Source organism: Ancylobacter rudongensis (assembly GCF_900100155.1).
In the GTDB taxonomy this organism is placed as follows: Bacteria; Pseudomonadota; Alphaproteobacteria; order Rhizobiales; family Xanthobacteraceae; genus Ancylobacter; species Ancylobacter rudongensis.
This window is the reverse complement of sequence record NZ_FMTP01000003.1, coordinates 56,677-114,347: the sequence shown is the minus strand read 5'-3', so window position 1 is coordinate 114,347 and position 57,671 is coordinate 56,677. Positions and strand designations below refer to the sequence as shown.

Below are 57,671 nucleotides of genomic sequence, written 5' to 3'. Positions count from 1 at the left end.
GCGGTGGGCACGCCCATCGCCTCCGCCGCCTCCTCATCCTCGCGGATCGCCACCCAGGCGCGCCCGACATAGGAGCGCACCAGCCGGGCGATGGCGAACACGACAAGCACCGCCAGCGCCAGCGCGAAGAAGAACTGCGCGCGCGGCGAGCCGAGCGCGATGCCGAACAGGTTCGGCGCCGGAATGCCGCGAATGCCCATCGGCCCGTTGGTCAGGTCCATCCAGTTGATGGCGACCACGCGCACGATCTCGCCGAAGCCGAGCGTCATGATGGCGAGATAGTCGCCGCGCAGCCGCAACGTCGGGGTGCCGAGCAGCACGGCGAAGCCGGCGGCGAGCAGGCCGGCCAGTGGCAGGTTGAGATAAAGCAGCCACCAGATATCGGCCGGGGCGACGCCGAACTGGTCCTTCAGCACCAGCACGAACAGGATCGAGGTGAGGTAGGACCCCACCGCCCAGAAGGCGACGAAGCCGAGATCCAGCAGGCCGGCAAAGCCGACGATGACATTGAGCCCGCTCGCCAGCATGCCGTAGATCACCACCATGGTGAGGATGCGCAGCCAGTAGTCGGACGGCACCAGCGCCCCGACCAGGATGGCGAGCGCCAGCAAAGCGAGGGCCGCGCGCGGGCCGCCAGCGGCGGCGCGGGCCAGCGCCCCGTCCACCTTCGCGAACGAGGTGCGCAACCACGCCGCTCCAAATTCCGAGGCGCCGCCCAGCAGGCTGCCGCGCCCGGCGGAATTCAGCTCCGGCTTGCCCAGCAGGCCCTGCGGGCGCAGATACAGCAGCCCGACCAGCAGCACGAAGCTGATCGCGTCCTTCCAGGCGGTGCCGTTGGGCAGATAGCCGGACCCCAGCGCCTCGACGAGGCCGAGGATCAGCCCGCCCAGCGCCGCGCCGGGAATCGAGCCGATGCCGCCGAGCACGGCGGCGGTGAGCGCCTTCAGCCCGGGCAGGAAGCCCATGCTGGAATGGGCGAAGCCATAGGTCTGGGCGTAGAGCAGCCCGGCCAGCGCGGCAAAGCCCGAGCCGATGGCGAAGGCGGCGGCCACCACCCGGTTGACCGGGATGCCGACCAGCGTCGCCGCCATCTGGTCCTCGGCGCTCGCCCGCATCGCCCGGCCGAGCGAGGAGCGGGCGATGAAGGCGGAAAGCCCGAGCATGGCGGCCAGCGCGGTCGCCATGACCACGAGGTCCATCACCGAGAGATAGATCGAATCGAACAGCACCACCGGGGGCAGGGTGGCGAGGTAGAATTCGGGGAAGCGCAGCTCCTCCGCGCCCCAGATGGTCTGGGCGAGGCTTTGCAGCACCACCGAGACGGCGATGGAGGTGATGAGCGGGGCAAGGCGCGGGGCGTTGCGCAGCGGGCGATAGGCGATGCGGTCGACCAGCACGCCGAGCGCGGCGGTGAGGGTGATGGCGCCCATCGCCGCGACCGGCAGCGAGAAACCCGGCATCGGCACGATGGTGCCGAGCAGGCGCACCTCGGGCAGCATCAGCGACGCGGTGAGGAAGGCGCCGAGCATGAACAGTTCGCCAAAGGCGAAGTTCACCAGGCGCACCACGCCGTACACCAGGGTGAACGCCACGGCGGCGAGGGCGTAGATCGCCCCGAGCACCAGTCCGTTCGCCAGCAGCTGTCCGAGATAGTCCATCGCGTGCCTGCGTTGCCTTTCGGGGCTTCCCGTTCGAGGCCAGCGCGGTCGCGAACGGGGGTGGTTCTGCGCGGAGCGGGGCTTCCCTCTCCCCGGTGGGGAGAGGTGGCCCGCGTCAGCGGGTCGGTGAGGGGGCGGGTCGGTAGCCGGGCTGTCCCCTCACCCCAGCCCTCTCCCCGACGGGGAGAGGGAGACGTTCGGCCTCACGGCTGCTTGGGGGCGAGGCCGAAGGTGCCGTCCTTCACTTCGAGGAAATACAGCGCGCCGGCGCGGTCGCCCGAGGCGTCGAAGGTGGTGGGGCCGGTGACGCCGGGCACGTCTTTCAGCTTGCCGAAGGCGGTGTTCAGGCTCTCGCGGGTGACGGGGCCGTCCTTGGCCGCGAGTTCCACCGCCGCGCCGAGCGCCATGCCGGCATCATAGCCCAGCGCCGCCCAGGCGCTCGGGTCTTCCTTGAAGGTCGCCTTGTAGGCGGTGAGGAAACCCTCCGTCGCCGGGGTGGCCACCGCCGGATCGAACATGCCGTAGACGATCATGCCTTCCACCGCGCCGCGGCCGAGCTTCATCAGCTCGACATTGAGCGCGCCGTCGGTGGAGAGAAGCTGCGCCTTGATGCCGAGGGCGCGGGCCTGCTCGGCGATCTTCGCCGCTTCGGTGTAGAAGCCGCCGATGAAGATGGCGTCGGGCTTGGCGGCGCGCACCTTGGTCAGCAGGGTGCGGAAATCCTTCGAGCCGAGCAGGTAGGATTCGGTGCCGACGATGGTGGCGCCGTCCTTTTCGGCCGCCTCGGAGAACGCCTTGGCGACGCCGATGCCGTAATCATCCTGCTGGTTCAGCACATAGATCTGCTTCAGCCCCAGCGTCTTGGCGGCATAGTCGCCCATCATCGCGCCCTGCACCGCGTCGGTGAGCACGTTGCGGCGGAAATAGGGGCTGACATTGGACAGCGCCGGGCTGGTGACGGCGGAGGCCAGGACGGGGAGCTTGCACTCGTTGAACACCGGGATGGCGGCGAGCGCGATGGAGGAGAAGGAATAGCCCATCACCACGTCGACATTCTTGTCGGAGCAGAAGCGCTGGGCGATCAGCACACCCTCGCGGGCCTCGCCGCGATCATCCACCGCGTCGATCTTGTAAGTGTTGCCGCCCTTCTTGTTCAGCGCCTCCACCGCGAGGTCGAGGCCCTTGCGCATGTTGAGGCCGAAGGCGGCGAAGTCGCCGGAGAGCGCGGCGGTGAAGCCGATGGTGATCTCCTCCGCCCGCGCCATGCCGGGGGAGGCGAGAAGGCCGATGCCGAGCATGGCAGCAGCAATGCGAGTGATCGTCATGCGTGTTCTCCTCTGGAAGAGACGGTGCGTTCGGCACGCTGCGGAAGGTCCCGGCCTTCTGGCCGTGTGGTTGGTTCGGTTGGTGTCGGGGTCAGTGGAGCTCCACCGTCACCCAGGTCTCAAAACAGTAATCGTCGGCCAGCGACATCACGCCGATCGAGGCGCGCCCGCCCACCCCGATCTCCGGGCCGAACACCTGCTCGAACAGGTCGGAAAGCCCGCTCGCCACGAGGTGCGGCTGGGTGAAAGAGGGGTCGCAGGCGATGAAGTTGAGCGAGCGCACCAGCCCCTTCACCCGGTCGAGGTCGCCGACCGCGTCCTTGATGCAGCCCAGGCAGTTGAGCGCGGTGAGGCGCGCGGCCTCATAGCCTTGCTCGACGGTGAGATCGCGCCCGAGCCGGCCGGGAAACAGCACCTTGCCATCCGCGTCGACGCCCGCCGTCTGGCCGGAGAGGAAGAGCAGCTTGTCGCTGAGATAATGCGGCTTCATCTTGCCGTAGAGCGTGCCGTAATAGTCCGCGCCGCCGCCCGCGCTGGGCAGGACGAGGCCGAGTTCCGCCACACGCCGTGTCGCCGAGTGGGTCATGCGGGCTCCCTCAAGCAGGCCGTTTTCACCCGCTGATCTCCGTTCTATTTGGCGCCGGCGTCAAACAGGAAATAGCGGGGAATCCATAAAGCAAAGTTATGGAGTCGGCCCCGGCGGCGGCCGCTGCCTCAGGATTGAGCGGGCGAGTGGCGAGGTGCCGCCGCTTTCAGCGCGGCGCGGCGAGGTCAGGCGCCACGGTGCGGCGGAAGCGCTCCATGAAGGCGACCGAGATGCGCGAGGGCGGGCGGGTGCTCGGGCGGAACATGCCGAAGCGATAGGGCACGAGCGGGCGGAACGGGATCGCCACCAGCCCCATCGCCTGGAAGAAGCGGGCGGTGGCGGGATCGACCAGCGTCACCGCGCCAAGCTGCTGCACCAGCACGCAGGCGGTGCCGAAGAACTCCACCTCCGCCACCACGTTCCAGTGCGCCTGCGCTTCGAAGAAGGCTTCCGCCGCCGCGATATGGGTGATGTGCTCGGGAAACAGCGTGACGAAGGGCTGGGAATCGAGCTGCTCCGGCCCGACGCAGCGCTCCCCGGCAAGGGGATGGTCGGCCCGCATCACGCACATGCACGCCACCTCGAACAGCTCCAGCGAGGCGACATGGATGTCGATCGGCAGTTCCGCGAACCCCACATCGAAGGCGCCGATGGTGCCGAGATCGCGCACCGCATAGGAGGAGCGGGTGATGAAGCGGGCGGTGGCGCCGGCATTCTCCTTCAGCACATCGGCGATGATGGGGGGCAGCAGATAGGTGGCGAGGCCCGGCGGGCTGGCGATCAGCAGCGTCGCCGAGGACAGGCCCTTGAGATTGCGCGAGACCGCCAGCGTGCGCTCCATCGCGTCGAGCGTGCGCACGATGGCGGCGAAGAAGGTCTCGGCCTCCGGCGTCGCCTCCAGCCTGCCATGGGCGCGGTGGAACAGCTTCAGCCCGATCTCGTCCTCCAGCCGGGCGATGAGATTGCTGATCGCCGGCTGCGACTTGCCGAGCAGCACGGCCGCAGCGCTCATCGAGCCGTTTTCATAGACGGCGCGGAAGGCTTCGAGATGGCGGGTGTCCATCGCGCCTGCCCCTAGCGCTGGCCGGCCCGGAAGGCGGCGGCGGCCATCATTTCCTCGATCTTGGCGGCGAGCGTCTCGATGGCGAAGGGCTTGGTCAGCATTTCCATGTGGGTGCCGAGCACCTGCGAGCGCGCCACCGTGTCGCCGGCATAGCCGGTGAGGAACAGGATCGGCAGGTCCGGGCGGTGGCGGCGCGCCACCTCGGCCAATTCGCGGCCATTCATGCCGGGCAGGCCGACATCGGAGATCATCAGCTGGATGTCGCGGCCGGAGGCGAGCTCGACGATGGCGCCCGGCGCGTCCGAGGTCTCGATGGCGGCATAGCCGAGCTCGGCGAGAATGTCGGCCACCAGCACCCGCACCGAGGCGTCGTCCTCGACCAGCAGCACGCTCTGGCCGTCGCCCTCGGCCAGCGCCGCCGGCAGGTCGGCATCCGTCTCGCCCGGCGGTTCGGCGGCGGGGAGGAAAAGCTCCACCGTGGTGCCCTTGCCCGGGCTGCTGCTGATCGCGACATGGCCCTCGCTCTGGCGGGCGAAGCCATAGACCATGGACAGGCCGAGGCCGGTGCCCAGCCCGACCGGCTTGGTGGTGAAGAACGGCTCGAACACCTTGCTCAGCACGTCGGGCGTCATGCCGGTGCCGGTATCGGTGACGGCGATCACGACGTAGCGGCCGGGCCTGGCCTCCGGCGTGCCGGCCACCTCGCGCGCTTCCAGCACGGCCTGGCGCGTGCTGACGGTGAGGCGCCCGCCATTGGGCATGGCGTCGCGGGCATTGATGACGAGGTTGAGGATGGCGCTTTCCAGCTGGTTGGCATCGGCGGTGCCCCAGCCCACCCGCTCGTCGCAGGCGATGTCGAGCGCGATCGATTCACCCAGCGTCCGGCTCAGCAGGTCGTGCAGCGAGCCGACCAGCGCATTGATGTGCACGGGCCGCGAATCCAGCGACTGCCGGCGGGAGAAGGCAAGCAGGCGCTGGGTCAGCGCCGCCGCGCGCTGGGCCGAGACCGAGGCGACCTCCAGGAAGCGGTCGAGATCGTCGAAGCGCCCGGAGGCGAGGCGCCGCTTCATGATGTCGACGGCGCCGATGACGCCGGTGAGCATGTTGTTGAAGTCGTGCGCGATGCCGCCGGTGAGCTGGCCGACCGCCTCCATCTTCTGCGCCTGCCGCAGTGCTTCCTCGGTGCGGCGCAGCGCTTCCTCGGCCTCGCGCTCGGCGGTGATGTCGCGGCCCACCGCCTGCAGCAGGTCGTCGGCGGCCACCGCGCTCCATTCGATGCAGCGCACACCGCCATCGCGGGCGCGCAGCTGCAGCGCGAAGAGCTGCGGCGCGGTCTCCTGGCTCAGCGCCGCCAGAATCTCGCGCAGGCGCGGCCGGTCGGTCGGCAGGACGAAATCGAGAAGATTGGCGCCGGTGAGATGCTCGGCTTCCCAGCCGAGGATGCGGGTCCAGGCCGGGTTGGTGGCGTTGACCACGCCGTCGAGCCGGCCGACCACCATGATGTCGGTGGACAGGCGCCACATGCGGTCGCGGTCGGCGGTGCGCTCGGCCACGCGCCGCTCCAGCGTCAGGTTGAGGCCGCGCAGCTCGGCCTCGGCCGCCTTGCGCTCGCTGACATCGCGCAGGATGGCGGTGACGAAGAAGCGCCCATCGCTCGACCAGCGCGAGGCGGTGAGTTCCAGATGGCTCGGCGCCCCGTCCGGCCGGCGGGCGGTGACTTCCACCGGGCGGGTGAGCGGCGTGCCGGCGCGCACGCTGTCCCAGGCGGCGCGCCAGGCCTCCTGCTCCTCCAGCAGCGTCGACAGGGTGGCGCCAACCAGTGCCTGGGGCGCGGTGCCGAACTGGCGGGCGGCGGACGGGTTGGCGAGCTGGATCACCCCGTCGGCGTCGAGCGTCAATATGGCGTCATGGGCGCTGTCGACCACCGCGTGGTAGCGGGCATTCTGCCGCTCGCGCAGCACCCGCTCGCGATTGGCGCTGGCGGTGACATCGACCACCTGCACCAGGCAGAAGTCGTGCGGTTTTGGCCCCAGCGCCCGGATCGAGGTGTTGTGCACCATGGGAAGGCCGGCGCGGGTGCGCAGCGGCAACACGGCGGGATGCAGCGAATGGGTGAGCAGGCTGGCGGCGCCGGAGGCGAAGCTTTCCGCCAGCGCGGAATGAAAGCGCGCCGGCAAGGCGGGAAACAGCGCCGGCAGCGTCTGGCCGACACATTCGGCGGCGGGGCGGCGAGTGGCGGCGGCGATCCACGCGTTCCACACCACCACGCGCCCGGCGCGGTCGACGACGATGACGCCGCCATCCAGCCCGTCGACAATGGCGTGGGCCAGATGATCGTCAGACAGGGGCATTGGCCTCAGGCGCCATTCCGCCCGCTGTGCGCTCGATGAACTCGTCGAGCAGCCCTTCCAGCGCGGCCAGCGAGGGCATGTCCATCAGCATCGCGATGTAGCCGCGAATGTCGCGCTCGCGCACGGCGAAGTTGATGTAGAGGAACAGCACCACATCGCCAGATTCGGGCGCCGGCGCCAGCTCGAACAGGTCGTGGCTGTCGCCGCGCAGGATTTCCGGCAACGACATTTTGAGGCTGCGGTGCAGCATGTTGGCGATGGTCGCCAGGCAGCCATTGAGGATGATGTTGCCGGTTTCCGCCAGCGCTTCCTGTTCCAGCTCGATGATGTCTTCCAGCGGCAGCCCGCCGCCGGTGACGGCACGGACCAGTTCCAGGCTGTTGATCTCCGGGAAGATCAGCAAGGCGCGGCCGGTGATGTCGCCCTCGAACAGCTGGTGGACGGCGACCAGCTGCTTCTCCTCGGTGGCGCCGACGATCTCGATCGCGTCGTCGCGGCTGAGCAGCGTCACCCGCGGCACGGAGAGCAGCACCTGCCGGCCGACCAGCTCGCGCAGGCTCACGGCCGCCCGGCTGACGCCGAGATTGACCAGCTCGGTCAGCGCGTCGATCTGCAGCTCGCTGAGGGCAAGGGGGCTCTGGTTGCTCACATGCTTCCCTTGGACAGCTGCACCTGAGCGAGAAATTGGCCCAACTCGTCTTCCGTCAAGGGCTTGGAGAGAAATATCGCGCCGACATCATGCGCCTGGGCGATAATTTCCTTCTGATGATTGGCCGAGATGATGGCCATGGCGATGCCGGGCATCAAATCGCGCAGCTCGGACGCCAGCTGCAGCCCGTCGCGGCCGGGCATGTTGAAGTCCAAAAGGGCGATATCGAAGGGCTGCTGGCCGGCGAGGGCGAGGGCGTCGTCGGCATTGCTGGCCTCGCTGCGCGCCCAGTCGGGATGGAGCTTGTTCATGGCCTTGGCGATCGCCATCCGGGCGAGCTTGCTGTCGTCGACGATGAGAACTTGGAACGGCATGGGGAGACGGCTCCGGCGGACATTGTCGCGCTGTGGGTCACGAGTGAGCATCTATGCCTCAAGCCGGGCCACGCCGCCAGCGGGCGGGCGGTTCAGCACCGGCGCTACATGGCGGGCGAGAAAGGCGCTGGCCGGCACGCCGCGAAGCCGTGGGCGCAGAGCGAGCAGCACCTGCACCACCGCCGTGTGCGCCTGTTCGCAGCCCTGCCAGTCGACGACGGCGCCGGGCGTGGCGATGAGCTGAGCCAGCAGCGCCTCCGCCTCCTCGCTGCCGCAGAGGCCTTCGAGATGGATCGTGCCGTCGGCGGCAAACCGTACCGTCATGTCTTCTCCCTCATGGCTGCAACGCCTCGAGATCGAGGACGATCAGCACGCGGCCATCACCGAGCAGGGTGGTGCCGTGGCAGGGCAGGCCGGCGAGCAGCCCTTCCAGCGGCCGCAGCATCACCTCCATGCGGGCGCCCAGCCGCTCCACCTCCAGCCCGCCAAGTTCGCCATTGAGGCGGGTGATGACGATACGCGCGTCGCCGCCGCCGGCCGGCGCGGGGGCAAGGCCCATGGCTTGAGCGAGGTCGATCAGCGGCAGGGTGCGCTCGCGCCAGACGAAGACGCTGGCCGCACCGATGCGGGAGATGGCGCTGCGCGGGAGGCGCGCCGTCTCCACTACCGCCTCCAGCGGAATGCCCAGCACCTGCCCGCCCGATTCCACCGAGAGGACATCGGTCTTCATCACGCTGACCGGGAGGCTCAGCGCCAGGCGCGTGCCCTCGCCCGGCCGGCTGTGAACTCGGACCCGGCCACCGAGCCGGGCCAGGGCGACGCGCACCGCGTCCATGCCGACCCCGCGCCCGGAATAGCCTGTCACCTCGTCGCGGGTGGAGAAGCCGGGGGCGAAGATCAGGTCCAGCGCCTCTTCCTCGCTCATCGCCGCCAGCACGGCGGGGCTGGCCAGCCCGCGCTCCCCGGCGCGGGCGCGCAGGCGGGCTGTGTCGATGCCGGCGCCGTCATCCTCGACCTCGATGGTGAGGCGGTCCTCGACGCGGCGGGCCCGCACCGCGACGATGCCGGTTTCCGGCTTGCCGGCGGCGGCACGGGCGCCCGCCGGCTCGATGCCGTGATCGGCGGCGTTGCGCAGAATGTGCAGCAGCGGCTCGAACAGCGCCTCGACGATGGCCTTGTCCGCCTCGGTTTCCTCGCCCTCGATGACGAGGCGGATCGGCTTGCCCAGCGCGTCCGACATGTCGCGCACCAGCCGCGGCAGGCGCTGGAAGACATGGCGCAGCGGCAGCACGCGGATGCCGAGCACGGCATGCTGGAGCGCGCCGACCAGCCGCTCCAGCGTCTCGTGATGGGATTTCAGCTGCGTCGCCAGTTCCTTGGCGGCCAGTTCCCTGGCCTCGCCCGTGCTGGTGGTCTCGGCCGCCAGCCGGGCATGATGGGCGGCCTGCGTCTTCAGCACGGTGAATTCGCCGGTGAGGCGGACCAGCGCGTCGATGCGCTCGACATCGACCCGCAGCGAGCGCGCCCCGACATCGGCGATCACCGGCTCCGTCCCGGGGACGAACGGGGAGGGCGCCGCGTGCGTATCGGCCCGCGCTTCGTCCAGCGCGTCGGCGAGCCTTTGTGGCGTCGCGCCGGCGTCAGCGAGACGCTCCAGCGCGGCGGCCTCAACGTCGCGGCCGCTGGCCCGCAGCACCTGCAATGCGGCGCGCAGGGCGCTTGCCCGCCGGCCGGCAGAACCCTCGTCCTCCGGCCCGCGCAGCAGCGCGATCTGCGCCGCGATCAGCTGGCCGGCGGCGACGGGCGTCCCCGCGCCGGGCGCCGCCGGCGGGGCGAGATCGCGCCAGTCGACCGTGCCCGACAGGCCGGCAAAGGCCAACTCCAGCCGGGCGCGGGGCTCCGAACAGAGGATGAAGAGGGTGAGCCGGCAATGGAACGGGTCGATCTCGGCCGGGTCCACCGTCGCCCCGTCAAGGACGAGGTCGAGGGCCAGCAGGCCGGGAAGCGCCTGCACGGTGGCGAGCGGGTCCTCGCCGCGAAAAAACGCGTCCTCGGCGGGGGTATAGGCGAAGGCGCAGCGGGCCCCGCCTGCGGGCTCGGCCGCCGGAAGCGTCGCCAGCCAGGCATCGAGCGCGGCCGGGCCGGTGGCGGCAGGCGGCGCGGCGGCCTCTGCCGCACCAAACAGCGCGATCACCGCGTCGGCGTCGCGCTCGGCCGCGTCGGGCGGCTCGCCGGTGGCCTCGATGGCGTCGAGCCAGTGCACCACCTGGTCGAGGCAGGTGAGGCACTGGCCGATCAGGGCGCCGGTGATCGGCACCGCGCCGGCGCGCACCTGCGACAGCGCGTCCTCCGCCGCGTGCAGGGCGCGGGCCATGGCGGCGAAATCGATGATGCCGGCCGAGCCCTTCAGCGTGTGGAAGGCGCGAAACGCGCCGTCGATCGCCGCCGCGTCGCGCGGGCGCTCCTCCGCCGCCAGCAGGTCGGCGGTGCCCTGCTCGACCAGCTCGCGCGCCTCGATGAGGAACTGCTCGATGAACTCGTTCACCCCGGCACCCCGCACAGCAGCCGGGCGTAGAGCACCAGCGCCGCCGGCTCCAGCGGCTTGACCAGATAGAGATTGGCCCCGGCCACCCGGGCGGCCTCGATATCCGCAGGGCCGGCCTCGGTGCTGGTGACGAGCGCCGGCAGCGCGGCGAGCGGCAGCGGCTGACGGCGCAGCGCCCGCAGGAAGGTGATGCCGTCCATCAGCGGCATGTTGACGTCGACAATGACGAGATCGGCCGGCGCCTGCAGCAGCTTCTCCAGCGCCTCGACCCCGTTCAGCGCCTCCTCGACGACAAAGCCGGCGGCCTCCAGCGCCTGCCGGTAATACAGCCTGACGAGGCTGGCATCGTCGACCACCAGAATGCGCGCGCGTGCCGGCTCAGCCATCCCCGCGCTCCCCCGGCCGCTGGTAGATGATGGCGTCGGCAAAGCGGCGCACCTCGAACAGGGGCGAGATCCGGCTCATCGATTCACTGTGGCCCAGGCAGATGAAGCCGCCCGGCAGCAGGTTCTCATACAGGTTCTCCGCCGCCATGCGCCGCGAGGCCTCGTCGAAATAGATGAGCACGTTGCGGCAGAAAATGACATCGAAGCGGCCATGGGCGCGGGTCTGGGCCAGATCCACCAGATTGACGGTGGAAAAGCCGATCGACTGGCGCAGATCGGCGATCAGCCGCCAGTGCTCATCATCCACCGGCTCGAAATACTTGGCGACCAGCGCCTCCGGCAGCCGCATCAGCGCCCGGCGGCCGAACAGGCCGGCCCGCGCCGCCTCCAGCGCCCGTGTGTCGATGTCCGAGCCGATGATCTCGATCTCAAAGGCGTCGACCTGCGGCCAGTGTTCGAGCAGCCAGATGGCGATGGAATAGGGCTCCTCGCCGGTCGAGCAGGGCACCGACCAGATGCGGATCGGCCGCCCCGCCGGGCGCTCCTTGAGGCGCGCGGAGAGGAGATCGGTGCTCAGGCACTGGAGCTGGTGCTCCTCGCGGAAGAAATAGGTCTCGTTGACGGTGAAGGCGTTGATGAACGGCTCGACCTCCCCCGACTGGTCGCTGCGCAGGCGGGCGAAATAGCTGGCGAAGGAGGGGGTGCCGGTGGCGCGCATGCGCTCCGAAAGGCGGCGCTCGACATAGTAGCGGCGGGCCTCGGTGAACACCATGCCGCTGCGCCGGTAGAGAAACTCGCACAGGCGCCGGAAATCCTCGTCGGTCACGCGCGCGCTCACGGGTCTATGTCGGAGGAAGCCTCGATCCGCCCGATGGCGACCTCGAAGGCGAAACGCAGGAACGGCGTGTCGGCGAAGCGCCCGGCCCGGCGCGCCAGCACCGGCAGCGCCTGCGGCCCGCCAATCTCGGCGAGAACGTCGAGCGCTGCTGCGCAAACGTTCGGCTCGCTCTCGCGTTCCACCACGTCGCACATCAGGGCGGTCGCCTCGGGCGAGTGCAGGACGCGTGCCAGTTCGCAGGCCAGCAGCCTGATGTCGGGGTCGGGGTCGGCGAGCAGCGCCGGCAGCCGGGCGGAAAGCCGGGCCGGCATGGCGGCAAGCGCGGCGAGCGCACCATTGCGCAGGCTCGCTTCCCGAGCGCGCAGCAGCGGCAGCAGGGCGTCGGCGGCCTCCTCCGAGGCGCGGCGGGCGAAGGCGGTGAAGATCACCTCGCGCACCGCCGGGTCGGCCTCCACTTGCAGCGCGGCGTTCAGCGGCGCCTCCGCACCGGGCAGGGCGGCCAGAGCGCGGGCGGCGTGCAGCCGTTCGCCGGCGCTGCCGCTTTGGAGCGCGGCGACGAGGGTGGCGCGATCGGCGGCGCGATCGGAGGGCGGCGCGGCGGCCTCGCCGGCTGTGGCGCGGATCAGCGGCATGTCACGGCACCAGCGTTCAGGGGCACCATCTTTCACGGCACCATCTTTTCGAGGCGCGCGGCAATGTCCGGCAGGGGCACCACGAATTCGGCGCCGCCGGCCTTCACCAGCTCGCCGGGCATGCCCCATACAATGGCGGTTTCCTCGGCTTCGGCAATGGTGTGCCCGCCCTGCGCCCGCAGCATCGCCATCGCCTGGGCGCCGTCATTGCCCATGCCGGTCATCAGCACCCCGACCAGCTGGCGAGGCGGCAGATGCTCCATCGCGCTGCGCACCAGCCGGTCGGCGGAGGGGTGCCAGAGGTAATCCGCCTGCGCCGGGGCGGCCATCGCCACCAGCCCGCCGGCGCGGCGCGAGACGATGAGGTCGGCATCGCCCGCGCCGATATAGACCGTGCCGGGCTGGAGCGGCACCGGCCGGCGCACCTCGACGATGCTGAGCGCACACAGCGTGTCGAGCCGGCGCGCCAGCGGGCCGGTGAAGCTGCCCGGCATGTGCTGCGCCACGAGGATCGGCCAGGGAAAATCGGCCGGCAGCGGCACCAGCAGCGCCTCCAGCGCCGGCGGGCCGCCGGTGGAGGTGCCGACCAGCACCAGCCCTTCGCCGGGCAGAGGCGCCTCGTTGGGGAAATGCGCCTCGCCGCTGCCGGGCGCGGGCATGGCGTCGGGACGGGAGGAAGCGGCACGGCCGATGCGGTGGCGCACCCTCTCGCGCAGGCGCAGGCTCGGCCGCACCCGGGCGCGGGCGGCGCCGCGCACCGCCTCCACCAGGGCCGGCGCCCATTCGCGAAGGTGCAGCGACACCGCGCCGGCGGGCTTGGGCACGAAATCCACCGCGCCGAGCTGCAGCCCCTTCAGCGTCGCCTCCGCCCCCGCTTCCGTGTGCGAGGACACCATCACCACCGGACAGGGCCGCTCGACCATGAGCTGGTCGAGGCAGGCGAGGCCGTCGAGGCGCGGCATGTTGAGATCGAGGGTGATGACATCGGGCGCGAAGGCGCGGTTCTGCTCCAGCGCCTCGACCCCGTCGCGGGCGAAGCGCAGCTCGAAGCCGCCGGCCTGGGTGAACACCTCGCCGAGCAGTTTGCGCAGCAGCGCCGAGTCGTCGACGACCAGAAGCTTGATCACGCCTTTTTCGGCCCGGCTTTGCCCGCCGGCCGGGTCGCGGTTTTCGCCCCTGCCTTGGCGAAGGCGTCGAGCAGGCCGCGCTCGGTGCGGGTCAGCAGCTCGTCGGGGTCGAGGAGGAGGATGATCCGCCCGGCCTGGTCGAGATTGAGGATGCCCGAAACCAGCCGCGTCGGCTCGCCGGCGAGGTCGGGCGCCGGCGCAATGGAATCCTTCGGGCGGCGCAGGATTTCGCTCACGCTGTCGACCAGGATGCCGGCGCGGTGGTGGGCGCTGCGCAGCACGATCAGCCGGCGGCGCGTCGCCTCGGCCAGCGGCGGCATGTCGAAGCGGCGGCGCTGGTCGATGACCGGCAGCACCGCGCCGCGCAGATTGATCACGCCTTCCAGAAAGGCCGGGGTCTTCGGCACGCGGGTGAGGGTATCCGGCACCTTCATCACCTCGTCCACCGCCGCGATCGGCAGGCCATATTCGTCGCCGCCGAGCCGGAAGACTAGGAAGGAGGCCTCGTCCTCGCCCTCGCTCGCGGCGGTGGCGGCCTCGGTCGCGTCGTGCGTGTCGAGGCGCTGCATGACCTCCTCCCGGAACAGAGTGTGGGCATCGAGGATCGACACCAGCCGGCTGCCATCGCCGGCGCGGAAGATCGCCTTCAGCCGCGCCTCGCCGCCCACCCGCGCCGCCAGCGCCGGCGGGATCGGCTCGACCCGCGCGGGATCGAGCGGCAGCACGGCATTGATGCGGTCGACCACCAGCCCGAGCCAGAGCGCGCCGCGCTTCACCACCACCACCTTGGCCGAGCGTGTGGCGGACGCCGGGGGCAGGGCGAGCAGCGCCCGCAGCGCGAACAGCGGCAGCAGCCGGTCGCGATAGACCATGACGCCGCGCGCCACCGCCTCAGTGGCAGAGGCGCGCGCCTCGCCGAGCGGCAGCGTGGTCACGGCGTCGGGCAGCGGCACCACCTCGCGCACCTGCTCGATCGGCAGGGCGTATTCCTGGCCATCGGCCTCGAAGCTGATCAGCTTGCCGGCGCTCGCCGCTGTGGCCGGCGTCGCCGGCGCGCTCGCGGGGCCCGCCGCAGGGGGGCGTGCGGGCCGGGCGCGCGGGGCGAAGGCGGTCGCCAGCAGGGGCAGGATGTCGAGAATGCGGGCGACGTCGCGCTCGCCATGGAAGCGGAAGGCGCCGGTGAACGCCTCGCCGGGCCGCACCAGCGCGCTGGCCTGCGCCTCCTCCAGCCGGTCAGGGTCGATTGCCACCAGTTCGCCGACGGCATCCACCGCCAGCGCCACCGGGCTCTGCCCGCGCAGCACGATGGCGCGGGCGGTGGCGAGCGGGGCGGGCGCCTCGCCCTGGCCGAGCAAGGCGCGGGCGCTGGCGACCGGCAGGGCGGCGCCGCGCAGATTGCCGATGCCGAGAAGGCCGGCCGGCGCCTGTGGCAGGCGGGCGAGCGCGGGCACCCGCACCACCTCCGCCACCTCGTCGGCCGGCAGCGCATAATGGGCCGCCTCGACCCGGAAGGTGAGGAAGCGCAGCGGCGCGCGGCCGGCGGCGGGGCGTGGCTCAGACATCGGGCTGCTGCAGCTCGTCGGCGAGCGAGGCGATCTCCTCGATGGCGGCGGCAAGGTCGTCCGCCCCTTCCGCCTGCTGCGAGGAAGCCGTCGCCGCCTGCCGGGAGGCGGCGCTCGCTTCTTCCGCTGTCGCCGCGATCTCGCGCGCCGCCTGCGCGCATTGGCCGGCGGCGGTGAGGATGTCCTGCGCGCCGAGCAGGATCGCCCGGTTGGCGGCACTCAGCGCCGCGACGTCGCCATCGAGCTTTGACAGCGCGCCGAACAGGCCGCGATTGGCCTGGATCTCGGCCTCGGCGGCGAGAATGGCCTGCTCGCTGTCGCGCCGCAGTGAGCCGACCTGATCGAGAATGGCGCGCACCCGGGCCTTGATGCCGCCAACGCTCTCGGAGGCGTCGCGGGCAAGGCTGCGTATGTCGGCGGAGACGAGGGCGAAGCCGCGCCCGGCCTCGCCGGTGCGGGCGGCCTCCACCGAGCCGCTGACGGCGAGCATGGTGATCTGCACCGCGATGAGCGCGGTGGCATCGACGATCGTCTCGATCCGCCGCCCCAGCTCTTCGAGGTTCAGCAGGGTGGCGAGGCCGGCGCGGGTGCCGGCAAGCGCCGCCTCGACCCCGGCCATCAGCCGCTCCAGCGCGGCGCGGCTCTCGCTGAGCCCCGCCTCCATCGCCGCGACCCGCTGGGTCGCCGCCGTCACATTGTCCCGGGCGAGGCGGGCGCCGGCCTCGATCTGCGCCAGGGCGGCGGAGGTCTGCTGGGTGGCGCCGGCCTGCTGCTGGAAGCCGCGGTCGATCTGGTCGATCGCCGCCATGATCTGCGCGGCGGCGCTGGAGAGTTCCTGGATGGTGGCGGACAGTTCCTCGGCGGTGGTGGCGATCTGCTCGACCTGCGCCCCCGCCGCCGTGCCGGCGCGCAGGCCGTCGGTCACGCGGGCCAGCGCCTGGGCGGCGACCTGGCCCTGTTCGAGCGACAGCGCCTGCTGCTGGATGGCGGTCTGGGCCTGCGTCGCCGCCGCTGCCTGTGTTTCCGCCACGCTGGCGATCTGCGCGGCGCCGCGCTGGGCCTCCGCCGCCGCGCGCTCGGCCTCCAGCGCGGCGGTGGCGATCTGGTCGCTGCCGTTGGTCAGGTGCCCCATATCGGCGCGCAGCGCCTCCAGCGCGGCGAGGATGGTAGCCCCCAGCCGGGCCTGCGCCCGCGCCGCCTCCGCCCCCTCCTTGACGCCGTCGGCGACGGAGCGGACCTGGATCTGGATGGTCTCGGCCAGGCCCTGCACCTCGCCGGCGCTCGTCTCGGAGACTTCCGCCAGCGCCCGCACCTCTTCCGCCACCACGGCGAAGCCGCGCCCCTTGTCGCCGGCCCGCGCCGCCTCGATGGCGGCATTAAGGGCGAGAAGGTTGGTCTGGTCGGAGATCCGGCCCACCGTCTCGGTGATCGCGCCGATGTCGCGCGCCCGGCGCTCCAGCTCCTCCATCCGCGCCACCGAGGCGTGCTGGCGCTCGCCATTGCGCTCGATGGAGCGGATGGAGGCGGTGATCTGGATCGCGGTCTCGGCCACCACGAGCTGCACCGCCTCGGTGCGCCGGCGCCCGGCATCCACCTGGGCGCGGGCCTCGATCAGGGTCGCCGCCACCGCCTTGATGCCGGCGAGCTGCTCCTGCGAACCGCCGGCGGCCTCGTCCGCGCCCGCCGCGATCAGTTCCATCGAGCGGCGCAGTTCCTCGGCGGCCGCCGAGGCCTCCATCAGTCCGCTGGCCAGTTCCTCGGTGGCCGCCGCCAGGCGCTCGGACACCTTGTCCATCGGCGCCGCGCCGGCACGGCGGGCCGGTGCGGGCCGTGCCACCCGGCGTGCGGGCGGCTCCCCGTCCTTGCCGGAGGCTGGGGTCAATTTGGTGGATTTTACAAGCGCCATGCCGCCCTCTGATCGTCGGCCCATTTTTCGTTCCGGCCCGCACTGTGCGATGCCCCACCGGCGGGCGCAACGGCGCTGCCGGGAGCGCCGCCGGTAATAGCGCCAAAGGGTTAAACTCGGCCGGCGGCGAAGGGTTCCGTGCTTCTTCAGGTCGTGGCCTTGCGCGCCGCCAGCCGGGCGCTGCGGTACTGCCGGGGCGAGGCGGCGAAGGCATTGCGGAACTCGCGCGAGAAATGCGCCGCATCGGAGAAGCCGCAGTCGAAGGCGATCTCGGTGATGCTGCGCGGGCTGTTCTCCAGCATCCAGCAGGCATAATGCGTGCGCAGCTGCCGCTGGAAGGCGGCCGGCGCGATGCCGAGCGCCGCGGCGAAGGCGCGTTCCAGCTGGCGGGTGGAACAGCCGACATAGCGGGCGACCGCGTCCATCGACGGCGGATCGTCCAGCCGCTGCTCCATGAAATGCACCGCCTGATGCACCCGCGCATCGGTGACTTTAGCGAGATCGGCGACGAAATGCGGCTGCGGCAGCGAGGGCGGGCGCATGCCCTGCAGCATCATGTGCCGCACCGCCTGGTTGGCCTTGGCCGCCCCGCAATGGCGGGTGACGAGATAGAGGCCGAGATCGATCGCCGCGGTGGAGCCGGCGCAGGAGAGCAAATCGCCCTCGTCGACGAACAGCTTGTCGGTCACGGCGCTGAGCGTGGGAAACTGCGCCTGGAACGCCTCCAGCACGTTCCAGTGGATGCAGACGGTGCGCCGCGCCGCCAGCCCGGCCTGGGCGATGGCGAAGGTGCCGGTGCACACCCCGATCAGCCGCGCCCGGCAGGCGGCGGCGCGGCGCAGATAGTCCAGCAGCGCCGCCGGCGGGTGCTCGTTGAGATAGTCATTGCCGCCGCACACGGCGATGTAGTCGAACTGGGCGGGATCGAGCAGCGGCGCGCTGTCGGAGACCACGACGCCGCAGCTGGCGCGGCGCGGCGTGCCGTCGAGGCTCATCACCGTCCAGGAGGCGTGGATCTGCCGGCTGCGCCCGCCATGGTCGGCGGCGAGCCGCAGCGCGTCGATCAGCCCGCCAAACGCTGCGAGGGTGAACTGGTCGAGCAGCACGAAGCCGACGCGCAGCGGCGACAGCCGGCCGGGCACCGCCGGGGGCTCGTCGTCGGGGCGCGGGGCGAGGGATGGCGCAGAATTCATGTCGCTCATATCAAAGTTTCTGGCCCGATCCTGCAAGCCAACGCTGCGTCAGGCGACGACACTGGCCCTTGCCTGCACATGAGGGGAGACAACAACATGGCACGCTTATCCGGTCTTGTTACGGCATCGGCGCTCGCGCTGGCCGCCGCCATCGCGCCGGCCTCGGCGCAGGAGGCTCTCCATGTCGCCTGGTATGGCGGCAATTGGGGCGACGCGTTCAAAGCCTGCGTCGCCGATCCCTTCACCAAGGCGACGGGCGTCGCGGTGGTGCCTGAAGTCGGCACCTCCACCGTCACCCTCGCCAAGCTGCAGCAGCAGAAGGACGCCCCGACCATCGACGTCGCCTGGATGGATGGCGGCGTGAGCGAGCTGGCGGAGGCCGCCGGCGTGCTGGCGCCGATCACCGAGAAAGGCGTGCCCAACCTGAAGGACGCCCTGCCCCAGGCGGTCTACACCAACGCCAACGGCACCTATGCCGTCGGCACCGGCTATTACTCGCTCGGCCTTACCTACAACACCAAGGAAATTCCGCAGGCGCCGACCTCCTGGAACGACCTCTGGAAGCCGGAATATGCCGATGCGGTGACCATTCCCTCGCCGGCCAATTCCTCCGGCGTGCCGTTCCTGTTCTTCCTGCACAAGATCTGGAACGCCCCGGCCGGCGACTTCGCCCCGGTGTTCGCCAAGATCAAGGAACTGAAGCCGGCGCTGTTCTTCGATTCCTCGGGCGCGGCCTCCAACGCTTTCCAGAGCAGCGAGGCGATCATCGGCGCGCATTTCAATGTCGGTGCCTTCGATCTGATCGCCAAGGGCCTGCCGATCGGCTTCACCGTGCCGAAGGAAGGCGTGTGGGCCACCGATGCCCGCCTGCACCTGGTGAAGAACGCGCCGCGCCCGGAGATGGCGCAGAAGTTCATCGACACCGCGCTGACGCCCGCCGCCTCGCAGTGCCTGGCCGAGAAGCTGTTCCTCGGCCCGTCGGTGAAGGGTGTGACCGTCTCGCCCGAGACCGCCGCCAAGCTGCCCTGGGGCGCGAAGGGCTCGGTTGAGAACCTCTATCTGCTGAACTGGACCGAGGTGAACGCCAAGCGCGCCGAGCTGGTCGACACCTGGAACCGCGAGATCGCCCGCTAACAGGGCGCGGGCCCGCCCGGGCGAAGCTTTCAAGCGAGGCTTCCGGGCGGGCCTCTCCCTCGACCTGCCGAGCTTATCCGCACCCGCGGCCGTGATGGCCCGCGCGCGCCGGCTCTGGCGTAGTCTGGCTTCGCCGACACCGGACGGCGCCCTTTTCCGCGCCGTCCGCTCTCCCGCGAGGACACGAACCGTGCCGCCACTTCTGTCGATCGACGCCGTCTCCAAGAGCTTTGCCGCGCACAGGGCGCTGGCCGAGGTCGACCTCGCGGTCGAGGCCGGCGAGTTCATCGCCCTGCTCGGGCCGAGCGGCTGCGGCAAGACCACGCTGCTGCGCTGCATCGCCGGTTTCCTCACCCCCGATGCCGGCCGCATCCGCATCGAGGACGACGACATCACCCACGCGCCGCCCTATCGCCGACCGCTGAACACGGTGTTCCAGAGCTACGCGCTGTTTCCGCATATGAGCGTCGCCGACAATGTCGGCTATGGCCCGCGCCGCGCCGGGGCGGGCCGCCGCGAGGCGCAGGAACGGGCGAACGAGGCCCTGGCGCTGGTCGGGCTGGAGGAGATGGGCACGCGGCTGCCGAGCGCGCTCTCCGGCGGCCAGCAGCAGCGCGTGGCGCTGGCGCGCGCCATCGTCAACCGGCCCAAGCTGCTGCTGCTCGATGAGCCGCTCTCCGCGCTCGACCTCAAGCTGCGCCGACGCATGCAGATCGAGCTCAAGCACATTCAGGAAAAGCTCGGCATCGCCTTCATCTTCGTCACCCACGACCAGGAGGAGGCGATGGCGATGGCGGACCGGATCGTGGTGATGAATGCCGGGCGCATCGAGCAGACCGGCACGCCGGAGGCGATCTACCGCGCGCCCGCGACCCGCTTCGTCGCCGAATTCGTCGGCGAGCCGAACCTCATTCCGCTGGAACCGGCCGGGCCGGGGCGGGCGCGGCTCGCCCTTGGCGGGGCGGAACTGCCCGCCGCGTCCGGCATGCGCTTCGCCATGGCCCGGCCGGAGGACATCGTCCTTATCGACGGGTCGGTGCCGGACGATGTCGCGACCTTTCCCGGCACCGTCGAGGAGGTGCTGGCCATCGGCCCGCTGACCACGCTGTTCGTGCGCTGCGGCGCCGCGGTGCTGAAAGTGGCGCGGCTCGGCATGTCCGGGGCGGAACTCGCGCCCGGTAGCACGGTGACGCTCGGCCTGCGCCCCGCCGCGCTGCACCTGATCGCGGAGTGAGTGCCGTGACCGCGCCGCGCACGACATTGGCTCTGCTGCTGTTCGCGCCGCTCGCCTTCTTCGCCGCCTTCTTCCTGGCGCCGATGGCGGTGGTGGCGCTGTCCAGCCTCACCACCGACGAGGGCGGCCCGACCTTCGCCCATTATGCCCGCATCCTGTTCGACCAGTACCATTGGGACGTGCTGTGGGTGACGTTCCGCATCGCGCTCGCCACCACGGCGCTGTGCCTGCTGATCGGTTTTCCGCTCGCCTGGTATCTGGTGCGGATCGTGCGCTGGCGCAGCTGGCGGCGGGCCTGTGTCATTCTCATCGTCGTGCCGCTGTTCACCTCCAACATCGTCCGCTCCTTCGGCTGGATGGTGCTGCTGGGACGCACGGGCCTGGTCAATCAGGGGCTGATGGGGATGGGGCTGACAGAGCGGCCGATCCGCTTCCTCGGCACCGAGACCGGCATTTTGATCGGCATGGTCTACATTTTGATGCCCTTCGTCGTGCTCTCGGTCGGCAATGCGCTGGCCAAGATCGACACCGCGCTGGAGGATGCCTCGGCCGATCTCGGCGTCGGGCCGGCGCGCACCTTCTGGTTCGTCACCCTGCCGCTGTGCCTGCCGGGCGCGGTCTCCGGCGCCATCATGGTGTTCGCTTTGGCGGTGAGCGCCTATGTGACGCCTGCTTTGCTCTCGGGCGGGCAGATCACCGTCTTCTCCATGCTGATCTTCCAGCAATATTCCTCGGTGTTCGATTTCCATTATGGCGGCGCGCTGAGCGTGACGCTGCTGGTGCTGACGCTGATCCTCGTCACCCTCGCCGGACGGATCGGCGAGCGCGGACGGAGGGCGGCATGATCGCGCGCCTTCTCATCCGCATCGTCGCGCTCGCCGCCCTGGCCTATCTGGTGCTGCCGCTGGTGGTGATCATCGGCGCGTCGCTGACGGAGACCAGCTACCTCGCCTTTCCCCCGCAGGGGCTGACGCTGAAATGGTTCGGCGTGCTGTTCGACGACCCCTCCTATGTCTCGGCCTTCATCACCTCAACCCTGCTGGCGCTGGCGGCGACCGGGGTGGCCGTGCTGCTGGCGGTGCCGGCGAGCCTGGCTTTGGCGCGCTATGTCTTCGCCGGGCGGGCGGCGGTGTCCTCGCTGCTGATGTCGCCCCTCGTGCTGCCCTATGTGGTGCTGGGCGCGGCGCTGCTGCAGTTCGGCAATGATTTCGGCCTGGCGCGCTCCTTCGAGGCGCTGCTGGTCGGCCATGTCGTCATCGTCATGCCCTTCGTGCTGCGCTCGGTGCTGCCGCTGCTGACCCCGGAGCAGCGGGCGCTGGAAGAGGCATCGGCGGACCTTGGCGGCCGGCCGCTCACCACCTTCTTCCTCGTCGTGCTGCCGCAGATCCGCGGCGGCATCGTCTCCGGCGCGCTTCTCGCCTTCATCTCCTCCTGGATCAATGTCGAGCTGTCGATCTTCAACACGACGTCGGCGCTCAACACCATCCCGGTGAAGATGTTCAACTACGTGCAGTACACGATCGACCCGACGATCGCGGCGGTGTCCGCGATCACCATCGTCGCGGCTGCGCTCGTCATCATCCTTCTCGATCTGCTGATCGGCCTCGACATGCTGTCCGAGCGCCAACAGCCCTAAGTCCAACGGAGCCTTCGCGATGCGCAAGCAGGATAGTTTCGACGTTATTTACACGCACACCGAGGGCGAGCCGCTCTGCATCATCCATAGCGGCATTCCCTATCCCGCCGGCTCGTCCATCCTGGAGAAGCGCGCCTTCCTGGAGGCCAATTACGACTGGGTGCGCACCGCGCTGATGCGCGAGCCGCGCGGCCATCGCGACATGTTCGGCGTGTTCCTCACCCCGCCCTCCTCGCCCGACTATGATGCTGGCCTGATCTATATCGACGGCACGCAATATTCCCACATGTGCGGCCACGGCACGATCGCGGTGGCCATGGCGATGGTGGCGAACGGCTTTGTGCGCCGCTCGGAAGACGGCATCACCAAGATCCGCTTCGAGACCACCGCCGGCCTCGTGCAGGCGGAAGTGGCCACGCAGGGCGAGGAGGTGTTGTGGACGCGCTTCGAGAACGTGCCGGCCTATGTCGCGGCGCAGGACATCGCCTTCGACCTGCCGGGCGTCGGCGCGCTGAAGGCCGACATCGTCTGGGGCGGCAATTATTTCGGCATCATCGATCTGCGCGGCACGGCGCTGAAGATCGGCCCGGAGAACGGCTCGGAACTCTCGCGTCTCGGCATTCTCGCCCGCGAGGCGATCCGCGAGAAGGTGAAGATCCAGCACCCCACCGCCGGCCACATCAACAATTTCAACTTCGTCACCTTCTGGCACGAGCCCACCATTGCCGGCGCGCTCTACAAGAACGTGCATGTGTTCAGCGCCGGCCAGCTCGACCGCTCCCCCGGCGGCACCGGCACCAGCGCGATGATGGCGATGTTCGAGGCGCGCGGCGTGATCGGGCTCAACCAGCCGATCACCTCCGAGGGCCTGCTCGGCACCGGCACGTTCGAGGGCGAGCTGATCGGGGAAACCCGCCTCAACGATGTGCGCGCCGTGCGCCCGACGGTGAAGGGCACCGCCGGCCTGCTCGGCACCGCGCGCTGGCTGATCGACCGCAAGGACCCGGTCGGCGCCGGCTTCCTGGTCGCCTGACACTCACGACGGTTCCAGAAATGAGAAGACCGGCGCCACACGGCGCCGGTCTTTTGCCGGCTTAGTGAGCGACCGGCTCAGCGGGCCATGGCGCGCAGGTCGGCGATCTCGGCTTCCGTGAGGTAACGAATCTTCTCGCCGCGCAGCAGGAAGGCGAGCCGGGCGGTCTCTTCCAGTTCCTCGGCATTGTTGACCGCGTCTTCGAGGTCCTTGCCCAGCACGACGACGCCATGCGAGGCGAGCAGGAAGGCGTTGACCGGGTGCGCCTTCGCCGCCACCGCGAGGTCGCGGGCGATTTCCGGCGCGCCGGGCCGGTAATAGGGAATGACCGGCATATAGCCGGCGCGCATCACGTAATAGGGCGTGAAGGGGCGCAGGGCATTGTCGGTCGGCAGGTCTTCCAGGCAGGACAGGGCGGTGAGATAGGTCGAGTGCAGGTGCACGATCGCCCCCGCCTCCGGCCGGGCCTCGAACAAAGCGAGGTGGAAGGCGAATTCCTTCGAGGGCTTGGGCCCCGGCACCGGGGTGCCCGCCGCGTCGATCTGGGCGAGGCTGTCCGGCGTCAGCCGCCCGAGGCTGCCGCCGGTCGGCGTGACGAGAAAGCCGCCTTCCTCCAGCCGCACCGACACATTGCCGGCGCCGCCGACGGAATAGCCGCGATCGAACAGGCTCTTGCACAGGGCGCACAGCTGTTCGGCCTTGGAGTTCCGGCTCATCTTCTTCCTCCACGCGATGGATGGGGGCCGGCGCGTCCGCCGCGCCGGCCCCCCGCATTCTCTCGAATAGGCTCTAGTTCGACAGCGCCCAGCTGGTGAAGCCGGGGACATAGGTGACGAGGCCCAGCACCGCCAGCATGATACCGATGAAGGGCAGCATCGCCGTCGACAGCCGCATCACAGGCACGCCGGAAATGCTGCTGGCGAGGTACAATGCGGTTCCCACAGGGGGCGTCAGCAGGCCGATGGTGAGGTTGATCACCATGACGAGGCCGAACTGCACCGGGTCGACGCCCAGATGCGCGGCGACCGGGCCGAGGATCGGCGTCATCAACAGGATCGCCGGGCCGCTGTCGAGGAACATGCCGACCACCAGCAGCATGACGTTGATCAGCAGCAGCAGCAGGATCTTGTTCTCGGTTAGGCCGAGAATGGCCCCGGCGATGGTCTGCGGCAGCCGGGCATTGGTCAGCAGCCAGCCGAACAGCGAGGTCGCGGCGATGATGGCGGCGATCACCGCCGTGGCGATCGCCGCTTCCATGCAGATCTTCGGGATGTCGGCGAGGGTGAATTCCTTGTAGACGAAAAGCCCGACCAGGAAGGCATAGACCGCGACCACGGCGCCGCCCTCGGTGGGGGTGAACACGCCCATGCGGATGCCGCCGATGATGATGACCGGCATCATCAGCGCCCAGCTCGCCTCCTTGAAGCGCTTCCACTTCTCCGCGCCGCTTACCCGGCCTTCCGTGGGATAGCCGTGCCGGACGGCGTAGAAATAGGAGTAGAGCGCGAAGCCGAGGCCGATGACGATGCCCGGGGCGATGGCGGCGAGGAACAGGTCGCCGATCGAGGCCTGGTTGGACACGCCATAGATGATGATGGCGATGCTCGGCGGCAGGATCAGCGCCAGGCTGCCGGAGGAGGCGACGAGCGCGGCGGAGAAGCCGGTATCGTAATTGCGCTTCTTCATCTCCGGGATCATCACCGAGCCCAGCGCCGCGACATCTGCCACGCCCGAGCCGGAGACGCCGCCCATGATGACGCCGCTTGTGGTGACGACATGGGCGAGGCTGCCGCGGATGTTGCCGACCAGCGCCAGCGCCAGATTGATGATGCGCCGTGTGATGCCGCCATGGCCCATCAGCGAGCCGGCCAGCATGAACAGCGGGATCGCCATCAGCGGGAAGGAGTCGACCGAGGTGAACAGCCGCTGGCCGAACAGGGCCATCGGGTAGCCCTGATAGAGGATCGCGCCGAGCGCGGCGAGGGCGATGCCGAAAGCGACGGGAACGCCGAGGATGAGGAACAGCGCGAAGCCGCCAAAGAGGAGAAGGGCGATCATGAGGCGACCTTTCCGCCGGAGGTCATGTTCTTCCAGGTCGCGCGCAGGGCAAAGTACAGCAGCGCCGCCCCGCTGAACGGGATGACCGTGTAGACATAGTACATGGGCAGGCCGAGCGCGGCGCTGCGCTGGTGCAGGCCGAACTGGATCAGCGACAGGCCACCGACCACCAGTGCCAGGCCGACCACGGCGACCAGCAGCGTGTTCAGCGTGGCGAGCCCGCGCGAGGGCCGGGCCGGCAGCAGCGAGACCAGGAAGTCCAGCGCGATATGCGCCTTCGACTGGAAGGCGGCGGCCATGCCGAGGAAGGTGATCCAGACAAAGATGTACCGGCCCAGTTCCTCGGACCAGCTCAGTGAGTTCTCGAACACGTAGCGCGAGATCACCTGCGCGAAGGTCACGCCCATCATGGCGAACATCAGCGCGCCGATGGCCCAGAGAAGAAATATGTGTATCAGCCGATCCAGCTTGTCCAAGCTCGTCTCTCCCTCAGGCGGCACGCCGAGGGCCATGCCCGCAACGGAGGCGAACCTGCGTTGCGGGCATGGCGGGCGCGGGCCGCGCGGGCCGGTGTGCTACCGCCCGAGTTCCTGCTTGATGCGGTTGTAGAGGTCCGGGTCGACCTTGGCGCCGAAGGCGTCATGGGCGGACTGGGCCGCGGCGGCGATCGGCGCGGTGTCGGGATGGCTGACCTTGAGGCCGGCGGCCTCCATCTTCTTCAGCATCTCGTCGGTCTTGGTGCGGACCTGCTCGTTTTCGAACGCCGTGGCGGCATTGGCCGCCTCGACGACGATCTTCTGCTGCTCGGGGGTCAGCTGCTTCCAGCGCATTTCGCTGATCGCCAGCGTCACGTACTCGTACTTGTGGTTGGTGAAGGACAGGTTCGACTGCACTTCGTTGATCCGGCCGCCAAAGATGAACGGGATCGGGTTCTCCTGCGCCTCGATGACGCCCTGCTCAAGGCCGGTATAGACCTCGCTCCAGGCCATCGGGGTCGGGTTGGCGCCGATGGCGCGCCAGGTCGTCACCATGGCGGGAATCTCGGGCACGCGGATCTTCAGGCCCTTGAGGTCGTCAATGCCGTTGATCGGCTTGTTCGACGTCACCTGGCGCGAGCCGCGCTCCCACCAGTCCAGAATGCGGACATTGGCGGTTTCCACCACGTTGCCGGCGATCTCCTCGCCGATCTTGCCCTTCACCACCTTGTTGAACTCATCCTGCGACTTGAACAGATAGGGCAGTTCCAGCAGCTGGATCGACGGGGCGAAATTGCCGAGCACGCCGGCGATGAGGCCGAAATCGACCGTGCCCATCTGCATGCCCTCGACCAGGTCGCGGTCGCCGCCGAGCGTCGAGTTGGGATAGATGGTCAGGGTGATGGCGCCGTTGGAGCGCTTCTCCAGCTCGTCCTTGAACTTCTGGGCGCCGAGATGCCAAAGGTCCTGCTCGGACTGGATGTGGCCGAGCTTGAGGTTCAGCACGTCCTGGGCGAGGCTGGGCGTCGGGGCCGCCGCGAGGGCGACCGCCGAAACGGCGGAGAAGACCGCCAGCTTCAGCATCTTCATGGTGGTGTTCAACACGTCACGTCCTCCTTTTGATCTTATGATTTGCGGCCCGCATCAGCTCGGGGCCGCGGCTTCAGTGGCCGCGCAGAACGGCGTCGGCCTCGGCGAAGAAATTCACGCCGCCGAAATTTCCTGACTTCAGGGCCAGCGCCACCGGGCGGCCCCCGGCCGGAACGGCGCGCAGCGCGGGGGCGCCGGGCGCGATTTCCGGGCCGATCTCCAGCGAGGTGAGGTCCAGCCCCTCGACCACGGCTCCCGAGGTCTCGCCGCCGGCGACGACGAGGCGTCCGACACCACCGGCGACCAGCGCCCGAGCGATGGCGGAAAACAGCGTCTCGATCGCCGCCGCCACGGTCTCGCGGCCATGGGTCTGCTGGGCGCGCCGCACTTCTTCCGGGTCGGCGGAAGAGAAGACGAGCGGGCGCGCGTCCTGCGCCAGCGCCCAGTCGGCGATTGCCTGCGGGTCGAGCCTCCCGGCCACGGCGTCATCGGCGGCAATCTCGAACACCGGCAGGCCGGCCTCGCGGTGGCGGGCGACCTGGCCTCGGGTGGCGGTGGAACACGAGCCGGAGAGCACGACGCACGGCCCCTCGACCCCCTGCCAGGCGCTGCCTTCGCCCGACAACAGGCCCTTGCGGCGGAAGTTCTCCGGCAGCCCCATGGCGATGCCCGAACCGCCGGTGACGAGCGGGGCACCGTCCAGAGCCGCGCCGATTTCCATCAGGTCTGCGTCGGACAGCGCGTCGACCACGATCAGCCGCGCCCCTTCCGCATCCGCGCGGGTGAGCGCCTCGGCAATGGCGGCGGCGCCCTTGCGCACCTCGGTAAAGCCGACATGGCCGACGCTCATGTCGGTCTGGCGCGCCAGCCAGCGGCGGATATCGGCATCCGTCATCGGGTTCAGCGGGTGGTGCTCCATGCCGCTTTCGCTCAGCAGCCGGTCATGGACGAACAGGTGGCCCTGATAGAGGGTGCGGCCGGCGCCGGGGAAGACCGGGCAGACCACGACCTTGCGCGCCTCCAGCGCCTCGGCAAGCGCCGCCGCCACCGGGCCGATATTGCCTTCGGGGGTGCTGTCGAAGGTCGAGCAATATTTGAACAGGAACTGGGTGCAGCCCTGCGCCTTCAGCCAGTCCAGCGCCGCCAGCGACTGGGCGATAGCCTCGCCTGCCGGAATGCTGCGCGATTTGAGCGCCACCACGCCGGCCTCGACCGACGGATCGGCCGGCGCGGTCGGCACGCCGGAATATTGGGTGACGCGCATGCCCTGCTTCGACAGGGTGTTGGCCAGATCGCTGGAGCCGGTGAAGTCGTCGCCAATGCAGCCGAGAAGCATGGTCAGAGCCTTTGCAGATGTTCGGTCCGGAGGGGCGCCCGCTCAGGGGGCGTCCCGTTCAGCGGGCGTCTTGGGTTTGCGCGCGCATGTCCCAATAGGTCTGGATCACCGTTTCGAGGTGCGCGCGCATCGCCGCCTCGGCGCGGTCCGCATCGCGGTCGCGAATGGCCTCGAAGATGTGGCGATGGGCGGCCATCGCCTTGCCCAGCCCGTCGGGATGGCTGAGCGAGAAGCGGCGCTGCTCCTCCAGCAATTCCAGCACGACGTGGTAGAGCGTATCGAGCAGCGGATCCTGCGCGATGCTGGCGATGCGGTGGTGGAAGGCGTCGTCGCTGGCGGAGAAAGCCGGAATGTCGCCGGCGCTGCTCTCATTCGTCACCAGCAGCTTTTCGAGATCGGCGATATCGCCATCGGTGGCCAGCCGCACCGCCTCGCGGACCAGCGCCACCTCGACGAAGATGCGGGTCTTCTGGAACTGGCGGATGCCTTCCGGGCGGGCGACCAACATCCTGGCCGCCCCCGACAGCAGCTGCAGCAGTTCGCGCGGGTCAGGCTCCGTCACCCGGGTGCGGTCGCCATTCGCCACCGAGAGCATGCCGGTCTTGCTGAGCCAGAGCAGCGCCTCGCGCACCGCCGGACGGCCGACGCCGTAATGCGCCATCAGCTCGCGCTCGGAAGGCAGCTGGTCGCCCACGCTGAGCTCGCCCGACAGCACCCGCGCCTCGATGTCCTTGGCGATCTGGTCGGACAGCCGGTCGCGGCGCAGATGGGCCGGGGTGCCGAATCCGCTCATGCGCCGAGTTTCCCGGTGATCTCGCGCTTGGCCTCGACGATCGCGGCGAGGAAGCCGTCACGCCATTTGCGGCGGGCGGCGAGGTCTTCGGCCGGCACATCGGCGCGCATCTTCGCCTCGATGGCGGCGACCAGCTCCGGCGTCCATTCGCGCGGGTCGGCCTGCTCCTTGGCGAGGCCGTAATACATCGGGCCGAGATTGGCGCAGTATTCGGCGACGCCCTTGGCGGCGTTGAGGTCAATGGTGGCGAAGGGGCCCATGAAGCACCAGCGCAGGCCCAGCCCGTCGGCGACCGCAGCGTCAACCTCGGCCGGGGTGCAGATGCCGTCCTCGACTAGGCGGAACGCTTCGCCCAGCAGCGCGCTCTGCAGGCGGTTGACCACGAAGCCGTTGATCTCGCGGGTGAGGGTGATCGGGCTCTGGCCGACGGCGCGCATGAGGTCGCGGGTAAAGTCGAGCGTCTCGGTGGCGGTCCAGGGCGCCGGGATCAGCTCGACCAGCGGGATGAGGTGCGGCGGGTTGATCGGGTGCGCCACCAGGCAGCGGGCGGCGTTGGCGAGGCCTTCGGTGAAGACCGAGGCGGGAAAGCCCGAGGTGGAGCTGCCGACAATGGTGGTCGGCGCCAGCAGCGCGTCCATCTCGCGGTAGAGCGCCTGCTTGATCGGCAGCCGCTCCGGCGCGCTTTCCTGCACATAGTCGGCGCCATCCAGCGCGTCAGCGAGGCTGGTGGCGATCCGGCAGCGGGCGGCAAGGGCGGCGTCGGCCGCGCTGACAAAGGCGAGCGCCGCCTCGGCCGCCGCCGGGGTGCGGTCATAAATCGCCAGATCATGCCCGGCACGGGCGAAGACCAGAGACCAGGACGAGCCCACCACGCCACAGCCGACGATCGCAATCTTCATGTCTCACAGCCCTTTAACGGTTCGCCGCGACGGCCGGTCCCTTGTCCGGATCGCCCCCTAGCGGGGAGCGCGCGCGAACATTCGTGCCGCCGCATGATCATCTGATCTGGTATGACAGGTTGATAGACTGATCGTCAACCTGTCCTGCATACCAATTCCACACCCCCGAACAGCGCCGCGCAGGCGCCGGCCTTCCGCCTCCGGGGAGAGGCGGGGAGCCGCATTTGACGTGTGGAAAGGTTGCGAGGTGGCCGGCGCGCTGGCGGGCGGCGCAAAGGCGGGGGCCTAGGTGCCGGGCCCGAGCCAGAGGGCGGAGGAGGCCGGGATTTCCACCCAGACGCGATCGCCGATCGCATGCGGTTCGCGCGCGCCGGGGTGGAACACCTCGTCGACGGTGATCTCCTGCCCGGCGATGAGGATGCCGAAGCGGATGACGCTGCCGAGGAATTCCCGGCGCATGATCTCGCCCTCGAAGGCGCTGGCGCTGGCGGGCTTCTCCTTCGACAGCTTCGCCACCTGCGGGCGGAACACGAGGCGTGCCTCCGCCGGCAGCACCGCATCGCGCGCGATGTCGATGCGCAGGCCGCCCAGGCTCTCGAAATGGCGGTCGCTGCCTGATGTCACCACCTTGCCCTCCAGCACATTCGCGGTGCCGAGGAAGGTGGCGACGAACAGGTTGGCGGGGCGCTCATAGAGCTCCACCGGCGTGCCGACCTGCTGCACCACGCCGTCATTCATCACAGCGATGCGGTCGCAGACCGTGTTGGCCTCTTCCTGGTCGTGGGTGACGAAGATGGTGGTGAGGCCGAGCCGCTGCTGCAAATCGCGCAGTTCGCGGCGCACCTGCACCCGCATCTTGGCGTCGAGGTTGGAGAGCGGCTCGTCGAGCAGCAGCACCTTGGGCTCGATGACGACGGTTCGCGCCAGCGCCACGCGCTGCTGCTGGCCGCCGGAGAGCTGGGAGGGCCGGCGCTCGGCGAGATGGCCGAGCCCGACGATCTCCAGCGCCGCCGCCACCCGGCGCTGGATCTCGGCGCGCTTGACCCCGCGCTCCTCCAGCCCGAAGGCGACATTGCGGGCGACGCTCATATGCGGCCACAGCGCATAGCTCTGGAACACCAGCCCGACATCGCGCTTCCAGGGCGGCAGGTCGCTGATGTCGCGCCCGCCGACGACGACGCGGCCGCTATCGGCGGTGTTGAAGCCAGCGATCAGGCGCAGCAGCGTGGTCTTGCCGCAGCCGGAGGGCCCGAGAAAGGCGAAGAACTCGCCGGGTTTGATGTCGAGGGAGACGTTCTTCAGCACATGGTTGCTGCCATAGGAGAGGTTCACCCCCTCAATGTGCAGATCGACCGCCGCCGTGTGCAGGACGGCCGCAGCGTCGTCGGTGATGGCGTGAGCGTTCATCGGGCGGCCCCCGTGGTCTTCTGGTTGCGATCAATGATGTATTGCGAGAGCAGGGTGCAGGCGGCGACCAGCACCACGGCGATGACGCCGAGCGCCGCGCCGGGCCCGCGACCGGCGGCGGACTGCATGAAGACATACAGGCCATAGGCCAGCGGCGCGTCGGCGTTGGACTGCACCAGCATGAGCGTGGCGGAGAGTTCCACCGCCGCCGTGGCGAAGCTGGTGACGAAGCCGGCGAGGATGCCGCCCATCATCAGCGGCACCACGATGCGCCGCACGGTGCGCGGCTTGGTGGCGCCGAGATTTTCCGCCGCCTCTTCCAGCGAGACGGAAATCTGCTGGAGCGCGGCGTAGCAGGCGCGCAGCGCATAGGGCAGGCGGCGGATTGCCAGCGCGATGACCAGCACGATCCACATCGTCGCCAGCGGCGTGCCGTCCGGCAGGCGGATATCGTAGAAGGTGCGAAGATAGCCGATGCCCAGCACCACGCCCGGCACGGCCAGCGCGGCGGTGGCGGCCCAGTCCAGCCAATGGCGGCCGATCAGCTTGGTGCGCAGCACCAGATAGGCGATGGCGGTGCCGACCACGACGTCGATCAGGCCGGCGATCGAGGCGTAGATCAGCGTGTTCTTGATATAGACCGAGCTCTCGCCGAACACCCTGGCGTAATGGGCCACGGTGAAGCCGTCCGGCAGCGGGCTGAACGACCAGATGGTGGCGAAAGACAGCAGCAGCAGGCCCAGATGCGGCGCCAGCACCAGCGCCAGGATGAGGCCGACGACGCCATAGGCGACCACCTGCTCCCAGGGCCGCATCGTGCGCTTGGCGAGCCCGCCGCCGCCGCGCTGGGTGGTGGCGTAGTCCCGCCCGCGCAGCGCCAGCGCCGACACCCACATGGCGAGCACCGACACCACGATCAGCACCACCGCGATGACGTAGCCCATCGGATCGGTGAGGCCGATCGAGGTGACGCGCAGATAGGCCTGCGGCGCCAGCATGTCCTTCACATTCAGCAGCAAGGGCGTGGCGAGATCGTCGAACACCTTGACGAAGACCAGCGAGGCGCCGGCGACATAGCCCGGCATGGCGAGCGGCAGCACGATGCGCCGGAACATCCGCATGCCGGAGGAGCCGAGATTCTGCGCCGCCTCTTCCATCGAGCGGTCGATATTGCGCAGGGCGGCGGAAAGGTTGATCAGGATGAAGGGGAAATAATGGATGGCCTGGACGAAGATGACGCCGTTCAGCCCTTCCATGAAAGGAATGCGGAAGCCGAAATACTCGTTCAGCAGCAGGTTGACGCTGCCATTGCGGCCGAACAGCAGCTGCATCGCCACCGCGCCGACAAAGGGCGGCATGATCAGCGGCACGAAGCCGAGCGTCTGGATGATCAGCGCGCCGCGAAACTCGAAGCGGGTGGTGATGTAGGCCAGCGGCAGCGCGAACAGCGAGGCCAGCACCACGGTCATCGCCGAGACATAGGCCGAGTTCCAGAACGACCGCATGAACAGGTCGGTGCGGAAGAAGTCGGCAAAATTGATCAGGGTAAAGCTGCCGCTGCCCTTCTCGGTGAAGGCGACATAGATGACGGAGCCGACCGGCACCAGCAGGAAGGCCAGCAGGAAGGCGGCGAGCCCGAGCGCCAGGGCGATCTGGCCGGTGGTTCCAGGCACGCGCCAGCGGCGCGCCGGGGCCTGGGTGAAGGCGAGCGACATGCAACACGCTCCAGCTATGGCGTGGGAGGAGGGGACGCGGCGCCGGCGCCGCGTCCTATTCGGGGAAGGTCAGGCCCGCGCGCGGCTCAGTTGGCGAGCGCGGCGGCTTCCGCGACCTTGGCCTTCGCCTTGGCGTAGTTGTCCTTGGCGAAGGAGGCCCATTGCTGCTCGATCTCGGCCTGGCGGGCGCCCTTTTCCTTGCCGCCGCTGAAGGCGGCGCGCACTTCCGCGCTCGAGGCCTGCTCCTCGGTGACGGGGACGGCGCCGATCAGCGCGCGCGCTTCCTTGATGAGGGCGCGGGCCTGCGGGTTGTCCTTGGCCTTGAGCTTGCCCTCCACCTCATGGATCGACTTGGTGACCGACTTCAGGTCATCCAGCTGGAAGGAGATGAGCTGGTCGAACAGCGTGTCGACCACCGCCGTGCGCTTGCCCGACTTCTCGACGTCGAACATCGTCATCGACTTGAAGCGCGGATCGGTGAAGGGGTTCGGGTAGCCCTCGGGCGCCTTGGCGTAGACGGCGGGGTTGACCGGCAGGCGGCGGATGCTGGGCTCCAGCAGCACTTCCTGGCCGGCGGGCGAGAGCAGGAAGTTGACGAATTTCTGCGCGTTCTCGGTGTTCGGGGCATTGGCGACGATGCCGACATTGGCCGGCACCACCGTGGTGACGGTGGGATAGACGAACTTCACCGGGAAGCCCGAGCCCTGGGCGGAGAAGGCGAAGAAGTCGATGACAATGCCGTAGCCGACCTGGCCGGAATTGACCGCTTCCGGCACGCCGAAGGAGCGGTCGGTGATGGTCTGGAAGTTGCCTGCCATGTCCTTGATGGTCTGCCAGCCCTTGTCCCAGCCCTCGCCCTGCAGGATCGTCTCGATCGTCAGGTGGGTGGTGCCGGAGCGGGCGGGCGAGGCGATGGCGACATGGTCGTAATAGGGCGCGGCGGCGAGGTCGTTCCACTCCTTCGGCTCGGGCAGCTCATTGGCGCCGACATAGCGGGTGTTCCACATGATGCCGTAGCCCGACGCCGCGAAGCCGAAATAATAGCCGTCGGGGTCGTTGATCGGGTAGGCGCCGATCTTGTCGGGTATGCCCTCGGCGGTGGGGGTGAACTTCTGCAGCAGCTGCTTGGACTTCAGCACCTCGAAGGCATCAGGCGCCGAGGCCCAGAACAGGTCCGTCTGCGGGTTGGAGCGGGTCTCGTCGAGATATTTCACGCCCGCATTGGTGTTGCGGTTCTGCACGTCGAGCGAGATGCCGGGATTGGCCTTCTCGAACGCGGCCTTGATCGGGTCGGTGACGTCCTTGGAAAAGGAGGTGACGACGGTGACCTTGCCGGACTGCGCCAGCGCGGCCGGGGCGGCGGCGAACGAGGCAAGCGCAAGGGTGGCCGCGAGGGCGGCGGAACGGATCATGGCGTTTTCTCCCAAAAGTCTGCTTTGGCGGCCCGAGGGCTGCGCGTGCCTCTCCGCAACCCGCGTGCCAAGGCGCGCTTGGTGGATAAAGACCATTCCTATCAAGCGTTTATGCGGAGAGGGTCGATGCGGTCGGACGCGCATGGGTCAGCGCGGTAACAGCGCGCGCCGCCCGCATGGGTCATTAAGGTAACATCGCGGCGGCGTTTCAGCCTCGGCGCTCAGTCCTCGACCGCGTCGCGCTCCAGCCCGTGCTTGCGCATCTTCAGGTAGAGCGTCTTGCGCGAGATGCCGAGCGCCTCGGCGCTCTGCCCGACCCGCCCCCCATGGCGCGCGAGCGCCTGGGCGATGGCGTGGCGTTCGGCGATGTCCATCATCGCCTCCAGCGACAGTCCGTCCGCCGGCGCCGGGGACGACGCCGAGACCGGCTGCGCCTCGTCCTCTAGCCCCAGCACATGGCGCTCGGCGGCGTTGCGCAGCTCGCGCACATTGCCCGGCCACGGCCGGCGCATCAGCTCGCTCAGCGTTCCGGCCTCCACCGGGCGGGCCGGCACGCCGTCGCGCGCGGCGACCATGGCGACGAAATGCCGGAACAGGGCCGGGATGTCCTCGCGCCGGTCGCGCAGCGGCGGCAGGCGCACCGTCACCGTGTTGAGCCGGTAGAGCAGATCCTCGCGGAACCGCCCCTCGCCCGCCTGCGCCAGCAGGTCGACCTTGGTGGCGGCGAGCACGCGGATGTCGACTTTGATCTCCGCATTCGAGCCAAGCCGCTCGATGCTGCGCTCCTGCAAGGCCCGCAGCAGGCGCGTCTGCGCCGCCAGCGGCATGGATTCGATCTCGTCGAGGAACAGCGTGCCCTTGTGCGCGTGCTCGATCTTGCCGATGCGCCGCTCGCGCGCCCCGGTGAAGGCGCCGGCCTCATGGCCGAACAATTCGCTCTCGATCATGTTCTCGGGGATGGCGGCGCAGTTCACCGCGACGAAGCGCCCGGCCCGGCGCCGCCCGAAATCGTGCAGGGCGCGCGCGGCCATTTCCTTGCCGGTGCCGGTTTCGCCGAAGATCAGCACATCGGTGCGGGTGTCGGCGAGCACGGCGAGCGTGCGGCGCAGGCGCTGCATCGGCTCGGCGCGGCCGATGAGCCGGGCGGCCCACACATCGTCCGCCGCGTCGTCGTCGCGCGCGGCGTCTTCGCGCAGGGCCCGGTTCTCCAGCACCAGCCGGCGCTGTTCCAGCGCGCGGCGGACGGCTTCCACCAGCAGCACCGGATCGGCCGGCTTCTCGATGAAATCCCACGCCCCCGCCCGCAACGCGCGCAGCGCCATCGGCACGTCGCCATGGCCGGTGATCAGCAGCACGGGGATGTCGGGATCGATCCGGCGCACCTCGTCCAGAAACGCGAACCCGTCCATGCCGGGCATGCGCACATCGGAGACGACCACGCCCTCGAAGCCGGGCGACAGCGCCTTGAGCGCCGCGGTCGCGCCGGCGGCCGGGGCCACGGCCAGCCCGTCCAGCTCCAGCGTCTGGCCATAGGCGTGGCGGACCTCGGCGTCGTCATCCACCAGCAGCACGTCGGGCGGGCTGGTCATGCCGCCTCGTTGAGTTCGATGGCGAAGGTGCTTCCCGCCGGCGAGCTTTCCCGCAGCAGCAGGCGGCCGCCGAAATCGCGGATGATGTTGAACGACAGCGACAGGCCGAGGCCGAGGCCCGAGCCCGGCGGCTTGGTGGTGAAGAACGGGTCGAAAATGTCCGTGTGCATGCCGTCTCCAATTCCCGTGCCGCTATCGCTGATCTCGATTCTCACCTGCTCGGCGCCGCGCGACGCCCGGATCTCGATCCGGCGCCGCGGGGCGTTGTGAACCGCGTCCATCGCATTGGCGATGAGATTGACCAGCACCTGTTCCAGCCGCACCTCCTCGGCAAGGACGTTCAGCCCCGGCGGGATGGCGCGTATCATCTCGATATGCTCGTCGGCAATGCGCTGGGCGAACAGCGACAGCGCGCCCTCGATCACCGCATCGAGGCTGACCGGGCCCATGTCGGGCTCCGGGCGGCGGGCGAAACGCTTGAGATGGGCGATGCTCCGCGCCATGCGGACGGTGAGCCCCTCGATGCGGGCGAGGCTTTCCGCCGCGTCCTCGGTGCGCCCGCGCTTCAGCAGCACGGCGCCGTTATGGGCATGGGAGCGCAGCGCGGCGAGGGGCTGGTTGAGCTCATGGCCGATGCCGGCCGCCATCTGGCCGAGCGCGGCGAGCTTGGCGGACTGCACCAGCTCGTCCCGCGTCTGCCGGAAGATGGCGAGCGCGCGGGACAGCTCGTCCAGCTCGTCGGCGCCGAAATAGCCCTGCGCCTGCGGCGCCGGCAGGTCCACCGGGCCGCCGCTGGCAATGGCGCCGGCGGCGAGGGTGAGCCGTTCCAGCCGGGCGATCAGGCTGCGCCTGACATAGAACCAGCCCACCAGCACGGCGACGCCGAGCGAGAGCAGGGCGATGGCCAGCAGCAGGCTGCGGCCGACGACGATGGCCTCCGCCGCGCGGGCGGCGGCCGCGCGCGCATCGGTTTCGATCTGCCGCGCCACCGTGCCGATGCTGCCGCCGAGCTCGGCGGCGAGGTCGCGGCTGGTGGCGAGCCGCTTCTGCCCTTCCTCGGACGCCGCGATTTCCGCCACGCGGAGGCCCGGCAGGCCGCTTTCCGCATCGGCCAGCGCCGCGAGGCGGCCGACGATCTGGCGCACGGTGATGCTGTCGGCCCAGCCCTGCAGCCGCCTGCCCTCGACCACCAGCTCGTCCACCGCCTCGCCGAGGAAATGCCCGGTCTGGCGCAGATCCTCCGGCACCCGCACGCTGGCGACCTGCCCGAGCAGGCCGATGGACAGATGCGCCTGCGCGCTCAAGGCGAGGATGGCCTCGGTCTTCGAGGTTTCGTCGCGCAGGATGCGCTGCGCCGCTCGCGCGACCTCACCCGCCTGTCCCACCTGTTCCAGCGCGGCGTTGATATTGAAGCGGGCGTCCTCGACCAGCGGCTCGACCTCGTCCACCAGGTCGGCCTGCAGCCAGCGCAGTTCGTCGACGATGGCGCGGGTGCGCGCCTCGATGTCGAAGCGCCGGCGGGCGGCCTCGTCCACGGCGTCGAGCGTGCTGCCGAGCGCGTCCACCAGGCGGCGCAACGCCCCGAAACCCTGCGCGCCCTCGCCCCTCGGGGCGGTCTCCAGCAGGCGGCGCAGGTCGCCGAGCCGGACCCGCGCGCGCTCCATCGCCAGATCATGGGCGTCGCGGCGCTCGGCGGTGGCCAGCTCGGTTGCCGCCGCCGTCAGCCGTCCGCCGGCCTGCGAAAGCTGGGCGGCGAATACCAGCGCCGGCACATGGCCGCGCGCGATCGAATCGAGTTCCGACGACAGCCGCGCATAGGACAACCAGCCGACGCCGCAGGCGATCACCGCCAGCGCGCCGACGCCGATGAAGGCGACCAGCAGCCGCCCGCCAATGCCGAAGCGCGTTCTCTCCCCGCTCACGGCGCGGCCTTGCCCGACCGCAGCGCCGGCAGCCGCCCGCGATCGACCAGATGCCGCCGTCCGGCCTCGGCGGCCGCGCGCGCCTCGCCCAGATTCTGCGCGGTCCATGCCTGGATGCGCGCGGTCAGCGCGGTCTGTTCCGCCGAGGCCGGCAGGCCGCGCGGCACCCGCACCAGCTTGACCTCGCTGGCGAGGCGGGCGGCCTCGGTCTCGCCGAACGGCATCTGCGCCAGCAGCGCCCGTGCCCGCGTCACCTCGCGGGCGGCGTCGGTGTCGGGCGCGGCCAGCAGCGCCGCCTCGACCTCGTAGATGGTGCGCCAGATCTCGGCGGCGTCGCTGAGCGGGAAGGTGATGATCTCGTCAAACAGGATGTTGATCAGCTCATAGCGTTGCGCGGAGCGGCCGGCGTCGAAGCTCCAGGTCGCCGCCTCGTCGCCCAGCGCGAAGGGGTTGGGGCCGTCTGTGGCGCCATCGGCATAGAATTCCGGGCGGATCGGCTGGCGGTCGATTTTGGGGTCCAGCAGCAGAAGCTGGCCGGGCACCGACAGCAGGAAATCGACAAAGGCGTTCGCGGCCTCCCCATTCACCGCATCCTTGAGCAGGGCGATGCTGGCGGGAGTGAACACCTTCTGTTCGGGAAAGCTGAAGCGCACCGGCCCGGCATCCAGCTCCGTCGGCTGGGCGAGGAAATCGATGGTGATGCCCACCCCGAACCGCCCGCGCGACACGCCCGCCGCCACCCCGAAGCTGCGGGCGGTGACGGTGGCGAGATTGCCCCCCACCTGCCGCCACACCGCCCAGCCGGTTTCCCACCCTTCCGATTGCAGCAGCGCCTCGACCATGAGGTGGGTGGTGCCGGAGCGCGAGGGCGAGGAAATGCCGACATGGCCGTGATAGACCGGCGCGGTCAGGTCCCGCCAGCGCTGGGGCACGCTGAGCCCATGGCGGGCCAGATAGGCCTCGTTCCACACCACGCCATAGCCGGACAGGGCGAAGCCGAGATACATGCCGGACGGATCGTTCACCGGATAGCCCGCCACGATAGGCGGGGTGCCGGTGTCGCGCGGGGCGAGCGGGGCGAGCCGGCCCTCCAGCTTCAGCAGCTCGAACGCATCGGGCGCCGAGGCCCAGAACAGGTCGGCCTCCAGCCGCTCGCCGCCGGTGATCAGCGCCACGGCGGCGGTGGTCTTGCGCTGGACGAACTCGACCTCGATATCCGGCCGCGCCTGTTGAAACGCCTTGCGGTAGAGCTCGATCATCGAGGGCGGGAACGAGGTGACGATCCGCAGCGGGCGGGCAGCGGCCGGCATCGCCTGCGCGATCAGCAGGCACAGGCCGATGAGGGCCAGAGCGCATATGCGGTGCTTCACCGCCTTCTCCCGGATTGTGACGTTTCTTGTTGCGCCACCATCGCCGGAGTGCGGGCGGCCCGCAACCATGTGCGCCCGATGGCTCAGCCCGGCAGGGTCAGCGCGCGCAGCACGAGCGAGGCGGCCAGGGTGAGCATGACGATGCCGACGCCGGCGTCGAGCACCCGCCAGGCCGCCGGCCGGGCGAAGAGCGGCCGCAGCAGCCTTGCGCCATAGCCAAGCCCGGCAAACCAGGAAAAGCTCGCCAGCGCCGCCCCGGCGACGAAGACAGGCCGCACCGCTTCGGGCTGGGCGGAGCCCGCCGCCCCCATCAGCAGCACGGTGTCGAGATAGACATGCGGGTTGAGCAGGGTGAAGCCGGCGGTCGCCATCAGCGCCCGGGCGAGCGTCGTCTCGCCCGCCGCCATGACCGCCATCGCCTCGGGCGCCGCCATCCGCCGCAGCGCCTGCACGCCATACCAGCCGAGAAAGCCGGCACCGCCGAGCGCGAGCAGCGTGGTGAGCTGGGGCAGGGCGGCGAGGAAGGCCCCCACCCCGGCGACGCCGGCAGCGATCAGCAGCGCATCGGCGGTGCCGCAGAACAGCACGATGGCGCCGACATGTTCGCGCCGCAGCCCCTGCCGCAGCACGAACAGGTTCTGCGCGCCGATGGCGATAATGAGGGCGCCCGAGAGCAGGAAGCCGGTGGTGAAGGGCAGGAGCAGGGTGGTCATGCCGGGGTGATGGCGCGCGGCGAGACCGAAGTAAAACTTGTTCTTCTAAGGCTGATGAAGCAAAACTTCATTCATGCTGGATTACCCCGCCCTTGCCGCTGTCGCCGCCGTGGTGCGGGAAGGCTCGTTCGAGCGCGCCGCCGCCGCGCTCGCCATCACCCCGTCCGCCGTCTCGCAGCGGGTGCGCGGGCTTGAGGAGCGGCTCGGCGCGATCCTCATCATCCGCAGCCAGCCCTGCGAGGCGACCGAGCTTGGCCGCAGCCTCTGTGCCCATCTCGATCGTGTGCGCCTGCTTGAGCACGATCTGGCGCCGACGCTCGGCAGCATCGCCGCCGGCGCGGGCGAGCGGCTGACGCTGCCCCTGGCGGTGAATGCCGACAGCCTCGCCACCTGGTTTCCCGCCGCTGCCGCCGCCTTCGGGCGGGTGGCGCAGGTGTCGCTGGATCTCGCCCTCGACGATGAGGCCCACACCGCCACCCGGCTGCGCGCCGGCGAGGTGCTGGCCGCTGTGACCGCCGAGCGCGAGCCGGTGCAGGGCTGCCGGACGATCCCGCTCGGGGCGCTGCGCTATGCCGCCTGCGCCAGCCCGGATTTCGACGCGCGCTATTTCCCTGCCGGCGTCACCGCCGCCGCGCTGGAGACGGCGCCCTGCCTGCGCTTCGACCGGCGGGATTTCCTGCAGGCGCGCTGGGCGCGGGCGGCCCTGGGCACCGAGACGCTCGGCCCGGTGCATTGGGTGCCCTCGACCCACGGCTTCCTCGACATGACGCGGGTCGGGCTGGGCTGGGGCATGCACCCGACCGTGATGGTGGAGGACCACCTCGCCGCCGGCCGGCTGGTGGAACTGGTGCCGGCGCAACGGGTCGATGTGCCGCTCTACTGGACGGTGATCCGCCTCCAGACCCGCGCGCTGCGCCAGCTGACAGAGGCGGTCTGTGCGGCGGCCGGCGCGGTTCTCAGCCGCTGAGGCCTCGGCAGGAGCCCCGGCCGCGCTGTCCTTCCACCCCGCGCGATCGGCCAACGCCTCTCGCCTAACCGAGGGTTGCGGTCTCGTCCGTCAGTCCATCTGGCGAGGCCAACGGAAGACACGGCAGAATCCGGGTCTTATCGAGAATGTCGATACCGCCCATTGTTTATCGGAATGGCGCGGGACCCAAGTTATTCAACAAGCTGTCACGTAGGAAAACTACTTCCGATGCCCATGCAATGCGCACTATCGGGCGCGTATACAATGGGAATTGAAAACAATGACCAGCATTGTCAGCCCCATCCTCGACTTCATGGCGAAGCGCGGCTCGGAAGATCGCGTCATCGATCTGGATGACGTGTTCGGCGGCAACGGCCTCACCTACACGATCGAGAGCAGCGATCCCGCGGTCGCCGCGGTCCGGATCGAGGGCAGCGCGCTGACCATCGATTTTCTCGACACGCTTGGCTACACCGACCTCAAGATCACCGCGACCGACGCCGACGGCGCCACGGCGGTGGAGAATGTGCGTCTGCGCGTGGCCAGCGAGAGCGCCTTCACCATCGCGGTGATGCCCGACACGCAGGACTACACGTCCAACGCGGACCTCAACCACATCTTCGGCGACATGACCCAGTGGCTGGTCGATCACCAGGAAAGCTTGGGCATCGAGTTCGCCATCCATGTCGGCGACATCACCCAGCGCAACACGGCGGAAAACTGGGCGATCGCCGAGGAGGCGCTGCGCAAGCTCGACGGCAAGATCCCCTATTCGCTGCTGCCGGGAAACCACGACCAGAGCGACCAGGGCCGCGCCAACGACCACAGCTCGGTCTATCTCGACGACCTGTTCTCGCCGGAGAAGCAGGCCGCCACCAGCCCCACCTTTGGTGGCGTCTATGACCAGGAGCCGGAAAGCTCCAAGAACAACTACCATACCTTCACCGCGCCTGACGGCACCAAGTGGCTGGTCATGTCGATGGAATTCGGCGTGCGCGACGACGTGCTGCGCTGGGCCGGCGATGTCATCGAGGCGCATGCCGACCACCGTGTCATCATCGCCAACCACTCGATGACCAACTTCGCCGGCCGCCACGACCCGCTCGGCTCGCCGCTGTTCAAAGAGGGCACCGGCTACGACTACGGCATGGGCAACACGCTCGAAAACCCCAATGATGGCGAGACCATCTGGCGCGAGCTGGCCAGCAAGTACCCGAATGTGGCGATGACGTTCTCGGGCCACATCTTCGGCGACGGCGCCGAGACCGTGACCAGCTACAACCAGTATGGCCAGCCGGTGCACCAGATGCTGGTGAACTACCAGAACGGCGTCGCCAACGAGATCAATGGCGGGCGCGGCGGCAATGGCGCCATCCGCCTGGTCGTGGTCGACCCGGAAGCCGGCACCATCTCGACCGAAACCTATTTCACCGAATTCGACAGCTATCTCACCGGCGGGCGCACCGAAGGCGAGCTGCAGGGCGACTACAAGGAGCACGAACAGGTGCTCGACGGGCTCGATCTCGGCCCGGTGACGCCGCAGGCGCTGGCCGATGCCGGCGACGACATCTTCGCCACCGCCACGGCCGGCGCCGATGAGGGCGCGGTGGTGCTCGATGCGAGCGCCTCGCGCAACCCGAACGACGCGATCGTCGAATATCGCTGGCTCGACAAGGACGGCCAGGTGGTCGCCACCGGCCAGAAGCCGACCGTCTCCTTCGAGGTCGGCAGCCACAAGCTGACGCTTGAGGTCGAGGACCGCGCCGGCGTGGTGACGCGCGACGAAATCCGCGTCGTCGTCAGCGGCGATCGCACCTTGCTGGTCGACAATTTCAACGATGGCGACGCTAGCGGCTGGACCACGGTGCGGCCGCTGCTGGCGAACACGACCGTCCTTGAGACCGCCTCGCAGGCCGGCGCTCCGGCGCTGGCGGGCGGCGATGCCGGCGTGCTCTCTTTCCCGCCGCTCGAAGGCACCCAGTATTACCACGTGCAGCCGGGCTTCGAACCGTCCGCCGGCGAGGACTTCGAATCCTACACGCTGATGATGGACCTGATGGTCTATGACGGCCAGGGCGCCTATTTCTCGCTGTTCCAGAACGACCTCGAAAATACCGAAGACGGCGTCATCTTCATCGAGAACAAGAACAACGGCACCGGCACGCTGGAAATCCTGCGCGGCGCCCATGGCACCATCACCTATGGCCAGTGGCACCGCATCGCGCTGACCGTCGAGAAGATCGACGACGCCACCGCAACGCTGAGCAAATATATCGACGGCGCCTTCGTCGGCTCGCAGGTGGTGGCGATGGACCGGCTGAAGATCGACGGCGAGGGCGGCTTCTACCTGCTCGCCGACGACAATGGCGAAAGCGGCTACGGGCACCTCAACAGCGTCGTGTTCTCCGACCGGGTGTTCAGCGCCAGCGAGATCGCCGATATGGGCGGCGCCAAGGCCGACGGCCCGCTCGCCGCAGTGAGCGACGGGCGCACCGTGCAGTTCGACTTCAATGGCGACATCGCCGCCAGCCTCGGCGCGGGCACGCTCACCATCGTCGACAAGAAGGGTGATGCGCTGGAAGCGCTGACCACCATCGGCACGGCGGCCTCCTACGGCATTCCCGAACTGCCGGGCGGCGACGACCAGGTGATGTTCTTCCCCGCGCCGAAGGAAAAGCAGGGCTTCGTGGTGACGCCGGCCGGCGATGACGACGTCATCACCGAATACAGCCTCGTCATGGACGTGCTGGTTCCCGATGGCCAGGGCCGCTACATCTCGCTGCTGCAGACCGACCCCAGCAACACCAGCGACGGCGACGTCTTCATCCGCCGCAACAACGGCACCGGCATGGCCGAGCTCGGCGGCGGCGGCTATGACGGCGCCTTCGCCTATGGCGAGTGGCAGCGCATCGCGCTGGTGGTGGACCAGGGCCCGGACGGCACCGTCACCCTCAGCAAATATCTGAACGGCACCCTCATCGGCTCGCGGGTGGTGGATGCCGAGCGTTTCCAGCTCGATGGCGAGAAGGGCTTCCTGCTGTTCGCCGACGAGGACGGCGAAATGTCCGACGCCTATGTGAACAGCGTGTCGTTCACCGAGGGCGTGCTCACGGCCGAGCAGGTCGCGGCGCTCGGCGGCGCCAAGGCCGGCGGCATCTTCACCCAGGCGCCGGACGCGAACACCACGCAGTTCGACTTCTCCGGCACGCTCGACGCCACCTTCGGCAATGCCCAGCTCGACTTCCTGGACGAATCCGACACCGGCTTCTGGAAGGTGAAGGGCAGCGTCCATTCGCGCAAGAATGACGATGCTTCGATCGACGCACCGGAAGGCGCGCTCTACTACTCGCAGGACAATCCCGACAAGATTCTGGTGTGGAACGACCCCGCCGCGCTGGCGTGGAAAGACTATGTGTTCGACGTCACCATCCGTTCCACCGATGACGATGTGATCGGCACGGTGTTCTACTACGCCGACGAGAGCAATTATTACCGGCTCGAACTCGACGGCGAGGGCTATTCCCGCCAGCTGATCAAGGTGCAGGACGGCGTCGAGACCGTGCTCGCCTCGGTCACGGGCGGCTACCGCTTCAATGACGAGATGGAACTGCGCGTCGCCGTGGTGAATGGCGAGATCACCGTGCTGCTCGACGACGTCAACGTCTTCGGCGGGCCGGTGGTCGACAGCGCGCCGCTCGCCGGCGGCACCATCGGCGTGCTCTCCAGCAACCAGAAGAGCGCGATCTTCGACAATGTCGCGGTCAATGAGGTGGCGCTGGCCGCGCATGGCGCCGGCGACATGCGCAGCATCGACCGGGATGGCGACGGCTTCGCCACGGTCGCGCTGTCGGCCTCCGGCTCGTTCGGGCCGGATGCCATCGTGTCCTATCGCTGGCTGCTCGATGGCGAGGAGATCGGCACCGGCAAGGAGGCTGTCCTCACGCTCCCCGTCGGCACCAAGGGGGTGACGCTCGAAGTCACCGACGCGGCCGGCAAGACCTCCCGCGACCACGTCAAGGTCGATGTCGTCGGCGCCGACAAGGTGCTGGTGAGCGAGGGCTTCGCGGGCGGCACGCTCGCCGGCTGGACGATCGTGGACGAAGGCACGCTGGGCGGCGCCTCCGACTGGCAGCTGCGGGACGGCAAGCTGTACCAGATGTCGGACATTCACTCCCGCCAGCTGATCTCCAACGGCAATGCCTCCGATCCCGACCCGTGGAACCGTGGCTGGAGCCCGCTGGGCGATGGCTACAACGCGCTGCGCAAGGGCACCTACGCCCTGTACAACGCGCCCGAAGCGGCCGAATGGAGCGACTATTCGGTCGAGGTCACCATCGTTACCCCGGACGATGACGGCCTGGGCATCCTGCTGCACTACCAGGACCCGCAAAATTACTACAAGATGGAGCTCGACCGCGAAGGCGGCCTCTGGCAGCTGCGCAGCATGGTCGATGGCTATGAGAAGACCCTCGCCCAGGTGCCGGGCCGCTATGTCAGCGGCGAGCCGATCCATCTGCGCGTCGATACGGTCGACGGCAAGATGCAGGCCTATGTCAATGGCGAGCCGGTGTTCGCCTATGACATCGAGGACCACAATCTCGAGGCCGGCACGGTCGGCCTCTATTCCTGGGGCAGCGCCGGCGTCGCGTTCGATGATTTGAGCGTGGTGTCGCTGGCGGATGCGCCGGTGCAGCCCGGCGACAACACCGCGCCGGAAGCGGCGAACGATAACGGCTTCTCGCTGGCGTCGGGTTCCTCGCTGATGCTGGCCGCGGCTCTGCTGCTCGCCAATGATCTCGATGCCGATGCCGATGAACTCGTCCTCGTCTCGGTGCAGGAGGCGATTGGCGGCACGGTGGCGCTCGACGATGCCGGCAACGTCCTGTTCAAGGCGACCCCCGGCTTCTCCGGCACGGCCTCGTTCAGCTACACCGTTTCCGACGGCAAGGGCGGCACGGACAAGGCCACGGTCACGCTGAACGTGGAGGCGGCGGCCAACCGCACCCCCGACGCGCTCGACGACCGGCTCTATGTCCTGGAAGAGGCGGTGGTGACGCTGGCGGCTTCCAGCCTGCTGGCCAATGACACCGATGCCGATGGCGACACCCTCACCCTTGTCTCGGTGCAGGGCGCGACCCATGGCACCGTCGCGCTGGTCGACGGCAAGGTGGTGTTCACCCCGGCCGACGGCTTCACCGGGGCTGCCTCGTTCACCTACACCGTCTCCGACGGCAAGGGCGGCCAGGACACGGCGAAGGTGGTGGTCAACGTCCAGCCGCGCCCGAACGCCGCGCCGGTGGCGCAGAATGACGGCGGCTTCACGGTCACGGCGGGCCTCGCCCTCTCGCTGGCGGCGGCGGCGCTGCTGGTGAACGACACCGATGCCGACGCCGATACGCTCAGCATCGTCTCGGTGCAGGCCGCGACCCATGGCACGGTGGCGCTGGTCGACGGCAAGGTCGTGTTCACGGCGGCGGCGGGCTATGAGGGCGAGGCCTCCTTCACCTACACCGTCGCCGACGGGCAGGGCGGCACCTCCACCGCGACCGTCACCCTGGCCGTCGAGGCGGCTGAAGTGGAAGAGCCGGGCCATGAGGGCTGGCAGCACGGCACGGCGGGCGACGACGTGCTTGGCGGTCCGTCCACGGAAAGCGTCCGTATCTTCGGCGACGCCGGCGACGACATCATTCGCGGCGGCCTTCGCGACGACCAGCTCGATGGCGGCGAGGGCTCGGACCTCCTGCGCGGCGGCATTGGGCATGACCGGCTTGCCGGTGGTGCCGGTGACGACGTGCTCGAAGGCGGGGTCGGCAATGACCGGCTTGAAGGCGGCGACGGCGACGACGAGCTTCGCGGCGGCATCGGCAGCGACACGCTGGAAGGGGGCGACGGCGACGACGTGCTCGAAGGCGGCATCGGCAATGACGCTCTCGACGGCGGCAGCGGCGACGACGAGCTGAAGGGCGGCCTCGGCCGCGACCGTCTCGAGGGCGGGGAGGGCGACGACGTTCTCTCCGGTGGCATCGGCCGCGATGTCTTCGTGTTCGGCGCCAATTCCGGGGCGGATATCATCACCGACTTCCGTTCCGGCCAGGACAGCATCGAGCTGCAGGGGCTCGATTTCGAGACCTTCGATCAGGTGCTGGCGGCCATGGTCGACACCGATGAGGGCGTGGTTCTCCAGCTCGACGCGAGCGGCGAGACCTTTGTGCTCATCGAGCACGCCACCCGCAGCGGGTTCGGCGCCGACGACTTCTCCTTCGTCTGAGCGCCGGTTCCCACCGCGACCTAGCGGTTCCAACCCGGCCCCGCCGGCGGCACGAAGCGCCGCCGGCGGGGTCTTCCCCCGCCACGTACCGTCTTCTGTCGCCGGCCGGCCTTGAGGGTGCGTGCGTCACGCATCTGTCAGCCCGGGGCACTAAGGACGGCGGGCGATCGGCCGTCTGGCCGGTCCGAACGGTTGACCAAAGAGTGCCAGGTCCATGAAAGCAATGAGCGGTCCATCATCGGCTTCACCCGTCGCTGCCGCCTTTGCCTCCTGCCGGAGCGTTCTGGTCGGCATCGGCGCCCTGAGCTGCGTCATCAACCTGTTGATGCTGACAGGCCCGTTCTTCATGCTGCAGATCTATGACCGGGTGCTGGCGAGCCGGAGCCTGCCGACCCTCGTCGCGCTGCTGGTCCTCGCAGTGGTGCTCTACGCGTTCCAGGGCGTGCTCGATCTGCTGCGCGCCCGCGTGCTGGTAGGGCTCGGCATGCGGCTCGATGCCAAGCTGCGTCCGCTCTCCTTCGACCTCATGTCCGCCCTGGTGCTGAAGCGCGGGCGCGACGGCAACGGCCAGCAGCCGGTGCGCGATCTCGACCAGATCCGCCAGTTCCTCTCCGGCCAGGGCCCGGTCGCTATCTTCGACCTGCCCTGGATGCCGCTCTATCTCGGCGTGCTGTTCCTGTTCCACCCGGTGTTCGGGTTGGTCGGCCTCGTCGGCGTCCTCGTGCTCTGCGCCTTCATGCTGATCACCGAATTCGCCACGCGGGCGCCGACCCGCATCGCCGCGCGCCGCTCCTCCACCCGCAACGGGCTGGCGGAAACCTATTGCCGCAATGTCGAAACCATCACCGCCATGGGCCTAACCGCGACCATGCGGGCGCGCTGGTTCGACGCCCATGCCGCCTATCTCGGCGACAATCAGCGGGCGGTGAATGTGGCGGGCGACCTCTCGGCGCTGAGCAAGGTGTTCCGCTTCCTGCTGCAATCGCTGATGCTGGCGGCCGGCGCCTGGCTGGTGATCGAGGGCGAAGCCTCGTCGGGGGCGATGATCGCCTCCTCCATCCTGTCGTCGCGGGCGCTGGCGCCGGTGGAACTGGCGATCTCCAACTGGCGCGGCTTCATCGCCGCGCGGCAGGCCCATGCACGGCTGTCGGCGCTGTCGGCGGAGTTTCCCCCGGCGCCGCAGACCATGCCGCTGCCGGCCCCGAAGGCCCGGCTCGATGTCGCCGGGCTCGCCGTCGCGCCGCCGGGCCAGTCGAAGGCGACCATTGCCGGCCTGTCCTTCGCCGTGGAGGCGGGCAGCGCCGTCGGCGTCATCGGCCATAGCGGCTCGGGCAAGTCGACGCTGGCGCGAGGGCTGGTCGGCGCCTGGCCCTCCTCCAAGGGCGGCGTGCGGCTCGACGGCGCGGCGATCGAGCAGTGGGACCGCGACGCGCTCGGCGCCCATATCGGCTATCTCCCGCAGGATATCGAGCTGTTCGACGGCACGGTGGCGGAGAACATCGCCCGCTTCCGCGCCGATGCCGCGCCCGCCGCCATCATCGCCGCCGCCGAGCGCGCCGGGGTGCACGAGCTGATCCTGAAGCTGCCGAACGGCTATGACACGCGCCTCGGCGAGGGCGGCATCGCGCTTTCCGCCGGCGAGCGCCAGCGCGTGGCGCTGGCCCGGGCGCTTTATGGCGAGCCCTTTCTCATCGTGCTCGACGAGCCAAACTCCAATCTCGACGCCGATGGCGAGGCGGCGCTGACGCGGGCGATCATGTGGGCGCGCGAGGCCAAGCGGGTGGTGGTCGTCATCGCCCACCGGCCGAGCGCGCTGGCGGCGGTCGATCTGGTGCTGATGATGGGCGCCGGCCAGCAGCAGGCCTTCGGCCCGAAGGAACAGGTTCTGGGCAAGGTTCTCAAGACGCCGGTGGCCGCATGACCGATACCATCTTCACCCGCCTGCGCGCGCGGCTCGCCCGCCTTTTCCCGGCGGCCAGCGTGGCTGATGACGGGGTCAACCGCCATTTGTGGCTGGCGCTCATCGTCGCGCTCTTCCTCGTGGTCGGCTGCGGCGGCTGGGCCGCCACCGCCGCGCTCAACGGCGCCGTGCTGGCGGTAGGCACGGTGGTGGTGGAGAGCCACGCCAAGCGCATCCAGCATCCTGAGGGCGGCGTAGTCGGCGAAATCCGCGTGCGCAACGGCCAGAAGGTGGAGGCGGCGGATGTGCTGCTGCGGCTCGACGACACCGTCACCCGCGCCAATCTCGCCGTGGTCGACACCCAGCTGGTGGAGCTGGCCGCCCGCCGCGCCCGGCTGGAGGCCGAGCGCGATTCCCGTGACAGCATCGACTACCCCGCCGCGCTGCTGGCGCGCCGGGCGGAGGAGAATGCCGGCCGGGCGATCGAGGGCGAGATCAGCCTGTTCACTTCCCGCCGCGCCGCGCTGGAAGGCCAGGTGCTGCAGATGCGCGCGCGCATCGAGCAGCTGGTTGACGAGGCCAAGGGACTGTCCGCCCAGATCGCGGCCAAGAGCGCGGAGCTGGGCTATATCGCCGAGGAGATCGCCGGCGCCACCCAGCTGCACGCCAAGGGGCTGACGCCGCTGACGCGTTTGCGGGCGCTTCAGCGCGAGCAGGTGCGCATCGAGGGCGAGCGCGGGCAGCTCCAGGCCGAGCTGGCGCGCTCGCGCGGGCGCACCAGCGAGACCGAGCTGCAGATCATTCAGATCGATCAGGACATGCGCGCCGAGGTGATCGAGGAGCTGCGCGAGATCGAGGCCAAATGGGCCGAGCTGCAGGAGCGCCGCATCGCCGCGCAGGACAAGCTGACCCGCGTGGAGCTGATCGCGCCGATTTCCGGCGTGGTGCACGAGCTCGCCACCCACACGGTGGGCGGTGTGATCGCGCCCGGCGAGACGGCGATGCTGATCGTGCCCGAGCATGACCGGCTGGTGGTCGAGATCCATGTCAACCCGGCCGATATCGACCAGGTGGCGATCGGCCAGCCGGCGATGGTGCGGCTTTCCGCCTTCAGCCAGAAGACCACGCCGGAACTCGCCGGCACGGTGGCGCGCATCGCCGCCGACCTCACCAAGGACGAGAAGGCCGGCACCAGCTTCTATGTCGTGCAGGTCGCCCTGCCGGCGCAAGAGATCGCCCGGCTGAACGGGCTGCAACTCATGCCCGGCATGCCGGCCGAGGTGCATCTGCAGACCGGCGAGCGCACGGCGCTGAGCTATCTGGTCAAGCCGCTTCGGGACCAGATCGCACGGGCGATGCGGGAGGAGTGAAGGTCGCGGCGGCGCAGGCGAAGAATTCCGTGACGATGGGCAGCCGCCGCCGCTCGTCGAGGCAGACGAGATATTCGTCGATGGCGATCGGCGCGTCGCGCAGCGGCAGAAAGCGCAGCCGCGTGTCAAAGCCGAACTCAAGGTCGGCCACCACGCCGGCGCCGAAGCCGGCCGCCACCGCCTCGCGCACGCCCTCGCGGGTCGAGACCTCCAGGATCGGCCCCAGCGTAATGTCCTGAAGCGCGAGATTCTGCTCGAACACCTCGCGGGTGCGCGAGCCGCGCTCGCGCAGCACGAAGGGGCAGCCACTGAGATCGGCGAGGCACAGTTCGGTGCGCGCGGTCCAGGGGTGCCGCTCGGGCAGGAAGATGCCGATCTTCATCGAGGAGAGCGGGCGCACATGCAGCCGCGGGTCGGTGGGCAGCTGCGCGGTGATGCCGATATCGGCGCGATATTCCAGCAATTGCTCGATCACGCTGTCGGAGTTCTGCACGATCAGCGAGAACACCAGCCGCGGGCGCTGCTGCTTCAGCGCCCGCAGGATCGGCAGCGAATGCACCACGCCATCGGCGGCGATGCGCAGGCGCCCGCCCTCATTGGTGCGGCTCTTGAGCAGGGTGCGCGCCTCCGCCAACGCGGCGAACAGGCGCGACGTGACCTTGTAGAGTGCCTCCCCGTCCGGGGTGAGGGTGACGCCGCGCGCCTTGCGCTCGAACAGCGCCATGCCGGAGGCCGCCTCCAGCTGGCGGACCTGGCCGGACAGCGTCGACTGGCTGACCGCCATGCCGCGCGCGGCCTGCGAATAGCTGCCGGCGGCGGCGACGAAATGGAAAGCGCGAAGCTGGGTAACCGACATGTTTCTCAGCGGCCTTCTGCGGATGAGAACCTGCCCCGAGCGGCCGGCAGCTGCGGAGTCCTGAAGATCGGCGGACGTTTCTGCACGGGAGAATCGGGGGCGCGGGAACACATGATGAAGGACAGTTTAGCGCGGCAAGAGATTCCGAATTGTGACAGGTGCCGTGTTACCGACAGTCCGCGGCGTCCTAACCTTCGCGCAGGTGCCAGGGGAGGGGCGAGGCGCGTGTCGGTTATCTCCATACAGGGCATTGTTATTTGAGATGGATGGGGGCTGTCCGGTTTTAAGAACCTGTCATGTGCGCCGCTTACTGCTGCCGACCATCCGCTGAGGTGCGGCTTTCGGCATGGGGTGCCGCGTTGCGGCGCGGGCGTCCGGCCTGAAGGCTAGCCGGCAAAACAGGAATGAAGGCTCATGGTCACGATCACCAATCCCATTCTCGACTTCATGACCAAGCGTGGCTCGGAAGACCGCGTGATTGATCTGAACGAGGTGTTTTCCGGCGAAGGCCTGACCTACACGATCGAGAGCAGCGATCCGTCGGTGGCGAATGTGACCATCGCCGACGGCAAGCTGACCATCGACTTCCTGGAGACGCTGAGCCACACCGACCTGAAGATCACCGCCACCGATGCCGGCGGTTCCAGCGTCACCGACAATGTCCGGGTGCGCGTCACCGGCGAGAACGCCTACACGATCGCCGTGCTGCCGGACACGCAGGACTACACCAACGCGGCCGGGGTCGAGACCTTCAAGGGCATGACCCAGTGGCTGGTCGACAACAAGGACAGCCTCAACATCTCCTTCGTCACCCATGTCGGTGACATCACCACCGAGAACAGCCCCACCCATTGGGCCTATGCCAAGGAAGCGCTCAGCATCCTCAACGGCGAGATCCCCTATGGCCTGACGCTCGGCAACCATGACGGCGTCTCCGGCAGCTTCGAGGCGAGCCGGATCAACGACTATTTCTCGGTCGACGACCTGAAGAACGCCAATGGCGAGAATTTCGGCGGCACCTATGACCAGGAAGCCGCGCTGGCCAACAACACCTATTCCACCTTCACCGGCGCCGACGGCACCAAATGGCTGGTGCTGAACCTCGAATTCGGCGCGCGCGAGGACGTGCTGCGCTGGGCCGGAGAGGTGATCGAGGACAATCTCGACCACCGCGTGATCCTGACCACCCATTCCTACATGACCTGGGCCGGGCGCCACGACGCCACCGGCGCGCCGCTCTATGACGAGGGCACCGGCTATGATTACGGCCTGGGCAACTCGCCGGAGAGCGCCACCGACGGCGAGACCATGTACCGCGAGCTGGTGCAGAAATACCCCAACATCACCTTCACCTTCTCCGGCCACATCTTCGGCGATGCCGCCGAGACGCTGGTGAGCTACGACCAGTTCGGCAATCCCGTCTACCAGATGATGGTGAACTACCAGAACGGCGTGTCGGGCGAGATCACCAGCGATGCCGGGCAGGGTTCCGGCAGCGCCGGCGGCAATGGCGCCATCCGGCTTGTCACCATCGATCCCGACAATAACTCGGTCTACACCTCGACCTATTTCGCCGCGCTGGACGACTATATGGACAGCGTGCGCGGCGATGGCGAACTCGACCGCGATGGCCTGACCGGCCCTTATCGCGGCCATGAGGAAACCATCACCGGCGTCGATCTCGGCACGCCCGACGTGCCCGCCATCGCCAAGGCCGGCAACGACCAGTTCGTCACCGCCGGCAATGGCCAGGACAAGGCGCAGGTCACGCTCGACGGCGACTGGACCCTCAACCCCAATAACGACCAGGGGCTGAGCTATGTCTGGACCGACCGCGACGGCAATGTCGTCGCCACCACCGCCACGCCCACGCTGGAGCTGGGCGCCGGCCACCATGCGCTGACCCTGACCGTGACCGACAGCGCCGGCCATGTCTCGAAGGACGACGTGCTGATCGTCGTTTCCAACGAGAACACGCTGCTGGTCGACAATTTCAATGACGGCAATGCCGAGGGCTGGACCCGCCCCGGCACGCCCGAAGGCTTCTCCAACGGCACAACAGCCGAATTCGGCATCGCCGACCTGCCGGGCGCGGCCGTGGTGGCGGAGGATTTCGCCCGTGTGCCCAAGGCCTCCTCGACCCAGGGCCTGAAGCTCACCGCCGATTTCGACACCGCCAGCGGCACGCTGATCGGCTCCTATTCGGTGGTGATGGACATCTATGTCCCGGCCGACGGCGCGGGCACCTACACCGCGCTGCTGCAGATCGACGGTGGCGGCAGCAATGACGATGCCGAGCTGTTCCTGAAGAAGAGCGGCGACGTTGCCGGAATCGGCACCAACAGCGACTACAAGGGCAGCTTCACCTATGACGCCTGGCACCGCGTGGCGGTGACCTACAGCCAGAACCAGGACGGCTCGCTTTCGCTGTCGAAGTACATCGACGGCGTGCTGGCCGGCAGCCAGACGGTGAGCGGCGACCGCTACAAGCTCGACCCGGAAAAGGGCCTGGTGCTGTTCGCTGATGACGACGGCGAAACCAACCCGCTCTATGTCTCCAGCGTACTTGTCACCGACAAGGTGTTCACCGCGGCGGAAATCGCCGAACTCGGCGGCACCAAGGCCGGCGGCATCGTCGCCACCGCGCCGAGCGCCAATTCGGTGCAGTTCGACTTCAATGCCGGCAGCGCCACCCCCAGCTTCGGCACCGGCACGCTGGCGCCGCAGGGCGATCTTGCCGTCAGCTATGACTCGGTCGAGGATTTCGACGTTCCGGCGGTGCCCGCCGCCGGCGGCAGCGCGCCTGACGTCACCTATATCCCCAAGCTCGCCAGCAGCCAGGGCCTGCTGCTGACCCCGACCTCGCCGGTTCCCGCCGGTACGCTCGTGTCGAGCTACACGCTGGTCTATGACGTGCTGATCCCCTCGGACGGCGCCAGCGGCTTCACCTCGTTCCTGCAGACCGACATCACCAACACCAATGACGGCGACCTGTTCGTGCGCAGCAGCGACGACGGCACCGGCGGCCTTGGCATTGGCGGCGTCTATACCGGCGCGTTCAAATATGACGAATGGCAGCGCGTGGTGTTCAAGATCGAGGACACGGGCGACGAGGTCACCATCTCCAAGTACATCGATGGCGTGAAGGTCGGCACCCAGTCGATGGATGACGACCGCTACACGATCGACCTGAGCAAGGGCGTGCTGCTGTTCACCGACGAGGACGGCGAGACCTCGAACCTCTACGTCTCGCACTTCCTGTTCACCGACAAGCTCTACACCGACGAGGAAATCGCCGCGCTCGGCGGCGTGAAGGCGGACGGCATCGTCAGCGAGGCGCCGACCGACTTTTCGGTGCAGATCGACTTCAGCACCCCGGCCATGACCGATGATTTCGGCAACGCCCAGGTGGCGGCCACCACCATCGGCGCCGGCGTCGGCGGCTTCATCGTCAAGGGCACGGTGAATTCGCGCGACACGGTCGCGGACGGGCAGGACGCGCTGGAAGGCCGCGTCTTCGAGCAGTCGGACACCGCCGACAATCTCCTCCTCTGGGGCGAGCCGGCCGCCAAGTCCTGGTCGAACTACGAATTTGAAGCGACCCTCAAGACCACGGACAATGACGGCATCGGCGTCGTGTTCTATTATCAGGACGAGCAGAACCACTATAAGGTCGTGCTCGACGCCGAGACCAACACGCGCTCGCTCGTCAAGGTTTCCGGCGGCACCGAGACGGTGCTCGCCACCGAGCATGCCGGCACGCCCTGGAGCCGCGACTTCCACCTGAAGGTGGCGGTGGTCGATGGCGAGATCAACGTCTTCCTCGACGGGCACAATGTGTTCGGCACCGTGGTGGACGCCGCCCCGCTCGCCGGCGGCACGGTTGGCCTGTATTCGAACAACCAGCGCAGCTCGCAGTTCGACAATGTCGCCGTCAACAAGGTGGTGCTCGCCGCCCATGCCGGCGACGACATCCGCGTGCTCGACCTCGACGCCGACGGCCATGTGACGGTGGCGCTCGACGCGGAAGGCAGCTACGGCCTCGCCGATATCGTCAGCTATGTCTGGACCGACGAAGAGGGCAATGTCGTTGCAGAAGGCAAGTCGGTGCAGGCCACGCTCGGCACTGGCGAGCAGGCCCTCAAGCTCACCGTGACCGACTCCAGCGGCAAGACCGCGACCGACACGGTGCGGGTCGATGCGGTCGCCGCCGGCCGCGTGCTGCTGGCGGAAGACTTCGCTTCCAATGCCTCGCTCAGCAAATGGACCATCGTCGACGAGGGCGAATCCGGCGGCATCGGCCCGGATGGCACCGCCTCGCAGTGGGAATTGCAGGACGGCAAGTTCGTCCAGCTGACCGACATCAAAAGCCGCCAGCTCACCTGGAACGGGGCGTCCAACTCCGATCCGTGGAAGACCGGCTGGAGCCCGCTCGGCGACGGCGTCAACGTGCTGCGCAAGGGCACCTATGCGCTCTATAACGACCCGGCGGCCAAGGAGTGGACCGACTATGCCGTCGAAGCCACCATCGAGACGCCGGATAATGGCGCGCTCGGCCTGCTGTTCTACTACGAAGACGAAAACAACTATTACAAGCTCGAACTCGACGCCAATGGCGACTATGACCGCAACCCGAGCAACGGCGCGGGCAGCCTGTTCCAGCTGATCCAGGTCAAGGACGGGGTCGAGAAGTATCTCAACCAGTTCCCGGCCAAGTACACGCCGGGCGAGGCCTTCGACCTGCGCGTCGAGGTGAAGGACGGGCAGATCCAGGCCACGGTCGACGGCCAGGCGCTGTTCGCCTACGCCATCGAGGACCATGCCCAGAGCAAGGGCACGGTCGGCCTGTTCTCCTGGGACAGCGCCGGCGTTTCCTTCGACAATGTGACGGTGGTCTCGCTGGCGGAAGACGGGCCGGGCGAGCCGGGCGACAATGCCGCCCCGGACGCGGTGGCCGACACCGGCTTCACCGCCACCGGCGGCGAGGCGCTGATCCTGAGTGCGGCGCTGCTGCTGGCCAATGACACCGATGCCAATGGCGACACCCTCGCCATTCTCTCGGTCGGCAATGCGGTGGGCGGCACGGTGAAGCTCGACGACGCCGGCAATGTGCTGTTCGTGCCGACGGCAGGCTTCACGGGCGCCGCCTCCTTCACCTACACCGTCTCCGACGGCAAGGGCGGCAGCGATACCGCGACGGTCGGCATCACGGTCGAGGGCGCGCCCAACCACATTCCCTCGGCAGAGAATGATCGGCTGTACGCGCTGCAGGACAAGGCGGTGACCGCCTCGGTCGCCAGCCTGCTGGCCAATGACCGCGACACGGACAACGACACGCTGTCCATCGTCTCGGTGCAGGAGGCGACGCATGGCACGGTGGCGCTGGTCGACGGCAAGGTGGTGTTCACCCCCGCGAGCGGCTTCACCGGCGACGCCTCCTTCAGCTACACCGTCTCCGACGGCAAGGGCGGGCAGGACAAGGCGACGGTGACGGTCGCGGTGCGCGCCCAGCCGAACCGGGCGCCGGTCGCCGCCAATGATAGCGGCTTCTCGACCAAGGCGGGCATCGCCGCGACGCTGGCGGCGGCGCTGCTGCTCGCCAACGACACCGACGCCGATGCCGACACGCTCGCCATCCAATCGGTGACCTCGGGCACTGGCGGCACGGTGGCGCTGGTCGACGGCAAGGTGGTGTTCACCCCGGCGCAGGGCTTCACCGGCGAGGCGTCGTTCAGCTACACCATCACCGATGGCGAGGGCGGCACCTCCACCGCCACCGTGAAGGTGATGGTCGAGCCGGCCGGCGGGTCCTCCGACCCGCATGAAGGCTGGACGCTCGGCACCGCCGGGGACGACACGCTGCGCGGCAACCAGCTGCAGGCCAACAAGATCTTCGGTGGCGCCGGCGACGACGTCATCCGGGGTGGCATGGGGGCCGACCAGCTGGATGGCGGCGAGGGCGACGACACGCTGCAAGGCGGCTTCGGCAAGGACATCCTCAAGGGGGATGCCGGCGACGATACGCTCAATGGCGGCTTCGGCGACGACCAGCTGAACGGCGGCGAGGGCGACGACACGCTGCAGGGCGGCTTCGGCAAGGACATCCTCAAGGGAGATGCCGGCGACGATACGCTTCAGGGCGGCTTTGGCGACGACCAGCTGGATGGCGGCGAGGGCGAAGACATGCTCTCCGGCGGCAGCGGCAAGGATGTTCTCGACGGCGGTGCCGGCGATGACCAGATCGAAGGCGGGTCGGGCAATGACCGGCTCATCGGCGGCGCCGGTGACGACATGCTGCG

General features: G+C 69.0%; 41 protein-coding genes (2 of these 41 only partly in view). 10 read left to right on the top strand and 31 right to left on the bottom strand.

The genetic code is table 11. The features are described 5' to 3' along the window. The 16 genes from BLO63_RS08730 to BLO63_RS08655 all read right to left on the bottom strand — a co-directional run. Positions 1–1,658, bottom strand: partial view of an ABC transporter permease gene (locus BLO63_RS08730; RefSeq protein ID WP_091439194.1) — the 5' portion only. Its footprint begins 382 nt before the window's first position; 1,658 of the gene's 2,040 nt are visible here — the first part of the coding sequence; it begins with the start codon at positions 1,656–1,658; the stop codon falls past the left edge of the window. A gap of 203 nt (positions 1,659–1,861) precedes the next feature. Continuing rightward, positions 1,862–2,983: an ABC transporter substrate-binding protein gene (locus BLO63_RS08725; RefSeq protein WP_091439191.1), complete on the bottom strand. Its 1,122-nt coding sequence runs from the start codon at positions 2,981–2,983 to the stop codon at positions 1,862–1,864. 91 nt (positions 2,984–3,074) lie between these two features. Continuing rightward, complete coding sequence (locus BLO63_RS08720; protein ID WP_091439188.1) at positions 3,075–3,569, bottom strand: RidA family protein; 495 nt, start codon at positions 3,567–3,569, stop codon at positions 3,075–3,077. Positions 3,570–3,735: 166 nt separating this feature from the next. After that, positions 3,736–4,632: a LysR family transcriptional regulator gene (locus BLO63_RS08715; protein ID WP_091439185.1), complete on the bottom strand. Its 897-nt coding sequence runs from the start codon at positions 4,630–4,632 to the stop codon at positions 3,736–3,738. Between the two features lie 11 nt (positions 4,633–4,643). After that, positions 4,644–6,983, bottom strand: a complete 2,340-nt coding sequence (locus BLO63_RS08710) for a PAS domain S-box protein (protein WP_091439182.1) — start codon at positions 6,981–6,983, stop codon at positions 4,644–4,646. Continuing rightward, entirely contained in the window at positions 6,970–7,632 is a 663-nt protein-coding gene (locus BLO63_RS08705) for a chemotaxis protein CheX (RefSeq protein ID WP_091439179.1), read from the bottom strand. Before BLO63_RS08705 ends, BLO63_RS08710 begins: the two co-directional genes overlap by 14 nt. Next, on the bottom strand, positions 7,629–8,006 hold the full coding sequence (locus tag BLO63_RS08700) for a response regulator transcription factor (RefSeq protein ID WP_091439176.1): 378 nt from the start codon (positions 8,004–8,006) through the stop codon (positions 7,629–7,631). Before BLO63_RS08700 ends, BLO63_RS08705 begins: the two co-directional genes overlap by 4 nt. A 51-nt stretch (positions 8,007–8,057) precedes the next feature. Further along, complete coding sequence (locus BLO63_RS08695) at positions 8,058–8,330, bottom strand: hypothetical protein (protein WP_091439173.1); 273 nt, start codon at positions 8,328–8,330, stop codon at positions 8,058–8,060. A 10-nt stretch (positions 8,331–8,340) separates the two neighbouring features. Continuing rightward, complete coding sequence (locus BLO63_RS08690; protein ID WP_244517769.1) at positions 8,341–10,551, bottom strand: chemotaxis protein CheA; 2,211 nt, start codon at positions 10,549–10,551, stop codon at positions 8,341–8,343. Next, positions 10,548–10,937 (bottom strand): response regulator, encoded by a 390-nt coding sequence (locus BLO63_RS08685; protein ID WP_091439169.1) that lies wholly within the window; start codon positions 10,935–10,937, stop codon positions 10,548–10,550. Before BLO63_RS08685 ends, BLO63_RS08690 begins: the two co-directional genes overlap by 4 nt. Next, positions 10,930–11,763, bottom strand: a complete 834-nt coding sequence (locus BLO63_RS08680; protein WP_091440368.1) for a CheR family methyltransferase — start codon at positions 11,761–11,763, stop codon at positions 10,930–10,932. Before BLO63_RS08680 ends, BLO63_RS08685 begins: the two co-directional genes overlap by 8 nt. A gap of 8 nt (positions 11,764–11,771) precedes the next feature. Next, the gene (locus tag BLO63_RS08675) at positions 11,772–12,443 is read right to left on the bottom strand and encodes a HEAT repeat domain-containing protein (protein WP_244517768.1); all 672 of its coding nucleotides are present in this window, start codon (positions 12,441–12,443) and stop codon (positions 11,772–11,774) included. After that, positions 12,440–13,534, bottom strand: a complete 1,095-nt coding sequence (gene cheB / locus BLO63_RS08670; RefSeq protein WP_091439164.1) for a chemotaxis-specific protein-glutamate methyltransferase CheB — start codon at positions 13,532–13,534, stop codon at positions 12,440–12,442. The genes BLO63_RS08675 and cheB overlap by 4 nt, the downstream gene beginning before the upstream one ends. Then, positions 13,531–15,096 carry a chemotaxis protein CheW gene (locus BLO63_RS08665; RefSeq protein WP_091439161.1) on the bottom strand — a complete coding sequence of 522 codons (1,566 nt, stop codon included), beginning with the start codon at positions 15,094–15,096 and terminating at the stop codon, positions 13,531–13,533. The genes cheB and BLO63_RS08665 overlap by 4 nt, the downstream gene beginning before the upstream one ends. Beyond that, complete coding sequence (locus BLO63_RS08660; RefSeq protein ID WP_091439157.1) at positions 15,089–17,002, bottom strand: methyl-accepting chemotaxis protein; 1,914 nt, start codon at positions 17,000–17,002, stop codon at positions 15,089–15,091. Before BLO63_RS08660 ends, BLO63_RS08665 begins: the two co-directional genes overlap by 8 nt. 146 nt (positions 17,003–17,148) lie before the next feature. Beyond that, positions 17,149–18,204 (bottom strand): GlxA family transcriptional regulator, encoded by a 1,056-nt coding sequence (locus BLO63_RS08655; RefSeq protein WP_091439155.1) that lies wholly within the window; start codon positions 18,202–18,204, stop codon positions 17,149–17,151. A gap of 87 nt (positions 18,205–18,291) precedes the next feature. Here BLO63_RS08655 and BLO63_RS08650 point away from each other — a divergent pair, with 87 nt between their 5' ends. The 5 genes from BLO63_RS08650 to BLO63_RS08630 all read left to right on the top strand — a co-directional run bounded on the left by BLO63_RS08650 (position 18,292) and on the right by BLO63_RS08630 (position 23,232). Continuing rightward, on the top strand, positions 18,292–19,329 hold the full coding sequence (locus BLO63_RS08650; RefSeq protein WP_091439153.1) for an ABC transporter substrate-binding protein: 1,038 nt from the start codon (positions 18,292–18,294) through the stop codon (positions 19,327–19,329). Between the two features lie 190 nt (positions 19,330–19,519). Then, complete coding sequence (locus BLO63_RS08645) at positions 19,520–20,563, top strand: ABC transporter ATP-binding protein (RefSeq protein WP_162841794.1); 1,044 nt, start codon at positions 19,520–19,522, stop codon at positions 20,561–20,563. Positions 20,564–20,568: 5 nt separating this feature from the next. Further along, entirely contained in the window at positions 20,569–21,408 is an 840-nt protein-coding gene (locus BLO63_RS08640; protein WP_244517766.1) for an ABC transporter permease, read from the top strand. Continuing rightward, entirely contained in the window at positions 21,405–22,199 is a 795-nt protein-coding gene (locus BLO63_RS08635; protein ID WP_091439148.1) for an ABC transporter permease, read from the top strand. Before BLO63_RS08640 ends, BLO63_RS08635 begins: the two co-directional genes overlap by 4 nt. A 19-nt stretch (positions 22,200–22,218) precedes the next feature. Next, a complete protein-coding gene (locus BLO63_RS08630; protein WP_091439145.1) occupies positions 22,219–23,232 on the top strand; it encodes a proline racemase family protein in 1,014 nt (337 codons plus the stop codon). A gap of 77 nt (positions 23,233–23,309) precedes the next feature. Here BLO63_RS08630 and otnC read toward each other — a convergent pair whose 3' ends face one another. The 14 genes from otnC to BLO63_RS08560 form a co-directional block, all read right to left on the bottom strand. Further along, a complete protein-coding gene (otnC, locus tag BLO63_RS08625) occupies positions 23,310–23,948 on the bottom strand; it encodes a 3-oxo-tetronate 4-phosphate decarboxylase (RefSeq protein ID WP_091439142.1) in 639 nt (212 codons plus the stop codon). A 73-nt stretch (positions 23,949–24,021) separates the two neighbouring features. Continuing rightward, complete coding sequence (locus tag BLO63_RS08620; RefSeq protein WP_091439140.1) at positions 24,022–25,290, bottom strand: TRAP transporter large permease; 1,269 nt, start codon at positions 25,288–25,290, stop codon at positions 24,022–24,024. Further along, on the bottom strand, positions 25,287–25,766 hold the full coding sequence (locus BLO63_RS08615; protein WP_091439137.1) for a TRAP transporter small permease: 480 nt from the start codon (positions 25,764–25,766) through the stop codon (positions 25,287–25,289). The genes BLO63_RS08620 and BLO63_RS08615 overlap by 4 nt, the downstream gene beginning before the upstream one ends. Before the next feature lie 99 nt (positions 25,767–25,865). After that, positions 25,866–26,870: a TRAP transporter substrate-binding protein gene (locus BLO63_RS08610; RefSeq protein ID WP_091439135.1), complete on the bottom strand. Its 1,005-nt coding sequence runs from the start codon at positions 26,868–26,870 to the stop codon at positions 25,866–25,868. A gap of 58 nt (positions 26,871–26,928) precedes the next feature. Next, entirely contained in the window at positions 26,929–28,191 is a 1,263-nt protein-coding gene (gene otnK / locus BLO63_RS08605) for a 3-oxo-tetronate kinase (RefSeq protein WP_091439132.1), read from the bottom strand. 58 nt (positions 28,192–28,249) lie between these two features. Beyond that, the gene (locus BLO63_RS08600) at positions 28,250–28,984 is read right to left on the bottom strand and encodes an FCD domain-containing protein (protein ID WP_091439129.1); all 735 of its coding nucleotides are present in this window, start codon (positions 28,982–28,984) and stop codon (positions 28,250–28,252) included. Beyond that, positions 28,981–29,883, bottom strand: coding sequence for a 3-hydroxyacyl-CoA dehydrogenase (locus tag BLO63_RS08595; RefSeq protein WP_091439128.1), 903 nt, complete (start codon positions 29,881–29,883; stop codon positions 28,981–28,983). The genes BLO63_RS08600 and BLO63_RS08595 overlap by 4 nt, the downstream gene beginning before the upstream one ends. Positions 29,884–30,168: 285 nt before the next feature. Continuing rightward, on the bottom strand, positions 30,169–31,290 hold the full coding sequence (locus BLO63_RS08590; protein ID WP_091439125.1) for an ABC transporter ATP-binding protein: 1,122 nt from the start codon (positions 31,288–31,290) through the stop codon (positions 30,169–30,171). Next, positions 31,287–33,005, bottom strand: coding sequence for an ABC transporter permease (locus BLO63_RS08585; protein ID WP_091439123.1), 1,719 nt, complete (start codon positions 33,003–33,005; stop codon positions 31,287–31,289). Before BLO63_RS08585 ends, BLO63_RS08590 begins: the two co-directional genes overlap by 4 nt. An 86-nt stretch (positions 33,006–33,091) precedes the next feature. After that, positions 33,092–34,417, bottom strand: a complete 1,326-nt coding sequence (locus BLO63_RS08580) for an ABC transporter substrate-binding protein (protein ID WP_091439121.1) — start codon at positions 34,415–34,417, stop codon at positions 33,092–33,094. A gap of 221 nt (positions 34,418–34,638) precedes the next feature. Further along, positions 34,639–36,006, bottom strand: coding sequence for a sigma-54-dependent transcriptional regulator (locus BLO63_RS08575; RefSeq protein WP_091439119.1), 1,368 nt, complete (start codon positions 36,004–36,006; stop codon positions 34,639–34,641). Continuing rightward, positions 36,003–37,928, bottom strand: a complete 1,926-nt coding sequence (locus BLO63_RS08570; RefSeq protein WP_091439116.1) for an ATP-binding protein — start codon at positions 37,926–37,928, stop codon at positions 36,003–36,005. Before BLO63_RS08570 ends, BLO63_RS08575 begins: the two co-directional genes overlap by 4 nt. Beyond that, positions 37,925–39,298 (bottom strand): ABC transporter substrate-binding protein, encoded by a 1,374-nt coding sequence (locus BLO63_RS08565; RefSeq protein WP_091439115.1) that lies wholly within the window; start codon positions 39,296–39,298, stop codon positions 37,925–37,927. Before BLO63_RS08565 ends, BLO63_RS08570 begins: the two co-directional genes overlap by 4 nt. An 83-nt stretch (positions 39,299–39,381) precedes the next feature. Next, positions 39,382–40,011, bottom strand: a complete 630-nt coding sequence (locus BLO63_RS08560; protein WP_091439112.1) for a LysE/ArgO family amino acid transporter — start codon at positions 40,009–40,011, stop codon at positions 39,382–39,384. Between the two features lie 73 nt (positions 40,012–40,084). Here BLO63_RS08560 and BLO63_RS08555 point away from each other — a divergent pair, with 73 nt between their 5' ends. The 4 genes from BLO63_RS08555 to BLO63_RS08540 all read left to right on the top strand — a co-directional run bounded on the left by BLO63_RS08555 (position 40,085) and on the right by BLO63_RS08540 (position 50,516). Continuing rightward, positions 40,085–40,978, top strand: a complete 894-nt coding sequence (locus BLO63_RS08555) for a LysR family transcriptional regulator ArgP (RefSeq protein WP_091439111.1) — start codon at positions 40,085–40,087, stop codon at positions 40,976–40,978. 280 nt (positions 40,979–41,258) lie between these two features. Then, positions 41,259–47,246 carry a cadherin-like domain-containing protein gene (locus BLO63_RS08550; RefSeq protein ID WP_091439108.1) on the top strand — a complete coding sequence of 1,996 codons (5,988 nt, stop codon included), beginning with the start codon at positions 41,259–41,261 and terminating at the stop codon, positions 47,244–47,246. A 214-nt stretch (positions 47,247–47,460) separates the two neighbouring features. Then, positions 47,461–49,167, top strand: a complete 1,707-nt coding sequence (locus BLO63_RS08545; protein WP_091439105.1) for a type I secretion system permease/ATPase — start codon at positions 47,461–47,463, stop codon at positions 49,165–49,167. Further along, the gene (locus BLO63_RS08540) at positions 49,164–50,516 is read left to right on the top strand and encodes an HlyD family type I secretion periplasmic adaptor subunit (RefSeq protein WP_091439103.1); all 1,353 of its coding nucleotides are present in this window, start codon (positions 49,164–49,166) and stop codon (positions 50,514–50,516) included. The genes BLO63_RS08545 and BLO63_RS08540 overlap by 4 nt, the downstream gene beginning before the upstream one ends. Here BLO63_RS08540 and BLO63_RS08535 read toward each other — a convergent pair. Further along, positions 50,470–51,372: a LysR family transcriptional regulator gene (locus BLO63_RS08535; RefSeq protein WP_091439100.1), complete on the bottom strand. Its 903-nt coding sequence runs from the start codon at positions 51,370–51,372 to the stop codon at positions 50,470–50,472. The genes BLO63_RS08540 and BLO63_RS08535 overlap by 47 nt on opposite strands. A 414-nt stretch (positions 51,373–51,786) precedes the next feature. On the opposite strand from BLO63_RS08535, the gene BLO63_RS08530 reads away from it, so the two are divergent. Next, positions 51,787–57,671: the 5' portion of a cadherin-like domain-containing protein gene (locus BLO63_RS08530; RefSeq protein WP_091439097.1), read on the top strand. Its footprint extends 253 nt past the window's final position; only the first 5,885 of its 6,138 coding nucleotides appear in the window; its start codon is at positions 51,787–51,789; its stop codon lies off the right edge, out of view.

Coding starts and splice junctions, on each gene's coding strand:
- BLO63_RS08555 (WP_091439111.1), top strand. CDS start 40,085: ATGCTGGATTACCCCGCCCTTGCCGCTGTCGCCGCCGTGGTGCGGGAA.
- BLO63_RS08720 (WP_091439188.1), bottom strand. CDS start 3,569: ATGACCCACTCGGCGACACGGCGTGTGGCGGAACTCGGCCTCGTCCTG.
- BLO63_RS08580 (WP_091439121.1), bottom strand. CDS start 34,417: ATGATCCGTTCCGCCGCCCTCGCGGCCACCCTTGCGCTTGCCTCGTTC.
- BLO63_RS08560 (WP_091439112.1), bottom strand. CDS start 40,011: ATGACCACCCTGCTCCTGCCCTTCACCACCGGCTTCCTGCTCTCGGGC.
- BLO63_RS08695 (WP_091439173.1), bottom strand. CDS start 8,330: ATGACGGTACGGTTTGCCGCCGACGGCACGATCCATCTCGAAGGCCTC.
- BLO63_RS08545 (WP_091439105.1), top strand. CDS start 47,461: ATGAAAGCAATGAGCGGTCCATCATCGGCTTCACCCGTCGCTGCCGCC.
- BLO63_RS08715 (WP_091439185.1), bottom strand. CDS start 4,632: ATGGACACCCGCCATCTCGAAGCCTTCCGCGCCGTCTATGAAAACGGC.
- BLO63_RS08725 (WP_091439191.1), bottom strand. CDS start 2,983: ATGACGATCACTCGCATTGCTGCTGCCATGCTCGGCATCGGCCTTCTC.
- BLO63_RS08655 (WP_091439155.1), bottom strand. CDS start 18,204: ATGAGCGACATGAATTCTGCGCCATCCCTCGCCCCGCGCCCCGACGAC.
- BLO63_RS08650 (WP_091439153.1), top strand. CDS start 18,292: ATGGCACGCTTATCCGGTCTTGTTACGGCATCGGCGCTCGCGCTGGCC.
- BLO63_RS08700 (WP_091439176.1), bottom strand. CDS start 8,006: ATGCCGTTCCAAGTTCTCATCGTCGACGACAGCAAGCTCGCCCGGATG.
- BLO63_RS08575 (WP_091439119.1), bottom strand. CDS start 36,006: ATGACCAGCCCGCCCGACGTGCTGCTGGTGGATGACGACGCCGAGGTC.
- BLO63_RS08685 (WP_091439169.1), bottom strand. CDS start 10,937: ATGGCTGAGCCGGCACGCGCGCGCATTCTGGTGGTCGACGATGCCAGC.
- BLO63_RS08585 (WP_091439123.1), bottom strand. CDS start 33,005: ATGTCGCTCGCCTTCACCCAGGCCCCGGCGCGCCGCTGGCGCGTGCCT.
- otnK (WP_091439132.1), bottom strand. CDS start 28,191: ATGCTTCTCGGCTGCATTGGCGACGACTTCACCGGCTCCAGCGATCTG.
- BLO63_RS08630 (WP_091439145.1), top strand. CDS start 22,219: ATGCGCAAGCAGGATAGTTTCGACGTTATTTACACGCACACCGAGGGC.
- BLO63_RS08590 (WP_091439125.1), bottom strand. CDS start 31,290: ATGAACGCTCACGCCATCACCGACGACGCTGCGGCCGTCCTGCACACG.
- BLO63_RS08600 (WP_091439129.1), bottom strand. CDS start 28,984: ATGAGCGGATTCGGCACCCCGGCCCATCTGCGCCGCGACCGGCTGTCC.
- BLO63_RS08620 (WP_091439140.1), bottom strand. CDS start 25,290: ATGATCGCCCTTCTCCTCTTTGGCGGCTTCGCGCTGTTCCTCATCCTC.
- BLO63_RS08635 (WP_091439148.1), top strand. CDS start 21,405: ATGATCGCGCGCCTTCTCATCCGCATCGTCGCGCTCGCCGCCCTGGCC.
- BLO63_RS08710 (WP_091439182.1), bottom strand. CDS start 6,983: ATGCCCCTGTCTGACGATCATCTGGCCCACGCCATTGTCGACGGGCTG.
- BLO63_RS08535 (WP_091439100.1), bottom strand. CDS start 51,372: ATGTCGGTTACCCAGCTTCGCGCTTTCCATTTCGTCGCCGCCGCCGGC.
- BLO63_RS08550 (WP_091439108.1), top strand. CDS start 41,259: ATGACCAGCATTGTCAGCCCCATCCTCGACTTCATGGCGAAGCGCGGC.
- otnC (WP_091439142.1), bottom strand. CDS start 23,948: ATGAGCCGGAACTCCAAGGCCGAACAGCTGTGCGCCCTGTGCAAGAGC.
- BLO63_RS08540 (WP_091439103.1), top strand. CDS start 49,164: ATGACCGATACCATCTTCACCCGCCTGCGCGCGCGGCTCGCCCGCCTT.
- BLO63_RS08665 (WP_091439161.1), bottom strand. CDS start 15,096: ATGTCTGAGCCACGCCCCGCCGCCGGCCGCGCGCCGCTGCGCTTCCTC.
- BLO63_RS08660 (WP_091439157.1), bottom strand. CDS start 17,002: ATGGCGCTTGTAAAATCCACCAAATTGACCCCAGCCTCCGGCAAGGAC.
- BLO63_RS08595 (WP_091439128.1), bottom strand. CDS start 29,883: ATGAAGATTGCGATCGTCGGCTGTGGCGTGGTGGGCTCGTCCTGGTCT.